Source organism: Paenarthrobacter sp. 10L420, assembly GCF_056395385.1.
This window is the reverse complement of sequence record NZ_JBFTJK010000001.1, coordinates 910,750-968,195: the sequence shown is the minus strand read 5'-3', so window position 1 is coordinate 968,195 and position 57,446 is coordinate 910,750. Positions and strand designations below refer to the sequence as shown.

Genomic DNA, 57,446 nt, shown 5'->3' with positions numbered 1-57,446 from the left:
GGCGCAGACAAAAGCAGCCCCGCGGAAGGCGTCCGGCACGTCGGAGAGTTGGGCGAGCAGCAATCGCAGGTTCGCTGCGTCGTCCCCATGCTTCCCTGACCAACGGGCGGAGAAGATGCCTGGCGCGCCGCCGAGGACATCAACGGCAAGGCCCGAGTCGTCGGCGATGGCCACCAAACCCGTTGCCTCAGCCACGGCACGCGCCTTCAGGAGTGAATTCTCAGCAAAAGTGACCCCGGTTTCGGCTACGTCCGGCGCACCAACCGCAGCTGCATCCACCACCTGGGTATCGACGTCGAGCCCTGGAACCTGACCGCGCAGCAGCTCGCGAAGTTCCTTCAGCTTTCCCTGGTTGTGCGTTGCGAGGACAAGCCGCGGAGCACTGGCTGAATCTGCGTTGGTTGGATCTGCATCGGCTGAATCTGCACTGGATGCACCGGCAACCGCGGCGCCGTCGCTGCTCACGGAGCTTCCGCCAGCGTCTCACGCTGGATAGCCGCCAGCTGGCCCGTGCCGATCAGGGCGAGGTCCAGCAAGGCGTTGAGTTCATCGCGGTCGAACGGGGCGCCCTCGGCAGTGCCCTGGACCTCCACAAACTTGCCGGATCCGGTGACCACCACGTTCATGTCGGTTTCAGCGCGTACGTCCTCGACGTACGGAAGGTCAAGCATGGGCACGCCATCGATGATGCCCACCGAAACGGCAGCAATCGTGTCCACCAGCGGCTGGGCATTACGGGCGATCAGCTTGTTTTCGCGGGCAAAGCGGATCGCCTCGGCAAGCGCCACATAGGCACCTGTGATGGCGGCGGTGCGGGTGCCGCCGTCGGCCTGCAGGACATCGCAGTCAAGGACGATCGTGTTTTCACCCAGCGCTTTGGTATCAATGATCGAGCGCAGCGAACGTCCGATAAGGCGGGAGATCTCGTGCGTGCGTCCGCCGATCTTGCCCTTCACGGACTCACGGTCGGATCGGGTGTTCGTAGCCCGGGGAAGCATCGCGTATTCGGCAGTAACCCAGCCACGACCCTCGCCTTTGAGCCAGCGGGGAACGCCTTCGGTCAGGGAAGCCGTGCACAATACCCGGGTGTTGCCGAACTCGATGAGCGCCGAGCCCTCAGCCTGCTTGGACCAGCCGCGGGTGATGCTGATGGGACGCAGTTGATCGGGAGTCCGGCCGTCGGCACGGATAACGGGTGTGGCTGTAGCTTCAGAAGTCATGCTTCAAGCTTAGCGAGGATGGGACAACGCCCGACGCCGTACAGTGGGTCAGGCGAGCGCGTCACCATCTCGATGCCACCTAGATTGTGTAGTGGACCCCGGCAACTGCAACAGCAACGTCCCCGGAAAACACCGGTTTGGCCTCGGACATTACCTTGGTCTGCGAAGTCCACACCGGAATATGAGTCAGAAGCAGGCGCTTGGCTCCGGCGTTCATGGCGGCTTCCCCAGCGCGCTTGCCCGTCAGGTGCACGTTCTTGATGGCGTCGTCGCGGCCTTCCTCGAACGCGGCCTCGCACAGGAACAAGTCAGCGCCACTGGCTGCTTCCTCCAGTCCCTGGCACGAGTCGGTGTCCCCCGAATATGTCAGTACCCGAGTTATGGGCGTTCCATCCTTGCCTGGTTCCGTTGCCGTGACTCGCAATGCGTAGGCTTCTTCCACGGGATGGTTGACGCCGTAGGGCGTCACCGTGAAGGGGCCAACGGTGACAGGCTTCTGTTCGGCCCAATGAGTAAAGTCGAACTCCTCATGCATGCCCGGATCCAGGTCCAGCCCATAGGCTGTTGCCATCCTGTCCGCGGTTGCTGCCGGCCCCCACACGGGAATCCGGTCCCGGCCCCAACCGCCGGGCTTCCACCGGACTGCTACGTGGAGGCCGCACAGGTCCATGCAATGGTCCGGGTGCAGGTGCGTGAGGAATATGGCGTCGATGTCCTCAAGATCCGTGTAACGCTGGATGGCACCCAACGCCCCGCTCCCGAGATCCATCACGATCTTCCATTCCCGCTCACCGTCGTGCGCAGTCACCAGATAGCACGACGCCGGCGAGCCGGGACCGGGAAAAGAACCAGTACAGCCCACGATGGTCAGTTTCACAGGCCACGTCCTGGGACAGCACTGGAAGCGGGGCTGGGTCCGTTGTCCGGTTGTACGAAGTAGGAGCGGCGGGACAGTCCAGCCCCTCCCCGTGCTGCTTCCAACATTTCCGGGGTGATGCGCGCCAGGCTGCCGGTGGGATATTGGGCAGCCACGTGGTCAACGTGTTTGACGGACAGGACCTCGGGGCCCAGGAAGCGGCGGGCGAGTGTTTCAAATTGAACGGCATCGCCCGTTGCGATGAACTCATGGCTGGGGGCACTTGTGTCGGTTCGCTGGATACCGTGAGTGGCCAAGGCACGGTAGACGTCCTTGGCAGTTTCCTCCGCGCTGGATACCAGGGTCACGTCCTCCCCCATGACGAACGAGATCACTCCGGTCAACAGAGGGTAGTGCGTGCACCCGAGCACCACGGTGTCCACACCAGCGTGTTTCAGTGGCTCCAGATACTCATTGGCGGCTGCCAGGAGATCCGGGCCTGTGGTGATGCCGGCTTCAACGAAGTTCACGAAGGCGGGGCAAGCCACGGAGGTGATGGCAAGATCCGGGGCTGCCGCGAACGTGTCCTCATAGGCACGCGAACCTACTGTGGCTGATGTCCCAATAACGCCGATCCTGCCGGAACGGGTGGCCGCGACAGCCCTGCGCACAGCGGGTTGAATGACCTCAATAACAGGGATCCCGTAACGCGCCGTATAGCGTTCACGCGCATCCCGGAGAACTGCGGCCGAAGCAGAGTTACAGGCAATGGTCAGAAGCTTCACGCCGGAATCCACCAACTCGTCCATCACGCCCAGGGCGTTGGCCCTGACTTCGGCGATGGGCAACGGCCCATAGGGTCCATTGGCCGTATCCCCCACGTACAGGATCGATTCGTTGGGGAGCTGATCGATGATGGAGCGAGCTACCGTCAACCCACCAACGCCGGAATCAAAGACACCAATCGGGCGGGATCCCATAAGCTCATTGGAGACCCCCAAGTCACCGGGCGAGGCCACAACCGGGGCCCCTGTAGCGCTTGGTGATCCGGCGCCTGTTGAACTGTCGCCCTTTGAACTGCCGCCCGTTGAACTGCCAGATGCTGAAGTCATGATTATTCGAGAATAAGGCTTCCCCTGTGTTGCGGCCATTACCTGTGGCCTCCGCCTCGTGTCTGATGTGTCACACAGGCGGGCCCGGCGATGGCCTCCGCGATCAGGATTTTGCCTGCCTGGCCGCCATCATCGATTGCACCAGCGACTCCTGAAGCCAGGTGGTGAAGTTGTAGACCAATGCCAGGTAACTCTCCACGTCCTCCGCCTGGCTCCAGTCCTGCATGCTGTGGATGTGCTCGGCGTCCGCCTCGTCACGGATGTCCAGGCGTTCAGCCAAAACCAGGCGAACATCATTCAGGGCCATGGACCAGCGCGTTGCGTCCTCCGGGGTCAGCACAAGATCGTCCTTGTCCAGGCCCATCGCCGTAGCCTTCAAGGCGCCAATCTTGTTTTCCCGCACCGAGCGTTCGGTCAATTGCCGGAACTCCAGCGAGCCGCCGTCGTCGTCCTTCATGACGTTTGGCAGAAGCCGCAGCAAGGCGCGATCGCTCGGTTGCTTCACGTCCATGTCCAAGCCGATCAAGGCGGCCAGCGGGTCCTCGTTCTCCCTGGCGTCGGACTCCAGCATCGAGATGACGTCGTCCAGCAGCCCCCGTAAAAGATCCCGTTCGGCAGGCTCCAGGTAGCCGGTGATTCCCTTGAGTCCGTATTTGAATGCCTTAGCCACGCTGGCGGCCGCCCTTCCCGGGTGCTTCGTTTCCGCTTGCGGCCTTCTCCACAGTGGCCCACAGGCCAAAGCCGTGCATGGCTACTGCGTGCTGCTCAACCTGTTCCTTGCTGCCGTGCGCCACGATGGATCGGCCCTTCTTGTGGACCTCCATCATGAGCTTGTGTGCCTTGGACTCGGAGTAGCCGAAGTAACTCTGGAACACATAGCTGACGTAACTCATGAGGTTGACGGGATCATTCCAGATCACCAAATTCCAGGGGATGTCCGGGGCAGTCAGGACATCGGTGGACGTCTGCTCTACAGCTTTCGTCCGCTCATCGATGTCCGTGCCAAATGCAACGCTAGGGGTCATCTGTCCATTCTATGGCGGCTCGCACTAGAGTGAATTCGTGAGTAGAGCCGCGTCCTGGGACCATCCCGCCACTTCCTTGTACACCGACCACTACGAGTTGACGATGCTCCAGGCCGCCCTGCACTCCGGGGCTGCGCATCGCCGCTCAGTGTTTGAAGCCTTCGCCCGGCGTCTGCCTGACGGCCGCCGGTATGGCGTGGTGGGCGGAACCGGACGCCTCCTGGAAGGAATCGCCGACTTCAGCTTCGGCGAAGCCGAGCTCGCATTCCTTGAGCGGAACAAGGTGGTCAACCAGGAGACACTGGACTACCTGGCCAACTACAAATTCAATGGAGACATTTGGGGTTACGCGGAAGGCGACGCCTACTTCCCCAACTCCCCCATCCTCATCGTCGAATCGACGTTTGCCGAAGCCTGCATTCTGGAGACCTACATCCTCTCCGTCCTGAACCACGACAGCGCCATCGCTTCTGCCGCGTCAAGGATGACGTCGGCGGCCGGTAACCGGCCATGCATCGAAATGGGTTCCCGGCGCACCCAGGAAGAATCCGCGACGGCGGCTGCCCGCGCCGCAGTAATCGCCGGCTTCGCCAGCACCTCCAACCTTGAGGCCGGGCGGCGCTACGGCATCAAGACCGTTGGTACTGCCGCGCACTCCTTCACCCTCCTGCATGACACCGAACGCGAGGCCTTCGAAGCCCAGATCGCGGCATTCGGCCCGGGAACCTCGCTGCTGGTGGACACGTACGACGTCGAAACAGCGGTGCGCACCGCCGTCGAACTCGCAGGGGACAAACTTGGCGCCGTCCGCCTGGACTCGGGCGACCTGATTGCCCAGGCGCAATGGGTCCGCCAACTGTTGGACGACCTTGGAAACGTGAACACCCGGATCGTGGTGACCTCCGACCTCGATGAATTCGCCATCGCCGCCCTCCAGTCCGCCCCAGTGGACTCCTACGGGGTTGGCACGTCCTTGGTGACGGGCTCCGGCGCTCCGACCGCCAGCATGGTGTACAAGCTGGTGAGCAGGACAAACGACGCCGGCGAGTTCATCTCCGTTGCTAAAGCGGCCAAGAACAAGGCCAGCGTCGGGGGACGCAAGTACGCCCTGCGCAAGCTCAACGAACATGGAAGGGCTACGCAGGAGATCGTTGGAATAGGTCGCCGGCCGGAGGACGACGGAAACGACCGTTCGTTGTTGCACCAATTCATCAAGAATGGTGAACTCCTGCCCGGCTGGACGGGCCCCGAAGGCGTGGTCCGCGCCAAAGAACGGCATGCCGCCACCATGGCCGAACTGCCTGCCGTAGTGAACCGCCTGCAGCGCGGCGAAGCCGCCATCCCCACCATCTACGAGGAGAACTGATGTCCAGGGCCCTGATTATCGTCGATGTCCAGAACGACTTCTGCGAAGGCGGCAGCCTCGCAGTCGAAGGAGGCGCTGCAGTTGCCGGCGCCATCACCGAGTACGTGGATGCAAACCAACAGCATTTCGACCACATCGTGGCCACCCAGGATTGGCACATCGAACCGGGAAGCCATTTCTCCGATGAGCCGGACATGGTGGATTCCTGGCCGCCGCATTGCCGGGCCCGGACCAAAGGAGCTGAACTCCACGAGGACCTGGACCCGGAATACATCCAGGCTTACTTCCGTAAAGGACAGTACACAGCGGCTTACTCCGGCTTTGAGGGCGTCCTTGCCCCGGAGGATGATGTTCCTTCCGGGGACCTCAAGGCCGGCACCGCCCAGGCCGAGGTCCTGGATGAAGATGCAATCGGGCTCGATGACTGGTTGCAAAGCCATGACGTCGAGGAAGTGGTGGTCGTGGGCATCGCGACGGACTACTGCGTCAAGGCAACGGCCCTGGATGCTGTCCAAGCCGGGTACACCACTACGGTCATCGCGGATCTCACAGCCGGAATCGCCGAGGACCTCACTGAAACCTTCGACGAAATGGAGGCCGCCGGCGTCGAGGTTGAACGCAGCTAAGCCCGGCTACTTTCGGCCGATGAACCAGTCCTGCAACTTACGCAAGCGCGCCTGAAGTTGTTCCTCGTTCGCCTGGGCTACAGCAGGTCCACCGCACAGTTCGCGCAGCTTTGTGTGCACCACTCCATGCGGTGTGCCTGTCCGGGCGGACCAGGCTGCTACGTTCTTGGCCAGTTCGTTGCGTAAGTCCATGAGCATGCGGTGGTCGGGTACGGCCGGTGCAGCTGCGGCAGCCAAAGGCGACTGACGTTTTTTGCGCGATTGCTGTTCGTGCTGCCGCTGACGCAGCAACGTCCCTACTTGCTCGGCGTCGAGAAGCCCGGGAATGCCCAGGAAGTCCAACTCGTCATCAGAGCCGATGTCCGCTCCCGTACCGAATTCACCGCCGTCGAAAAGGACGCGGTCAAAGGAAGCCTGCGAGTCCAGAGCCTCGAACTTGCCCTTGGTCAGTTCGTCCGAAGCCTTGTCCTCGCGGTTGGCCTCGGCCATGAGGTTCTCTTCCGGGCTGAAAAGTCCGTCCTCATCCTTTTCCGGGCGGTCAAGGGCGTGGTCGCGCTCGGCCTCCATCGTGTTGGCCAGCACCATGAGGGGTGGTACTGACGGCAGGAAGACCGACGCCGTCTCACCCCTTTTGCGGGCACGCACAAAGCGGCCTACGGCCTGGGCAAAAAACAGCGGCGTAGAGGTGGACGTGGCGTAGACGCCCACCGAGAGGCGCGGAACGTCCACGCCTTCGGACACCATGCGGACAGCGACCATCCACCGCTTGTCTCCCGCGGAGAACTCCTCGATCTTGCTGGAAGCCTTCGAGTCGTCCGAAAGAATCACTGTGGGCGACTGCCCGGTGATCTTCTTAAGCTGCCCCGCATAGGCGCGGGCGTCGTCGTGATCCGTGGCGATAACCAGCCCACCGGCGTCCGGGACGGTCCGGCGAACCTCGCCAAGGCGTTTATCCGCGGCGGCAAGGACAGCCGGGATCCATTCACCCGTCGGGTTCAACGCAGTACGCCACGCTTGCGAGGTAATGTCCTTGGTGACAGCCGCTTCCCCGAGGGAGGCGGCCATTTCGTCACCTGCACTGGTCCTCCAGCGCATCTGGCCTGAGTAAGCCATGAAAAGCACGGGACGCACCACGTGGTCCCGGAGGGCATTGCCGTAGCCATACGTGTAATCGGCTTTGGAGCGCCGAATACCGTCGCGGTCCTCGGCGTATTCCACGAACGGGATGGGTGAGGTATCGGAACGGAACGGCGTACCGGTCAGGGAAAGGCGCCTTGCCGCTGGATCAAAGGCCTCGCGCAAGCCGTCACCCCAGGACAGGGCCTCTCCACCGTGGTGGATTTCGTCCAGGATGACCAGTGTCCGGGCGGCTTCTGTTTTGGCACGGTGCAGCATCGGCTTGCTCGCCACCTGGGCATATGTCACAGCGACACCAACGAACCCACGGCCATGCTGGCCGTCGGAATTCTTGAAGTTGGGGTCGATGGCAATGCCCACCCGGGCAGCGGCGTCAGCCCACTGCCGTTTCAGATGGTCCGTAGGGGCAACGATGGTGATCCTGTTAACAACGCCGCTATCCAGCAGCGTGGTGGCAATCCGCAAGGCAAAGGTGGTTTTACCAGCGCCAGGTGTAGCCACTGCAAGGAAATCCTTTGGATGTCTGGCCATATAGAGGTCCAGGGCTTCCTGCTGCCAGGCGCGCAGCTTGGGTGCTGTACCCCAGGCGGCGCGTTCCGGGTATGCCGGAGGCAGGGATGGACCACCAAATAATGTTTCTGTCATGCGGACTCCCCCGGCCTGATGGCAGCGAAAATTAGCCCCGGTTCTCCGGGCACGCGGCAGTGGACCGCAGTGCGGTCACGATCGGAAGGGACCTGTGTTCTCTTCCCACCCACTACTTGGAATTGCCCGGGCCGCTGTCTCCACCGTCTTTGCCCGGGCGGAGACCCTCATAGATCTCCTTGCACTCCGGGCAGACCGGGAACTTCTGGGGATCGCGCCCCGGCGTCCAGACTTTGCCGCAAAGGGCAATGACGGGTTCGCCGGTCATGGCCGACTCCATGATCTTTTCCTTGCGAACATAGTGCGAGAACCGCTCGCGGTCGCCGGGCTCCACTTCCTGGCGCGTTTCCTCGCGCTCAATGGTGGATGTGGACGTTCCGGCTCCGGAAAGCTCGCGCATGGGGTCGTTTTCGAATGGATCCGGAGGAAGCGTAGTCATGGCATCCATCTTACCGTCTACAGGCCCTGCCACTCCGGCTTGTTGTCGTAGGTGTGGCGGTAGTAATCGGCCAACTTCAGCGACGACGCCGCGGCTTCGTCCACCAAAATTGTGGCGTGAGGATGCATCTGGAGGATGGATGCAGCGCAAATGGCGGCTACCGGCCCTTCGACGAAGTCCCGCACTGCCTGGGCTTTTTGTGCACCTGTAGCCACCAGGATGACGTGCCGGGCATCCATGATGGTGCCCAAGCCCTGGGTGACCACATGGTGCGGGACGTCGTCGATGCTGTTGAAAAAGCGGGCGTTGTCCTTGCGGGTCTGCTCGATCAGGGTTTTGATCCGGGTGCGGGACGCCAGCGATGAACCGGGTTCATTGAATCCAATGTGGCCGTCAGTGCCCACGCCCAGGATCTGGAGGTCCACGCCGCCTGCGGCTTTAATTGCATCCTCGTAGGCCTGGCAGGCTGCTTCGAGGTCCTCGGCAGCACCGTCCGGCCCATGCACATTCTCAGGCTTGATATTCACCCGGTTGGTAAATTCGCGCCGGATCACCTCGCGGTACGACTCCGGGTGACCGGCCTCAAGTCCGACGTACTCGTCCAGCGCAAAGCCGTGTGCCTCGCTGAAATCCACGCTCCCGGCTTCGTAACGCCGGGCCAATTCATCGTAGATCGGCAGCGGGGACGAACCCGTGGCCAAACCCAGAACGGTGTTGGGCTTGCGGCGCACCAGGGCTTCGATGGCATCTGCCGCCAGAGCGCCAATCTGCTTGGTGCCAGGGAGAATGACAACTTCCATCGTCACTGCCTTTCTTACGTAGGAATCGCGCGATATTGAGACGAGGTTATCCCATGTCCCATGAGCTTGCCATGGTTGTTACGTGTCTAGCGGTTCACACTGAGCTGGGCGAACATCTCCGGGCCCCGCGCATCCAGCCATTTACCGCCAAGGCGCACCCCGGCAACCAACAGAACCATTCCCACAAGTGGACCCACCACAAGGTTAATCCAGCCAGGGACGACGCTGCCGGTAAACAGTTGGGCTCCCATCAGCGCAAGCTGCGGGAGGAGCAAAAGAACCAGGACACCCATGCCTATCATCTGCACGGCCAGTGTCTGGGCAACGTTTCCGGGTGGCTTCTTGAACGGGCTGTCACCGGGCAAGGGCACGGCAATGTTGTATCGCGCGGAGATCACCGAGGACAACCCCAAACCAGTGAACAAAGTGCCCAGCGACAGGCCGATCAGGTTCGGAGCCCATGCCCAGGAACCAGTAAAGAAAAACGGACCTATGGAAAAAAGAAGCACAAGAGGCAGGGAAATGGTCAAGCACGCCATGGCACGGCCCAGGCGGTCATCCACACCCCTGACACCCGATGCCAGATGGAGGGCAAAAGCGGTGTTGTCATAGGAAACATCAGCGCAGATGGACCACGCCATCACAAACGCCGTCAGTGGCCCAAGAAGCATGAGCATGCCGTAATCGCCGCTTTGGCTCCCGCTGAAGAAGAAGATCACAGGAAACAGTGGAACCACCACCAGCGAGCCCGCATAACGGGGGTCTTTCATCCAATAAATCAAGGCGCGGGCAGCAACCGCGCCAGCCGGTGTACCTGGCAGGACATCGAACAAGCCACGCTTACCGCCCTTCTTGGCCGAACCTCCGGCGTACGGCGGCGTCACTAAAGCATGTTGAAGCAACGCGTGCCAGCACAGCAGCAATCCGGAAACTGTTGCCCCAGCAATGAGGAGTTTCAGTCCGGCGGAAACAACGTCTCCAGCCTCAAGGTCACCGCCCAGGGACCAGGCCGCGCCAAGAGGAGTCCAGGACACTGTACGGGCAAGCGCAGGGAGATAATCCGCCGTGCCACGAACTCCGTCGACGATACCCACGATGATGGGACCCATCAGCATGAGCGGGATGAAAAAGACGAGGCTGCTGACGTCCTTGAAGCGGCGGGACGATGCCAGTCCGGCAGTCGCCGTCGTCACTACTTTTGACAACACTATGCAGGTCAAGGCCCCCAAAAACGCGCCCAGCAACGCACCCGCCACCGCTGGAAAACTGCGCCACCACGTACCAACAGTGGCAAGCGCGGTAAGGGCTGTGGCGAGGCCCGGGATACCAATGAAACCTGCCAAGGCAAGGCCGGTGAGAAGCTGGCGGGGTGGGATCGCAGATGTGGTGAACCGGGCGGGATCCAGCGTCATGTCAGCTGCGGATGCAAGAAGGGGAACCACTGCCCAGCCAAGCAGCGCTGCAGCCCCGCCCAATACCACCACCGTGTGGGCGATTTCAGCGTCCGCCCAACGCAGGGCAATCAAGGCTCCAATCAAAAGGACCATGATTCCCAGCGCATACAACAGCCCGATGCCCATGCCAATGAGCTGCGCCGGGCTGCGCATGAAGCCGTTCAGGAGCAACCGCCATTTAAGGCTTAGAAGGTGCGCAACCACTCCAGCCCCTCCGTCCGGTGCCCGCCGCCTACCAATTGCACAAACCGTTCCTCCAGCGTGGAACCGTTCCGTACTTCATCCACGGACCCCGCTGCGAGGACGCGTCCTGCTGCCACAACTGCCACATGGCTGCACATCCGCTGCACGAGGTCCATGACGTGGCTGGAGACGATGACCGTACCGCCGGAAGATACGTAGCTCTCAAGGATGCCCCTGATGTTGGCTGCCGATACCGGGTCCACCGATTCAAAGGGCTCGTCCAATACCAGCAGGCGGGGAGCATGGATCAAGGCCGAAGCCAACGCAATCTTCTTGGTCATACCGGCCGAATAGTCAACCACCAAGGATCCGGCATCGGCTTCCAGGTCCAAGGCAGCCAACAGTTCAGATACGCGCGGGCGAACCACGTCCCGGTCCATGCCGCGGAGCAGGCCCGCGTAGGTGACCAGCTGTTCCCCGGTCAGCCGGTCAAACAAACGGACGCCGTCCGGCAACACACCCATAAGCTTCTTGGCCTCCAGCGGCCGTGCCCAAACATCCACGCCGTGGACCAACGCCGTGCCAAAGTCCGGCCGCAGCAGCCCTGTGGCCATCGACAACGTGGTGGTTTTGCCGGCACCGTTCGGGCCAACCATTCCATAGAACGAACCAACAGGAACCTCAAGGCTGACGCCATCGACGGCGATCTTCCCACCGAACCGCTTGGCCAGACCACGGATGGACAGGGCCGATACTGGCAAGTCCGTGTGCGGGTCTGCTGACAGCCCGGGTTCAACGGCAGATTGCTGCGGTGCAGGCTGGCGAATGTGGAATGGCTCGGGGAGTGGCTCATGGCGCGGTTCCGTCATGAGACCAGCCTAGCCCCGGCTTCCAGTGGTGCCGGGAGGTGCTAGAAGCCGTGGCGGGGTATGGCCCTCTGGTACTGCGGAACCCAGGAAATATCGTGTCCGAGCTCGTACGCGGCCCTGAGCCACCAGTGCGGATCCCGCAGTGCAGCGCGGGCCATGAAGACCGCATCCGCACGTCCATTCGCCACGATATCCTCGGCCTGCGTGGCACTTGTGAGAAGGCCCACAGCACCAGTGAGTACACCGGCGTCGCGTTTTACTTGTTCAGCGAATCCAGCTTGGTAACCGGGAGCGGGCCTGATGTGCTGATGGGCGACGGCCCCGCCGCTGGAGACGTCCACGAGGTCGACTCCGTGTTCGGACACCGCCTTCGCGAGGCGGATAGAGGCCTCAACATCCACTCCCCCTTCAGCCCAATCAGTTGCGGAGATCCGCAACAACAGTGGCATGGAGTCCGGAATGACCTCCCTCACGGCGTCCACCACCGACAGCATCAACCGGTTCCGCCCGTCCTCCGTTCCACCCCAACTGTCCGTTCGTGTGTTGATAAGGGGGCTTTGGAACTGGTGCAGAAGGTATCCATGGGCGCCGTGGATCTCCACGGTGTCGAAACCTACGGCCACAGCCCGCTCAGCTGCGGCAGCAAAGTCGGCAATGACTCCCTGGATGTCTTCTTCGCTCATGGCTTCGGGCGCTGCATAGCCGTCGTAGGGCTGCTGGGCAGGACCAAAAGTGACCCACCCGCCGTCGGATGCTGGAACGGAACCGGTCCGGTCTGAAAACGGCCAGTAAGTCGACGCCTTACGCCCGGCGTGCGCCAGCTGGGCGCCGATCTTGCAGTCGACAGCGCCATGCCGGTGAACGAAATGCACAATCCGCTCCCAGCCCGCTGCCTGCTCATCGGAGTACATTCCAGCGTCCCTGGGGCTGATACGGCCGGATGCATTCACCGCAGCAGCTTCACTCAGGATCAAAGCAGCACCACCGGCGGCAAAGGATCCGAGGTGCATCAAGTGCCAGTCGTTGGGTACGCCTTCCCCGGTTTCAGGGGTGCAACTGTACTGGCACATGGGTGACACCCACCCACGGTGCGCAGTGCCCAGCGAACGGAGCTGCAGGGGTGTGAACAGCGCCGAGGGCACTAGAAAAGAACCCTCGCAAGCCCTTGACGGGCTTTGGCCACCCGCTCATCCGAGGTGCCCACTACCTCGAAAAGATCAAGCAGGCGTAGACGGGCGGTCTCGCGCTCGGGGCCGAAATTCCGGCCGATGAATGCAATGATGCGGTTGAATCCATCCTCGATGTGCCCGCCGGAGACGTCGAGGTCGGCCACGCCCAACTGGGCCTGCACGTTATCGGGCTCCTGTGCGGCCAGTTCCCGCAGGTTTTCAGCTTCGGCAGCTGACATCTTCTCAAGCCGGGCCATCAGCTCCACCTGCGCCAGACCTGCTTTGGCATCGGCGTCTGCAGGCATTTCCAGCAGTGCCTGCTTATAGGCCGCGGCTGCCCCCGCGTAGTCTCCGGCCTCGATCGCGTCGATGGCTGCTTGGTGGAGGGGAGGCAGCGGTGCTGGTTCCGCTTCGCCCTCCGGCGCAGCATCGCCGATGCTCCCGGTGACTCCATTGGCCGCCGCAACCTTGAGCAGTTCATCAACGAGGCCACGGATCTGCTCGTCGTCGGCAGGACCCTGAAAGAGCGGCACGGGCTGGCCCTTGACCACGGCGACAGCCGTGGGAACGGCCTGGACCTGGAAAGCCTGTGCGAGTTGAGGGAACGCGTCCACGTCAGCGGCAGCAAGAATCAATCGACCGCTGTAGCTTTCGACGACGCGCTGGGCAGCGTCAAGGACGGCCGGAGATTCGGCGGCATAGCGTGACCAGAGAAGGAAGAGGACAGGTATCTGGGCGGACAACTGCACCAGATCCTGGAAATTGGTTTCGGTAGCGTCCACGCGAAGGGGTGCACGTCCCGATTCAGCTCCGCCTGATCCGCCGGATTCCGGAGTACCGGAATCGGCAGCCGCGCCTGCGGGCGGGGACTGGGGTGGGGCTGCGGGCCGGCGCAACGACGAGAGGTCGACGGCGCCGCGCAGGTTGAGCTGGCTGGCAGCGGCTGGAGTGGGTCGGTATCCGGGCGAACTCATACCGTCCACTCTAGCCGCTGCCCTGCCAAGGGTGTGCCCTACTTGAAGCTGGCTCCCACAAGTCCGCGGGTAGCCGCTACGAGCTTCATGGGATCAGCTGAACCTGCCGGCGGAATGTAAACCGCCACGGACTCGGCGAAGTTCAGGACCATGCCGGTGGTGGTTTCCTTGCCGCCGGCGAAGACAGCGGAGTCGTCCTCAAGAATGAGTTTGTCCCCTGCCGCTTTCGGCGTCCCTTCGAAGGCGAAGTCCAGGCGTCCCACAACCAGGGCGCCGCCGTCGGCTGTGCGCAGCACCACGGTCTGGTTGTTCACGGGGGTGTGGGAGAACTTGAAGTTGGCACTGGTCCCGTTCTTCACGGTGTCTGCCTGGTAGGCAAGGGCACCGGCGATGTACGGCGAGGATTGACCATCAGCCAGCTTGCTCCTGTTCGGCGAGTCAGGAGTTGTCAGCATCTCACCGAGGATTCCCAAGGCTTCGTTGCCGCTGTAAGCCAAACCGGTCTTGTCATCGGCGGCCGCAGGAGCGGTTCCGTCACGGGGAACGGGGAACGAAGGGAAGTTGGTGCCCGGCTGCAACGGAGCGCTGCCCCAGAGCTTGTAGTTTTCCCGTGGTGAGAGCTGAACCAACGTCAGGACCTGGGGCACGACGTTGCCCTCGCCCTGGGTCAGGGCGAACACGGTACGGGGCCAGTCGCGCTTGGTACTGATGACGCTGCTCTGGAGCTTGGTGGCACGAACCGGCATGCGGGGCTCGTAGGCAGACACCGTAGAGCGGATCTTGTAGTTCTGAGTGCGGACCTGGAGTTCCATCTTGTCCACGCGCGGCGCGAGCTTTGCAGCATCCTTGGCGGCATCCGCTGCGTCCACAGTGCTGGCAACCTGCTCCAGGATGCGCTGTAGCTGCGATTCGAGCATCACAGGTGCTGCGTCCCCTTCCGTCGCAGTGGAAGAAGAGGGGCTGGAAGTGTTCGTAGGCTGAGGGGTGGACGTTGCCTGGGCAGCGATTGCCGTACCTCCCACAAGCGCGGTGGCAAGTGCCGCGGCAACGGCAGTAATCCGCAGGCTTGAGCCTTCCGCTCCAGCGCCCCGGGGACCATCAACCTTGCCGGGCGGCGCCTGGACGGGCAGGGAGGTGGTTTCCCCGCCACTGTGCGGCCCACCGAAGTCATCACCATTGCGGTGCTCATCGCCCTTGCGGCGGTTGCTGATGGCCTTGGAAATGAACGGGAGGGCTACGCCGGCAAGCATGATGATTATGCCAAGCACGATGAGCGGCACGGCCCAAGGCGTGGTTGCGTTATTGGGGAAAGTCATCGAGATGGACGACGGCGCGGGCTTGGTTCCGTCGCTGGCAACCAAGAGAGACCACTCGCCTCCGGCAGGCGGATTCCAGGTGTAGTCCAGCTCTCCACTGGCGTCTTCAGTGTTAACCCACAGATCCGAACCGACAGGAGAGGGAGCTGTTGGTTCGCCGTCGGAGGAGGCCACTTCAAGGGACTTCTGGTCCTTGGAGACACCAGTCAGAGTATTGTGGGCGGTTTTACCCACCCAGGCTTCGACGTCGTCCGGGCGGCCCGTAGCGACGATGAAGTTGCCTTCACCCTGGATCTTGATCTTCACCGGCCCGTCATGGAGGGCGATCAACTTTTGGTCGATCACGGTTAGCGGGGCAGCTTTTGTGTCACTGGGAACCGAGGCCGTCACGGTCTCGGCGGGGGCCCAGAAAGTCAGCTGGCCAATGCCGGCCAGCATCGTCAGCAGGCCCAGCAGCACCAGCAAGGCTGCAGTCTTCAAACGCACAGGATCACCTATCATCAGCGGTCGTTGAACTTCAAGGGTAACCGTTTTGTTATCAAAGAGTCAGATCGGCCCATGGCAACGGAGACGCCCAGATCCCTGCAATGGCGCCGCGAAGGCCGGATTCCGGGCTCCTGATAGTGTGGCGATGATCATGATATCCGGTAGAAAAGGCAGCAGAACCGCGTGAAAGACCACTTGGAGCCCCGTCCCATCGATGAGTCCGGGTCAGCCGTGGTGGATGCCCCCGCGGATGGGACGTCCGCTACTGTTCCGATCCATACCGGGCGTCTGGCCGCAATAGCCCGCAAGCTGCGGCAACCCATTCCCGGAGCCCGCACACGCGTCCGGTTCGAGATGCCTCCCGAGGACGAGGCCGTTGCCGTCGCGGAGGGCATCAAGGCCGACGAGGACAACGATTTCGGCGCTCCAGGTCCCCGCATGTCGTCCCAGCACCCGCTGTATGTGGGCTTCATGGGCACCGCGGGGGTTGGCGTGGCCCTGCTGGTCTTTTATATCGCCAGCAATACCACCCAGCTGATCCTGTGGATCGTTGCCGCACTCTTCATCGCCCTCGGCCTGGATCCGGTAGTCCGATGGCTTGAGACCCGGAAGGTCCCACGCCCCGGCGGCATCCTGATATCTGTCTCTGTCCTGGTCCTTGCGGTTGCCGGGTTCTTTGCAACGTTGATTCCCACCATCGTGGAACAGGTTTCCGAGATCGTCCGGCAGGCGCCGGAGTGGATACGGGGCTTCCTCGACTCGGATTTCTTCCGGACTGTGGACAGCCAGTTCGGCATTCGCGACCGCATCACTACCGAACTGGATAAGTTCGTCAAGGATCCCGAAGCCATGGGCGGCATCTTCGGTGGCGTGGTGGGCTTCGGTTCCACAGTGGCCAACGGATTGTTCGGCACGCTGATTGTCCTGGTGCTTAGCCTGTACTTCCTGGCTGCCCTGCCATCCATGAAGAAATGGGCCTACCGCCTGGCGCCTAGGTCGCGCCGCCCCCGCGTCGAGGCACTTTCGGAAGCGATTACCGATTCAGTAGGCAACTACGTGATTGGCCAGGCTTGCGTCGCCCTGCTGAACGCATTCTTTGCCTTCATCGTCATGAGCATCCTCGGCATCCCCTTCAGCGTCCTGCTTGCCTTCGTGGTGGCGCTGTTGGCCTTCATCCCGCTGGTTGGCGGCATGATCGCCGCCGTCGTGGTTATCCTCGTGGCGCTCACAGCCGGCTGGCAAACAGCCGTCATCTATGCGATCGCCTACTTTGCCTACCTGCAGTTCGAGGCCTATTTCATCTCGCCCCGCATCATGCAGCGGGCTGTGGCCGTGCCGGGCGCAGTAGCCGTGATTTCAGTCATCGCCGGCGGAAGCCTGCTGGGTGTCCTGGGTGCGTTGATTGCCATTCCGACAGCGGCGGCCATCATGCTGCTGATCAAGGAAGTCTTCATCATGCGCCAAGACAGGCACTGACTTTCCCCAGCCTACTCATGCCGCGGTGGCGACCGGGCCCGCCCACTCACGTGGCAGCCCGTCCACGCCGGCACCTGCTGCAGTGACGTCGTCGACGATTTCGTCCAGGACACGCGCCGCGTACTTCTCCCCCACCCACAGGTGCTTGGCACCGTCGACGCCCACCAGCCGGGCTTGGGGTACCAAGCTGAAGCGCTGGGCTGCTTCTGCAGGGCGAAGATAATCGTCGTGTTCCGGAACCAGCACGGTAAGCGGCTTGCCCGAGGCTGCCCACTCCTTGAGGTGGACATCCGTTGCCCGGTGCAGCGGTGGAGACAACAGGACCGCACCCTCGATCTGCGACGCCACGGGTTCAACTGCGCCGTACATCAGTGCAAGTTCCGTCCCGAACGACCAACCCACCAACCACCGATTCGGCAGGCCACGCTCAACAGCGAAACGGACAGCTGCTTCGACGTCGTAACGCTCGCCGATGCCCTCTTCAAACTTGCCCTGGCTGGTCCCGCGCGGCGAGTGTGTGCCACGGGTATTGAACCTCAGGACCGCTACGCCTGCCAAAGCCGGCAGCCTATACGAAGCCTTGCGGTAGACATGGGAGTCCATGAAGCCGCCATGGGTCGGCAGCGGATGGAGGGTGATCAACGTTGCACTGATCTTCCCCGATTCCGGCACGGCGAGTTCCCCCAGCAGGAGTTTTCCGTCTTCCGTGGTGAATTCCACATTCTCCCGACGCGCGGGAAGGACGGTGGAGGCCCGAATCGCCGACGGAGCATCCTGCGCAGTGAAAACGAACGAGGCGGGGTCAAAAGTCATGCCACCAAGCCTAAGGGAACCAACGGGACCTGGTCAGCGATACCGGTAGGTCCGTGACGTCCAGCAGTTGGTGTGCCAGTGCCTGCGCTCGGCCAGCCCGGCCGCTTCGCCAAAAAGGTGGTTATCCGACCACACCACCAGATGTGCGATGCCTGGGAGGATGGCTGTCGAGCAGCCGGGGCAGATGTACTGCTTCTCCGCCTTCCTCGCCGTCATGGTACGGACCATCCAGTCACCATCCGGGGCGCTTTCCCTGCGCGCAATCCCCGCCCTCGCCCGTTCCAGATCCAGTTCCGGGGCCTCGTCTGCCCACTTGCCGGCAGGTTTGTTCGAACGTGTGCTGGCGGCGTTGCGACGAGGGCGGTTGGAGCGGGGCATGATTCCATTCTGCCCCAGCCACCGGCCGCCAACGGGTAAGGTAAGGCGGGTGCGACTCGTCATAGCCCGTTGTTCTGTTGATTATGTTGGCCGTCTCAAGGCCCACCTCCCCCTCGCCACCAGGCTCTTGCTGGTCAAGGCCGATGGCTCGGTACTGGTGCACTCCGACGGCGGTTCGTACAAGCCGTTGAACTGGATGAGCCCGCCGGCCACGCTGCGGGTTACGTCCCCTGAGGAAACCGAAGTGGAAGAGGGCGTGGTTGAGCAGTGGACCGTGCAGTCGGCCAAGACCGATGATCGGCTCATTATCAACATCTATGAACAACTGCATGACACCTCCCATGATCTGGGTGTTGATCCTGGGCTGATCAAGGACGGCGTGGAAGCTGACCTGCAACGCCTCCTGGCAGAACAGATCGAGACCCTCGGAACCGGGTACTCACTCATCCGCCGGGAGTACTTCACCGCCATCGGACCCGTGGACATCCTTGCCCGGGACGCGAGCGGCGCCACCGTGGCGATTGAGCTGAAGCGGCGCGGCGACATCGACGGCGTCGAGCAGCTGACCCGGTATCTGGAGCTGCTGAACCGGGATCCACTACTGGCGCCAGTCCGGGGGATTTTTGCAGCCCAACAGATCAAGCCCCAAGCCAAAGTCCTGGCCAACGACCGCGGAATTGACTGCATAACACTGGACTATGACGCCATGCGCGGCGTGGATGACAGCGAATCCCGGCTCTTCTGATTCTTCCCTGTTCTCGCTCGGTTCTCCCTGGGTTCTCCCCGGGGTTTTCCCTGGGTTCTCCCTCTGGGGGGAACCTTAGGCCACTAGAATCAGAGTCATGACTGCCGCAGACCATTTTGCCCATTCTTCCGCGCCCAGCCAGCAGATCCTCACGGGAACACTTGTAAGTGACGGCGCGGTGGTGGAAGACGGCCTCCTGGCCATCGACGGCGACCGCATTGCTTATGCCGGGCCGGCGGACGGCTTTGACGCGGATGAGTTTGACGGCTTCGGGCACGCCATACGCATCGGTGCGCCCAGCGGCCACTTCATCTTCCCTGGTTTGGTGGACGTCCACTGCCACGGCGGAAATGGTGGGGACTTTCCAGGCGGGGAGGAGGCCTCGGCCCGCAAAGCAGTTGAGTTCCTGCACCGCTCCGGCACCACAACTTTCCTCGCGAGCATGGTTACCGCGCCCCGGGAGGACCTCCTTCGCGGGATCGAACTGTATGTGAAGCTCGTCGACGAAGGCCTTGTGGCCGGCATCCACCTGGAGGGCCCTTTCCTCTCCCATGCACGATGCGGCGCCCAGAACCCGGACTACCTGCTGGAGCCGGACCTGGACCTCATGAACGAACTCGTGGGTGCTGCCGCCGGCAAACTTGCCACCATGACATATGCCCCGGAATTGCCGGGGGCCGCTGCCTTGGTAGATTTAATGACCTTCCACGGCGTGACGCCATCGTTGGGTCACACCGACTGCGACGACGCCACAGCCGCTGCGTCGTTGGCTGCGGCCCGTGAAGGACTGGAATCGGCAGGGTTCGACGGCGTCAGCTCGCTCCCGACCGTGACGCACCTTTTCAATGGGATGCCACCAATGCACCACCGCGCGCCAGGCCCCGTTGCTGCTTGCCTGCGGGCCGCCCAGTCGGGGAAAGCAGTGCTGGAACTCATCGCCGACGACACGCATCTGGACCCCAGCACTGTGGCTACCGTATTTCAGTTGGTGGGCGCTGCCAACATTCTTCTGGTGACCGATTCAATGTCCGCTGCCGGGCTTTCGGACGGAAACTACATGCTCGGGCCCTCGCCGGTGACCGTGAGCAATGGCGTGGCGACCCTGGATTCCACTGGTTCCATCGCAGGAGGCACAGCCACACTCCTGGAAGTGGTCCGCAAAACCGTGGCGGCGGGTGTCGCCCTTCCGGACGCCATCTGCTCGGCGACTGCAGTGCCTGCAGCCATTCTTGGACTCTCTGACGAGGTGGGTGGATTGCGGCGGGGCCTTCGCGCTGACGTTGTTACTACCGATCAGGAACTGGGCCTTACTGCGGTCATGCGTAACGGACAGTGGCTGGCTTAGGACAATCAGACGACGGTGAATTGCGGTTGTCAGCGTTACCTTCTTTTTACCGAAAATTTTCCCGAATTGCCTTAAAGACCGTTGACCTCCGGCACGGCACATGAAAGTGTTGTAGCAGTCTTTGTGTAGGTGGTTTTCATGCTCGCAAGACGAGTTGCGAGCGTGAAGCTCCTGCGAAACCATACAGGCCAAGCCTGGACGGAATCCGGATCTTCTCGCGGAGTAACAAGGGCCGGTACGAGGTGTATCGGACTGATGTTCCATAATGAGGAGAAATACATGGCACTGGGAACCGTCAAGTGGTTCAACGCTGAAAAGGGCTTCGGCTTCATCACCCCGGATGACTCGGATGGGGATGTTTTCGTTCACTACTCTGAGATTCAGACCGGTGGTTTCAAGACCCTCGATGAGAACCAGCGCGTTCAGTTCGAGATCGGTCAGGGCGCCAAGGGCCCCCAGGCAACCGGCGTTACGGTCGTCTAGTCTTACCTGTTGATTTTGTTTGTTGCAGTTTCAACTGACATGTTGGTCCCGGCTTTCGAGGCGGGACCAACATGTTTAATAGTCAGAATGTCTGATATTTCAACGACTCCTGTTACAAACCGTGAAGAAATGCGGGACGCCATCTTGGAATAGGCGTTGACAATTCAAGCAACGAGGGTTCGCAGTAATCTGGCGGATTGTCGAACAGACAATCCCGGAAGGTATGCGCGACTCAATGCCCTGCCTATTGCCGGGAGGTGCAACGGGTCTTGGTAATACATGTACAAAGTTCGGTAGTCCGGTTGGAAACGTGATTTAAAAGAAGCCAACGATCGGAAACCATAAACAGGCTCCAGCGCCTGGCCAACCAGGTCCAGCATGCCGGCAAGTCCCTCGGCCCGCTGATCAATCTCACCCTTTTCCCGTGCCAGGGGCGAACCGGAAAGGGATATGGCGTCCACGGACTCCCGGAGATGCAGGATGGCCGAGGCAATCAGGAATTCCATCACTCCGGGGAAGGCATCGCCACGGCGACGCATGAAGTCCAAGGTCCAGCTCACAACGTTGCCGTCCCGGTAGACCGGAAGCCAGCTGGTCACCCCGTAAACGAACCCCTTTGCGTCAGTTGCCACGCAGCACAACACATCAGGGTCCTCGAGCTCATCCAGGCCGCCCAACGTGAACCCCATCTCAGGTACGCGCTTTTGCGCAGCCCACTCTTCGGACACCTCGCCCACTTGCGCCCGCAGGGCATGCGGAAGCGCGGCATACCGACCCCATGTGGCGGTGATTCCCATCTTTGCTGCCCGGTTGAGTGATGTCCTGACGTTCTGCCACTCCTTGCCGCGGAACTCCAAGCCCCTGATCCTCAAGCGGGTTTCCTGGGCGACGGCAACCCTTCGAAAACCGCGGGCCTGAAGCATAGGCCATAATTCATCGGTGCAGGAGTAGAGGCAAGGTATCAAGGCATGCTGGGAGCAGTAGTCAAGGAATCCTCCAGCCGTCTCCGCATGGTGCTCCTTCGCACCTACGGGACCCGCCAAAGTCAGGGCGACATGGCCATGCTGCTGATAGGCCACTCCCCCGGTCCCCCGGGGATTGAACCAGTATTTGTTCGGCTCCCAGAGCGCCATCCAAGACAGCGAATCACCGCCGGTTTTCACCAATTCACGTGCGCGATCCCTTCCTTGATGGTCCAAACCTGCGGAATGGTGGCCTCGGATGAGGAGTACCCACGCTCCAATCAATGCCACTAGCCAGAAGACGGTGCCGGAGTAGGAAAACAGGAACACTTCAAGAGCGTCGCGCTCAGCAAACACTTTCCGGTACACGCTGGGCAACGGAACCGGCAGGTACTGTCTGGCGAGCTCGGCACCCAAACCCAAGAGGCCGCCGTCGCGCGTCATACCGCCTGAAGCCAACCACACGCCAGCGTACGCGAGCGCCAGTGTTCCGCCGGTGAGGCCAACGAGCCAGAAGACCCGCCGCCGCATCCGGGCAGAAGACTCAACGCGGAAATGTCCACGATAAGCGAACAAGAGGACCGCCAGGGTCAGCGGAACCAAGACCAGGGGAATGAGATGTACAACAGCCGGGTTCAACGTGGGCACTCGACGCCCTTGAGGCAACGGGATGCTGGCGAAAAGCCCCAAATAAACTGTGGAAAGGGCCACGACCAACAGTTGGACACCGATGGCTATCCCAAGGGCCAGACGCCTGCCACGACGCATGCCCTCGGCGCAAATGAGCAACAACACCACGGGCACGACAGCCAGGGCCAGCCCGAAAGGGCCCGTGTAACCCTGGCGGCTTAACTCAAGGCAAGCAACGTCGATTGTCCCACCGCAAGTGCTTTCCAATTGGCTCAGTGTCGGGAGCGGGTTCAGGATGACATCCCGCAAAATTGCCAGAGGACCGGACGGGCTCTTGGCGGCAGCAGTCAGGATAGGGCCGGCAGCGAAAATGGCCATGGTGAGGGCCAGCAGGTTCCGGACTTCGCGGCCCGTGGAGCGGTGTAAATGAAGGTGACCCTGGCTGCTCTGCATCCACCAGGCAGCTCCAAGGCCGATCAACGCTCCCACAAGGCCCATCACTGTCTCGGCATGTCCGATGTACAGCACCAGCAGCAGGGACAAGGAGAGCACCACGGTCCTCAGGCGTCGTTGCCACAGCGTCGGCAGCAACGCACTGGCTGCAAGTGCCGTAGCGATCAGGGCGCCATAGGGTCCGATCAGCGGGGTATCCACCATCCTGGAGATCCAACCGTCATCCATGTACAGCGCCACTTGGGTGACCAGGAGGAACGCCGCAATGCACGCAAACTGACTCCCCAGGAAGACACCGGCCGTCCGGAGGAAGCCGAAACGCCGCTCCGCCAGCCCCAACAGGAAGAGGATCATGAGGGCTGCCGTGACAAACGCCAACAGGTTGGTGGTGAAGAACAGCGACGTCCAGATGGACCACCACTGCCCCGACCGCAGACCGGCCAGGGTCACTCCCGCCACAGGCAGCAAGGATTCTGCAGGTCCCGCAAGGATACTTCCGGACAGAAGGGACACCGCTACGAACAAGGCAAGGACGAACGTGGTGAACGGTGTGGCGCGGAGATGTTTGGCGGTCTGCCTCAAGGCCGGCTGCACGACGCCTTTCAGGGCAAGGCTCATTGGCTTAGTCCCCATCGGGAAGACAGGAACTCCAAGGCACCAGGCATACCCCTGACCACTGTGTCCCAAGAGTGGCCGGCGTGTTGAATGGAGTGCGCTTCCGTGGTGAAACCCGCTTCCTTCCCAGCATCCGCGAGAACGTGCATGTAGTCGGTAAACTCAGTGTCAGTGGCTCCTGCAGCCAAGTACAGGCCGCTGCCTTCGTAATTCCGCTGCTGCATCAAGAACAATGGCGTCCTTGACTCGAAAGCGCCCACGTCGCCTTCGAACGAGTCTGCGATGGTCTTATTCCGGTCCTTCGCCAGGGAAGGCTCCCGTTCAGCGGAAAAACCCACTATCGAAGTGAACAGTTCGGGATGGTTTGTCCCCATCTGTACGGCGCACGTACCGCCGAACGAAAAACCACCAACAGCCCACAACCGATGATCTTTTGATACGTCCAAGGTGGAGCTGATCCAGGTGGGCACATCCTGGGACAGGTAAGTGTCAGCCTGCGCGATGCGGCTGTCCATGCACAGCGTATTGGCGTTTCCCGAGCCATTTGGGTCCACCACGATCGCGACCGGTGCGATGCCGCCATGGGCTTCAGCAAACCTGTCCAGTTGTGCGCGGAGTTGGCCCCCGGTTAACCAGTCGGCCGGACCACCGGGCTGCCCTGAAAAGAGCACCAGCACCGGCAAACTTGGCCGTGCTGCAGTTTGATAGGCCGGTGGAAGGTAGATGTAGGCTTCGCGTGCTGTGAAGCCCGATGCGTTTCCCGGGATTTGAGCCTTCCGAAGGATGCCGCTCCGCGGCATTGACTCCGGAGCTTTCCAAACCGAGGGCGCAGGTCCCGGCTTGCTGTCCGGAGCGCGTTGAAGGCTTGACTCCAAAGGTTGAATCCGGGCGACGGCCGTGCCCAGAAGGTCAGCGACAGTGTTGTTGAGGCCAAAGTACGCATTGACCTGGACGAGGCTCACGAGGACTACGCCAAGCATGGCAGCAAGGCTTCGGACACGGCTCTTCCAGGTGGCGCGCGGAAAGCGGGCCCCAAACAGCAGGGCGGCCGCGACAGCCGGAACCGACCAGGCCACAGTCTCAAAGGGAAGATTTTCCGAGAAGATGGCCATCAGATCAACCAGGATCCAATGTGCCAGGACCACAAGGCCAACAGCACCCGCCAAGCAGGCTGCGACCGCCAGCGGCCAGGAAGATTGGCGCTTCCACAGCAGGTACACCGCCCCCGCCATGCCCGCAATGATGCTCAACCACAGGAATGGACCATCAACAAGGCTGATGTCCAGAAGAGAATCCATGGGGCCTAACGCCAGGTTCCGACGCCGATGACAGGCCCGGCTTCGAGCCAGGAGGAAAGACCGGCATAGGCATCGAAGTTCATGGCAAGCATGAACTTCTTACCTTCATATTGGAGTTCAACCACGACGACGCCAGGCTGCACCTTGACGAGCTCATCCTCAGTCGGTTGACGCCGGCCAAGAAGCTCCAAGGAACTGCGTTTGTATCTATGTTTTGGGATCACGCTCAGGGACACCAAGCGGAACCACTCAAGTTCATTGTCCTGATAACGACAAACCCCCATCTGCCAACTGTTTCCAGCCGTGCAAATGGAGGCGTCAACCGTGCCCAGGGCGCGCCGCAGGTTGAAGCGGCGCACCCCAAAAAGGCACAGTGAAAAAATCAGCAACGCAAACGCCGTTGCCAGGGCGATGAACGGAATAAGGGAATCGTCCATCAAGGTCGTGCTATCGGATCCCCGCTGTAGCCGCTTCGCCCATTTGGGCGTTGTCAGCAACAATGACCACACGATCGTTGTCCACGGAGAAGAATCCACCGTCAACAACTACCGCAATACGGTCACCGGAAACCGGCTGGATTGCCAGCTCACCCTCAGCCAGGATGGCCAGGAGGGGCGAGTGGCCCGGCATGATTCCGATTTCACCATCGCTGGTGCGGGCCTTCACCATCTTGGCCGCGCCGGACCACACAAAGTGGTCCGCTGCGACAATCTCAACCTCGAGCTCAGCCATACTACTTGGTCTGTTCCTGGATCTTGGCCCATTGGCGCTCGACGTCATCCAGGCCGCCGACGTTGAAGAACGCCTGCTCTGCGATGTGGTCCAGCTCGCCGTCGCAGATAGCAGTGAAGCCTTCCACGGTGTCCTTGATGGACACGGTGGAGCCTTCGACGCCGGTGAACTGCTTGGCGGTGTAGGTGTTCTGGGACAGGAACTGCTGGATACGACGTGCACGAGACACGACGATCTTGTCTTCTTCAGACAGTTCGTCAACGCCGAGGATGGCGATGATGTCCTGGAGTTCCTTGTTCTTCTGCAGGATCTGCTTTACACGGACAGCCGTGTTGTAGTGGTCCTTGCCGATGTACTGGGGGTCCAGGATGCGGGAGGTCGACGTCAGCGGGTCAACGGCCGGGTACAGACCACGGGAGGCGATTTCACGGGAAAGTTCCGTGGTCGCGTCGAGGTGTGCGAAGGTCGTTGCCGGAGCTGGGTCGGTGTAGTCATCAGCAGGCACGTAAATAGCCTGCATCGAGGTGATGGAGTGACCCTTGGTGGAGGTGATGCGCTCCTGGAGGAGACCCATCTCGTCAGCGAGGTTCGGCTGGTAACCCACTGCGGACGGCATGCGGCCGAGCAGCGTGGAAACTTCCGAACCTGCCTGCGTGAAGCGGAAGATGTTGTCGATGAAGAGCAACACGTCCTGGTTCTGAACATCGCGGAAGTACTCCGCCATTGTCAGAGCCGACAGCGCAACACGCAGACGCGTTCCCGGCGGCTCATCCATCTGGCCGAAGACAAGGGCGGTGTCCTTGAGAACGCCGGCCTCTTCCATTTCAACCCAGAGGTCGTTACCTTCACGGGTACGCTCGCCAACACCGGCGAATACCGAGGTACCACCGAAGTTGCGGGCAACACGGGTGATCATTTCCTGGATCAGAACGGTCTTGCCAACACCAGCGCCGCCGAACAGGCCGATCTTTCCACCCTTGATGTACGGGGTGAGGAGGTCGATAACCTTGATGCCGGTCTCGAGCATCTCCGTGGAGCCCTCGAGGGAAGCGAAGGACGGAGCCTTGCGGTGGATCGGCCAGTAAGCGTCAGCCTTGATCTCGGACTCTTCAACATCCAGCGGCTTGCCGAGGACGTTGAAGATGTGGCCCTTGACGCCGTCGCCGACGGGCACAGAGATCGGAGCGCCGGAGTCCCGCACGGTGGTACCGCGGACGAGTCCGTCGGTAGCCTGCAGGGAGATGGCGCGAACGAGGTTGTCACCCAAGTGCTGGGAGGTCTCGAACGTGATGGTCTTGGTCTGGCCATTGAGAGTGATCTCAGTGGTCAGAGCGTTGTAAATCGAGGGGATTGCGTCAGCCGGGAATTCGACGTCGACAACCGGACCAATAACACGGGCAATGCGGCCGGTGGCACCGGCCGTTGCTACGTGTTCGGTAGCAGTGGCAGTCATCTCTCTCACTTCACTCAGTAGATGGCGTGGGGTTAAGTTTATCTGTTTGGTGCAGGTGCGGCTTCGAGCCGAATCCGTACCGGCTAGGACGCGAGGGCGTCGGCGCCAGCCACGATCTCGGAAAGCTCCTGCGTAATCTCGGCCTGACGGGCCGTGTTGCGAAGGCGCGTGTACTTCTTGATCAGGTCCGTAGCGTTGTCACCGGCCGACTTCATGGCGCGCTGGCGGGCTGCGAGCTCGGAAGCTGCCGCCTGCAGCATGGCTGCGAAGATGCGGGACTCGATGTAACGCGGAAGCAGGGCGTCAAGGACCTGCTCCGTTTCCGGTTCAAACTCGTACAACGGCAGCAGCTCTGACTCCGAGGCTGCTTCCTCTTCGACGACCTCCAAGGGAAGCAAACGGATAACCGTCGGCTCCTGGGTCACCATGGACTTGAAGCGGGTGTAGACGACGTGGATTTCGTCCACGCCACCCTCTTCGAAGTCAGTGGCGAAGTCTTCGAGAAGTGCCGCTCCGACTTCCTGTGCGGTTTCGAATTCCGGTGCGTCCGTGCCGCCAGTCCATACACGGGCGTAGTCACGGTTGCGGAAATCGAAGTACGCTTGCGCCTTGCGGCCCAACAGGTACGCCTTGACTTCCTTGCCTTCTGCATGAAGAAGCTCGGTGAGACCTTCAGCCTGCTTGAGCACACTCGCAGAGTAGGATCCTGCAAGGCCACGGTCCGAGGTAATGATCAGGACTGCGGCACGGCGGATCTGCTCCGGCTCGGTGGTCAGCGGGTGGTCGATTTCGGTCTGGCTTGCGACAGCAGAAACGGCGCGGGTAATCGCGTTCGCGTAAGGCAGTGAAGCTGCTACGCGGGCGCGGGCCTTACCGATGCGCGAGGTAGCGATCAGTTCCATCGCCTTGAAGATCTTGCGCATCGACGTCGTCGAGCTGATCTTCTGACGGTAGACCCGAATCTGGGCTCCCATACTTATCCTTTCCTAAGTTCCCGACGTACTGCCCTGCCGGGGCCCTTGCGGACCCCGGCAGAACAGGTCATCGAAACTAGCGCTTCTGCTTGACGATCTTTTCCTGGTCGACGTCGCCACCGGAGATCGGTGCGTGCTCTTCGTGTCCGGCGCCAACCAGGTGGTTGTCGCCCTCGCCGAAGAAGCCCTTCTTGAAGGAGACGATGGCTTCCTTCAGTGCGGCAGCGGTGTCGTCATCCAGGACGTTGGTCTGAGCCAGCGTGGTCAGGATGGAGGACTTGTGCTTCAGGTGTTCCAGGAACTCGGACTCGAAGCGGCTGATGTCTTCAACCGGGACGTCGTCCAGGTAACCGTTGGTACCAGCCCAGATGGAGACAACCTGGTCCTCAACCGGGAACGGTGAGTACTGGCCCTGCTTGAGCAGTTCCATCAGACGTGCACCACGGGTCAGCTGCTGGCGGGAAGCCGCATCCAAGTCCGAAGCGAACATGGCGAATGCCTGCATGTCACGGTACTGCGCCAGGTCCAGCTTCAAGGTACCGGAGACCTTCTTCATGGACTTGACCTGGGCAGCGCCACCGACGCGGGAGACCGACACACCAACGTCAACAGCAGGACGCTGGTTGGCGTTGAAGAGGTCAGACTGAAGGAAGATCTGGCCATCAGTAATGGAGATCACGTTGGTGGGGATGTAAGCGGAAACATCGTTGGCCTTGGTTTCGACGATCGGAAGACCGGTCATCGAGCCTGCGCCGAGCTCGTCAGAGAGCTTTGCACAACGCTCCAGCAGACGGGAGTGCAAGTAGAAGACGTCGCCCGGGTAGGCTTCGCGTCCCGGCGGACGACGCAGCAGCAGGGAAACCGCGCGGTAGGCTTCGGCCTGCTTGGAAAGGTCATCGAAGATCACCAGAACGTGCTTGCCACCGTACATCCAGTGCTGGCCGATAGCCGAGCCTGCATACGGTGCCAAGTACTTGAAGCCGGCGGGGTCCGAGGCCGGGGAGGCCACGATGGTGGTGTACTCCAGCGCGCCATGGTCCTCAAGGGTCTGGCGCACTGCGGCAATGGTGGAAGCCTTCTGGCCAACACCAACGTAAACGCAGCGGACCTGCTTGGTGACATCGCCCGAAGCCCAGTTGGCCTTCTGGTTGATGATGGTGTCCACAGCGATTGCGGTCTTGCCGGTCTGGCGGTCACCAATGATCAGCTGACGCTGGCCACGGCCGATCGGAATCATGGCGTCAATAGCCTTGAGGCCGGTCTGCATCGGTTCGTGAACCGACTTGCGCTCGGTGACGCCCGGAGCCTGGAGTTCCAGTGCACGGGTGGTCTCGGCCTTGATCTCGCCGAGGTCGTCGATCGGTTGGCCCAGCGGGTCGACAACGCGACCGAGGAAGGCATCGCCAACCGGTACGGACAGGATCTCACCGGTGCGGTGTACTTCCTGACCCTCTTCGATACCGGTGAAGTCACCGAGGATAATGACACCGATCTCGCGGACGTCAAGGTTCTGGGCCAGGCCCAGCGTGCCATCTTCGAAGCGAAGCAGCTCGTTCGCCATGACCGAGGGAAGACCCTCAACACGGGCGATGCCGTCACTTGCGGTGGTCACACGACCAACCTCTACGCGCTCTGCGTTTCCGGGTTCGTAGGACGCCGCGAACTCGTTCAACGCATTACGGACGTCGTCGGCGTTGATGGTCAATTCGGCCATCTGCAGTCCCTGCTCTCCTGTTTTCGTGATCATCGTTGCTCACGATGACCGGGTTTTATATCAGTTAAGTTGTGCTTTGTCTTCGCTAGCCAGCGAGCTGACGGCGGAGGTCGGTCAGGCGGCCGATAACAGAAGCGTCAAGCACTTCATCGCCCACCTGAACCCGGATTCCACCAATGAGGCGGGGGTCAACATTGAGGTTGACCTTCAGCTCGCGGCCGTACAGGGCGTTAAGCCCGGCCTGCAGACGGCTGGCCTGCGTTTCCGTCAACGGACGGGTAACGCTGACAGTAGCAATCCAGCGCTGCTGACGCTTGGCTGCAAGCTTGGCGAAGGACTCGACGAGCTTGCTCGGCTTGACACCGCGCGGCTGTGTTACGGCTTGGCTGATGAGAACCTTTGCTTCCTCGCTGGCGCCAGGAACAAGCTTCTCGGCAAGTGCCACCTTGGCCGCTGCGGATGCCTGCGGCTCAGACAGAGCACGTTGTACTTCGTGGCTGGAAGCGACGGCCTGGTTGAAAGCAAACAGATCGTTTTCCAGCTCTTCCAGCCCCGTAATACCAGAGGCAGAAACGGCCGACTTGTTTTCAGCTACGGCAATGACAACCGTGGCGGCAAGAGTCTCGAGTGCATCGCCGATATCGCGTGCAGATGCCCAGCGTAAGCCAGCCAGTCCGCCTGCGATTTCAGCAGCATCAGCGGAGACTTTTCCGCTAACCAGCTGCTTGACCAGCGCCGACTTCTCGTCTCCACTACGGGACGGGTCAGTCAAGGCGCGGCGCAAGCCAGCCGAGCTGTCCACCGTTCCCAGGATTCCGAAGAGGTCCTTTGCCAACTGCAGCGAGGCAAAAGGAAGCTTTGCTTCCAACTGCGCCAGCGCCGTGGTCAGCGATTCGCTCGATATACCTGCCATTACTTAGCTGCACCTGCGTTCTGGGTCTCCAGATCTGCCAGGAAGCGGTCCACAACGCGTGCGGCACGCTCATCGTCAGTGAGTGCTTCACCAACGATGCGGCCAGCCAACGTGGTAGCCAAAGTGCCAACCTCTGAGCGAAGCGAGACAACAGCTGCCTGGCGCTCGGACTCAATGGCGGCGTGTGCCTGCTCGGTGATGCGGGCAGACTCGGCAGCAGCCTTCGCCTTCAGGTCCGCGAGGATCTGGGCGCCTTCAGCGCGTGCTTCTTCGCGGATCCGGTTGGCTTCGGCGCGGGCATCGGTGAGCTGCTGCTTGTACTCTTCAAGAGCTGCAGAAGCTTCGGCCTGTGCCTTTTCTGCCTTTGCGATGCCACCTTCAATCGCTTCGGCGCGCTCTGCGAAGGTCTTCTCGAACATCGGGACAATGAACTTGACCACGATGTACAGGAGGACAGCAAAGCCGACGAGGACGACACCCATTTCCCAAACATTGGGAACGAGAGGGTTAGTGGCCTCTTCGCCTTCAGTGGCGGCTGAGATGATCAGCTGATTCATATTTCACCCGTCCTATCTACTCGTGTGTGGAATTCGCCTGGTTCTTCGGTTTACTTGAGAACGAAAGCGAAGACCAGGCCGAGGATGGCGAGGGCTTCGGTCAGAGCAAGACCAAGGAACGCGATCGGCTGCAGCACGCGCTGAGCTTCCGGCTGACGTGCAACACCGTTGATGTAGGCGGCGAACACGAGACCCACACCGATACCACCGCCGATGGCCGAGAGACCGTAGCCGATGAGGTTGAGGGAGCCGTTGATGGAGCCTTCCATTTTTTCTTCCTTTCAAGATGCCGCCCGTGCGGCAGGTTGTTTGGGTTGCTTCATCCCCGCGAGGGGAAGATTTGGGAGCCTAGTGGCTGTCGGCGTGCAGTGCGCCTTCGATGTAGATCGCGGTCAGCAGAGTAAACACGTATGCCTGCAGGGCCATGATCAGTGCTTCCAGCATGTACATTGCGATGGCGCCGGCCAGGACCAGGACCGAGGCTCCCTTGAGCAGGACGTTCTCCTGCATGACAAGGAACTCGATGCCGGATCCGGCGAGCATGACGATCAAGTGGCCGGCCAGCATGGTCGCGAACAGACGGAGGCTGTGCGTGACGGGGCGGACCATGAAGTTCGAGATGATTTCGATCGGGACCACGATCGGCAGGATGTACCACGGCACGCCCGAAGGAACCGTTGCCAGCTTGAAGTACTTCAGGCCGTTTTTCTTGATGCCGATTGCGATCCATGTGACGTATACAACTGCAGCGAGCACATAGGCGCCGCCAACGTGCGAGAAGCTCGGGAGCTGGATCACGGGGATAGCGCCGTAGATGTTGTTCACCAGAATGAAGAAGAACAAGCTGAACAACAGCGGGACGTACTTGATGAAGTCCTTGCCGCCGATGATGTCCTTGGCGATGCTGTTACGGACGAAGCCATAGGCCATTTCGCCTGCGAACTGCAGCTTGCCGGGAACCAGCTGCTGCTTACGTGCAGCGAGGATGAAGAATGTAGCGATAATGACGACCGAAAGGATCACCAGCAGCATCTGCTTGGAGAAGCCATCGTGCGCACCCCAAGGCAGGATTGCCGGCAGGTGCATTTCGTCGATTCCGGGTGGGGTGAATGACCCCGAATCCTGGGCGGGGAGCGCAAGCGCGATCAACGCGTTTCCTCTCTGCTGTGTCCATCATTGGGCATTGGTTGGAAGCCGGACGCGCTCGACGCATCCATATTCCGTGTGAAATTATTTGGCATTACTGTCCCCGTCCGTGGACGGACCGCTGTCTGCGTTGCTCTCGCCAGAAGAAGAGCTTTGCCTGGTGAGGCCGTGCATATGGGAAAGATAGAACCCTCCTGCGGCTCCCAGCAGAGCGCCAAGGAGCACAATCCAGCGGGTCCCCCACAGATTATCCAGACCCCAGCCTATCAAACTCCAGACAATGATCCCGCCAACGATGTAGCTGAAGACGGCGATGCCGGCGTTGTATCCACCATCGCTTCCGGCGTCGGCAGAATCGTCGGCCGCACTTTGCGATCGGGCGTGGCCGGTCAGCTGGGAGTTGCGCTTACGCAGAGACATCCGTGCCGCCCTTCTCATCCGCAGGATCGTTGTAGATCTGCAGGCGGGCTTTGCTGAAACCGTAGATCTCTGCAGCCTGCCAAAGGACGACGGCAACAACTGCGCCGATGATGAACCATCGGCCGTGCAACCAGGCCGGAGTACCAATAACAAAGAGGACCACGGCGAATCCAACGACTTTTACGAAGTACGTCGCCACGAACAGGCCGACAGCGCCGGAAGGATTATTGCGGCCAACAAAATGACCGATCAGAAGGCTGATCGCAAAGAAGAGCATGACCAGCGCGGCCCCGAATGCTGCGGATAGCGCGCCTTGGCCACCGTTAATGAACGCTGCGACGATACTCGTCACGACCAATCCGGCCAGAGCAGCAGCAGAGCTCACGAGCAGCAGGCGGAGCCACAGATTGGACGTCTCCCCGGAAACTCCAACAACACGTTTACCGGACGGGCGTCCGGAATCGGCGTTGGATGTCATGGGGATACCAATCCTCGTGGCACGGGTGCCATATTCTCAAAGTGGGGTTACGGGCGAGTGACTGTCCGCAGAAAGAATTCTACATGAGATAGAACTGTGACCATAACCGGAAGTCATGCGCGCTCCCCTGGTCCTGCCGCATTCCGCGTGAAGTACGGCCATGCGGTAACAGCGGCCATGACAAGGGCAGCTACAACCACCACGATCAACACAATCTGCCAAGGGAACACTGCGAAAGCAACACCGCCGAACGCCAGGATGCACGTCCAGACATAAAGCATGACGACGGCGGTGCGGTGCGAGTAGCCGAGGTCCACCAACTTGTGGTGGAGGTGCCCACGGTCTGCAGACCACGGAGACTGTCCCCGGGCGGTCCTGCGAACCACAGCCATCCCGAGGTCCAGGAGCGGAAGGGACAGGACGGCGAACGGCAGGAGGATCGGGATGATCGTGGGAATGCCGTTGGCGCGGTCATAGAGCCCGGATCCGATTTGCCCCGTGGCCACTACGCCGGCTGAAGCCATGAGGAGACCGATGAGCATGGCACCGGAGTCCCCCATGAAGATCTTGGCTGGAAACCAGTTATGCGGCAGGAAGCCGATGCAGCCACCCACCAGGATCGCCATCAGGAGTGTCGCAAGGTCTGAATTGTCAGTGGATGGGTTGTTCCGGTGCACCCAGTACGCCGTGAGAAAGAAGGCACCGCCCCCTATGGTGGCCACACCTGCGGCCAGTCCATCCAGGCCATCAATGAAGTTGACTGCGTTCATGGTGGTAACAATCAGCCCGGCTGTCAGGACAATCTGGACGAGCTCGGATTGAATCAGGATCGGTTCAGGGATGAATGGAACCACAGACATCCGCACGCCCCAGATCGCGACGATGAAAGCCGCAGCTGCTTGCCCAAGGAGCTTGATCCACCAGCGGATGTCGAGGATATCGTCCGCGACCCCCACCGCGACGATCACTACTGCTCCGGCCAATATGCCCCACGGAGCATCGTTATGCCTGAAAATGTCCTTGACGAAGAAAGAGTTACTTGCCACCACGAGCGCAGCAAAAAAGCCTGCAAAGATGCCAAGGCCGCCCAGTTTTGAGATGAGTGCGGAGTGCATGTCCCTGCTGCGGATAGGACGGTAAAGCCGTAATTTGTTCCCGAGTACGCGGGCTCCCCACGTACCGGTGTAAGACACCACTGCAGCCGTGAGCGCCATCAGCAGGTACATGATCATGACGCGGCTCCGGAAAACAGCCCAATGCCGGAATCAGGTACACGGACCAACGTATGCAGCCGGTGGGCCGCTGGAAAGCCGTGTAATTCTGGGCAGGTCAAGGTGTGGATTTCTGTCTGTCGATAAATGGAACTACTCCGTCGCCATGCCTGCACCGGCTGTGCCAAATGATGCTGGGAATTCTGTGGACTCTAGTCACGATACTAGTGCCAACGGCGGTGACCACCGGCGTGACGCAGCCGCAAAGCCACAGCTGATGTGCTGTGGCCAAGCGGCAGGCTTCTACTTGGCGGGCTCCTGGACGTTGCGCAGGGCGTAGATCCCCTTGAGCACTTCGGCGTTGGACCGGGGCGCCTTCAAACTGTGGCGCAGGCCCTTGAACAAGCCGTCAAGCAGTACTTTGCGGTTTGAGGACGCAGCAATGGTCTTTGCCCAATTGCGGAGCGAAGCCCCGGTAAAGAGGACCTTTTCCCAAGGGGCCAAAGCGTTGGATCTGGTGTAAACCCAGAGTTTGTTACGAACCTCGTAGTAGAAACGAGGGCCGGGGTCCGCCCCTGCATCTCCAAACACTTTCGTATGATGGTTGGCTACTGACGCACTGGTAGCCAAGGCAGTTCCCCGGCGCGAAACCCTTGCCGTGTATTCGAGGTCATCGTTCCAGATGAAGTAATCGGCAATGGGCAGTCCGTGACGCCGGATCTCGTCGGCGCGAATCAGGACAGAGACGAAGGATGCGCTGCGGATCTGAACGGCACCCAGGCGGGCAGCCATGCTGCGCGCCGCCTCACTGGCGCCGATGCGTGGACGCATGCGGTTCATTGGGTGCTCGCGCCCATCGGTCCACACTACGCGGCTGGCGATGAACGCGGGAGCTTCCCCTGCTACCTGTTCGTAGGCCTCGGATACATCCAGTGCCTCGCGAAGCGCGCCGGGCTGCGGCTCGGTGTCGTCGTCCATGATCCAAACGTGGTCGGCACCGTGGTCCAGGACTGCACGTTCCATACCCACAACAAATCCCCCTGCACCGCCCATGTTGGCCTTGAGCGTTACGACGTCCGTGGGAACAGGGCCGCGGTAGGTCCTGAGGAATTCCGGTGTGTCGTCCGTGGAGGCGTTGTCCACAACGACGACAGCGTCCGGCACCTCCGTCCCGGCGGTGATTCCGGCCAAGGTGGTCTCAAGGAGTTCACGCCGGTTAAAGGTCACCACAACGGCGACCACAACAGGTTTGGACGTCATTTACTTGCCTTTGGTCTGGGATGGCTGGAAGTGCCGCCGAATCAACAGGCCCGCCAACTTCCACGGTTCAACAAAAACTCTGTAGGCAACACGGCCCGGATGGAGAACCAGGCGCCACGCCCATTCGAGCCCAAGGCGCCCGAGCCAACGTGGCGCGAGCTTCTGGACGCCGGCCACCTGTTCAATGGCACCGCCAACGGCACAATACACGGCGGGCGGAAACTGAGTGAGTCGTCGCTGCAGGACCGTCTCCTGGAGCGGCATACCAAGGCCCAGCAGCACCAGCTGAGGACGGAATCGATCCAACCACCCGACGACCGCCATTTCCAACTCGTCGTCCCATCCTTCGCCAGGCATGCCATCTACCGTTGCGTCCGGAATAATCGTGCGCAGCCGGGCCACAGCCTGCGTATTTGCAGCCCGTCCCGCGCCGATCACGGCCACCCTTTCCAAACCCTTTACTCCCCCGAGTGCCGGGATCCAGTCCATGGACCCGAGGCGATATTCCATGGGGCCCTGTCCCAACGGTTTTAGTTGCCGTTTGTGCGCCAATCCCCAAAGCATGGCTACCGGGGCACCGTCCAGGAGGATGACCGAGCTTTGATCGTAAAGTGAACGGAAATCTGCACAGGAATGAAACAGCGTAATGCTGTGAAGATTGTGGCCGAGCACAGTACGGGTGGTTCCGGTGGCGATGAGTCCGTGCAGGGCATCGATCAATTCGTTGACGCGCAGCGGAGTCGCGTCGACGTCAAGGACGGGGACGCGCTGGCGGTCCGGAATCATTCGGGTTTGGCTTCACGTGGGGCGTCGGGTGCCGATACTGATACAGCAGGCGCGGGATCCTCGACGGCGGGTACAGGCTCGTCAACGCCGAGGACGGAAGGAACAACTTCACGCAAGCGTTCCAGGGAGATAGCGCCTTCGCGTACCACCCTGAAGGGTTCTGAGGTTGCATCCACGATGGTGGAAGGCAGGGCAGCAGTACCTTTCACGGGCCGGAAGCCACCTTCAAGGTAAACCTCCACGGAATCTGCCAGCTGTAGCCGGGCCTCTGAAGCGGTCTGCGCTGCTTCCTGCCCTGTCCGGTTGGCCGATGAAACAGCCAGCGGCCCAGTAAGGCCCAGGAGCTCCAGCGCGAGTTCGTCGTCAGGCATCCGCAGGGCAACAGTGCCCTTGGTATCACCCAGATCCCAATCCAAAGACGGCTGGGCGTGGAGGATGAGCGTCAGGCCACCAGGCCAGAATGCCTGTGCCAAGGCCCTGGCGTTGGCGGATACATCGCTCGCGAGTCCGTCCAGGGCATTGATGCGGGGAATCAGCACCGGTGGGGGCATTTGCCGGCTACGGCCCTTGGAGGCCAACAACATTGTCACGGCCAAGGGGGAAAAGGCGTCAGCGGCAATGCCGTACACGGTGTCCGTCGGCAGCACGATGCACTTCTTTTCGCTGATGGCACGCTGCGCGTGTTGAAGTCCTTCAGCCCGCTGGTCATCGGAAGTGCAATTGTAGGTTGTGGTCACAGCGCTATTCTTTCACTCATCAGGAGCCTTGTTTGCCAGCACTGCGCTCGTGGCACGTTCCTTGCCGTTGAGGTCAAAGTGCGTGGTGATGTCCTGCCAACGTCCCGCTCGACGCAACATGCCGCTGACCCAATCGGCCTGGACTTCTGCGTGTTCCATCACGAAGTAGCCGCCAGGTTTCAGGAGGCGGCCTGCAGAGGCTGCTGCCGCCGTCGGGAGTTCCATGCCATCCGCTCCCCCACCGTACAGTGCTTCGGGCGGATCATGCAGGGCAACTTCGGGCTCGTTCGGGATGGCTTCGGCAGGGATGTAGGGAGGATTGGACACCACAACGTCAAAGGAGCCGTTGTGTTCAGGCAGGGCATCCCTGAGATCGCCCTGGATCAGCGAGACACCCAGCGGTTCAAGGTTCCTGCTTGCCCACGCATGGGCAAAAGTGCTGAACTCCACAGCATGGACGTCGGCTCCTGGAACCTCCTGGGCGATTGAACCGGCGATGGCTCCGGAACCCGTCCCGAGGTCCACGATCTTAGGGTGGGACATGCCAGCCACGTGGTCGATGACAAGCTGGACAACGGATTCCGTTTCGGGCCGGGGAATGAACACACCCGGCCCCACCTGCAACTCAAGGTGGCGGAAATACGCGACGCCGGTGATGTGCTGAAGCGGTACGCGTCCGGCACGCTCGGCCACCAGTTCGGCGTAGCCTTCAGGGACGGGGGAATCCCCCAGCAGCATTGCCCGCAACCGGCCCAGCCCCACTCCCAACAGGTGCTCCGCAAGAAGTTCGGCATCGACGCGCGGGGTGGGGACTCCGGCGTCGGACAAAACCGCAGTAGCCTCGCGAACAGCGTCCGCGAGGCTCTGGCCGGGGAAAATCGTCATATCTATGCCCTGACAGCTGGAAATCGGGTGATAGCTGGAAATCGGCAGGCTTGTGGTGCTCTGCTATTCGCCCAGGGCGTCCAGTCGCGACTGCTCGTCCGCTTCAATTGCCGACTGGATAACGGGTTCCAGGTCACCATTCATCACGGCGTCGAGGTTGTATGCCTTATACCCAGTGCGGTGGTCCGCAATGCGGTTTTCCGGGAAGTTGTAGGTGCGGATGCGTTCTGAGCGATCCATCGTACGGATCTGCGACTTGCGCTGTTCGGAGTTGGCGGCGTCGATCTGTTCCTGCTGGTGGGCCAGAAGACGCGCGCGGAGAACACGCATGCCGGCTTCGCGGTTCTGCAGCTGCGACTTTTCGTTCTGCATGGCCACCACGATGCCCGTAGGCAAGTGGGTGATTCGAACTGCGGAGTCAGTGGTGTTCACGGACTGGCCACCAGGACCGGAGGAACGGTAGACGTCGATCTTGAGGTCGTTCTGGTTGATTTCAAGTTCTTCGGGTTCATCCACTTCGGGAAGCACCAGGACACCTGCCGCGGATGTGTGGATACGGCCTTGGGACTCTGTAACCGGAACACGCTGCACCCGGTGCACGCCGCCTTCGAACTTCAACCGCGCAAAGACGCCCTCCGCGGGGTCGTTCGAGTTGCCCTTGATGGCCACGGCAACGTCCTTGTATCCACCAAGATCGGATTCGGTAGCGGAGATCATCTCAGTCTTCCAGCCCCGCGACTCGGCGTACCGCATGTACATACGCAGAAGGTCACCGGCGAACAACGCAGCTTCGTCGCCGCCTTCGCCACCCTTGACCTCAAGGATGACGTTGCGGGCATCGTCCGGATCACGAGGGATCAACAGACGGCGCAGCCGCTCCTGTGCCGCAGGAATCTGCTCCTCCAGCTGCACAACTTCTGCAGCGAATTCGGGATCCTCGTCTGCCATCTCTTTGGCAGCTTCCAAATCATCATTGAGTCCGCGCCATTTGTTGTACGCCTCCACAATGCCCTGGAGCTGCGCAGAACGCCGCCCCAATTTCCGGGCAGCAGACTGATCGGCATAAACAGCAGGATCACTCAACTGCGCCTGGATAGCAGCATGCTCATCAAGCAATCCCTGTACGGACTCAAACATTTTCAAACCTCTTTCGTGTCGCACCCTATGTTAGTCGGGTGCAGAAATCCGTTCCCCGTCAGGCCCGGCATTAGGTGAGCCGGGCGCCGGCCGCGCGGATTTCCCGCCCCGGGAGTGGCATCGGGCCTGCCGAAGCGTGGCGGCTCAAGTCCGTCAGGACAGAGCCGCCACGCGAAGGGGCGGGGGCGGGAAATCCGCGCGGCACCAACCGCACGAATACCCGACACCCCGCCCCGATTACAGCTATTTGTCGTTGTCCGACTTCGCTCCGAGTGTCGTCTTCTGAACCTGCATGAGGAACTCGACGTTGCTCTGCGTCTCCCGGATCTTGTTGGTCAGCAGCTCAAGGCTCTGCTGCTGCTCAAGGCCTGAAAGGACGCGGCGCAGCTTCCACATGATCTTGACTTCTTCAGGCGAGAGCAGGTTCTCTTCGCGGCGCGTACCGGACGCGTTGACGTCCACGGCCGGGAAGATGCGCTTGTCTGCCAGCTGGCGGGACAGGCGGAGCTCCATGTTGCCGGTGCCCTTGAACTCCTCGAAGATGACTTCGTCCATCTTGGAGCCGGTCTCTACGAGCGCCGTTGCCAGGATGGTCAGTGAGCCACCGTTTTCGATGTTGCGGGCGGCGCCGAAGAAGCGCTTCGGCGGGTACAACGCTGCGGAGTCCACACCACCGGACAGGATGCGGCCGGAGGCCGGTGCTGCCAGGTTGTAGGCGCGGCCCAGGCGGGTCATGGAGTCCAGGAGGACCACAACGTCCATGCCCATTTCAACGAGGCGCTTGGCGCGTTCGATGGAGAGCTCGGCAACCGTGGTGTGGTCGTCTGCGGGACGGTCGAAGGTGGAGGCGATGACCTCACCCTTGACGGTGCGCTGCATGTCCGTGACTTCTTCGGGACGTTCGTCAACCAACACCATCATGAGGTGGACCTCAGGATTGTTGGTGGTGATCGCGTTCGCAATGGACTGCAGGATGAGCGTCTTTCCGGCCTTGGGCGGGGAGACGATCAGGCCACGCTGGCCCTTGCCGATCGGAGCCACGAGGTCGATGACACGCGGACCGATCTTCTTGGGGTCCGTTTCCAGGCGCAGGCGCTCGGACGGGTACAGCGGCACCAGTTTGGCGAACTCGACGCGGTCCTTGAGTTCTTCAGGAGTCTTGCCGTTGACCGAAGTCACACGAACAAGGGCGTTGAACTTCTGGCGCGAAGACTGCTGGTTGCGGTCTTCACCTTCGCGGGGTGCACGGATGGCGCCAACGACGGCGTCGCCCTTGCGGAGGTTGTACTTCTTGACCTGTGCCAGCGAAACGTAGACGTCGTTTGCACCGGGGAGGTAGCCGGACGTCCGGATGAATGCGTAGTTCTCCAGGACGTCCAGGATGCCTGCTACGGGGAGCAGAACATCGTCTTCGGTAACCTCGATGTCGTCAACATCCGGCCCCTGTGCACGGCCACGGCGGCGCTCGTTGCGGTCGCGGAAGCGGTCGCTGCGGGTGTTGCCGTCCCTGCTGTCCTGAGCGCCACGACGGTCGCTGCGTTCGTTCTGATCGTTGCGATCACGGCGGTTGCGGCGATTGCGGCGGTTGCCGCCGTCTTCGAGGTCGTTGGTGTCCTCGCGGCGGCCGCGGGAGTCACGACGTTCACGGGACTGATCGCCAGAGTCGGCCTGTTCGCGCTGTTCAGTGCGCTGTTCAGTGCGCTCGGCACGCTGTTCGCGCTGTTCAGTGCGCTGTTCAGTGCGCTCGGCACGCTGTTCACGCTGTTCAGTGCGCTCGGCACGCTGTTCACGCTGTTCAGTGCGCTCGGCGCGCTGTTCGGTCCGTTCGCCGCGCTGTTCACGCTGCTCAGTCCGCTCGGCGCGCTGTTCACGCTGTTCAGCGCGCTCGGGACGCTGCTCAGCAGCCGGTGCTTCTGCAGTTTCGTCGGGAGCTGCAGCAGCCTCGCTGCGGCGACGGTTACGGGTGCGGGGCTGGCGACGCTCGGTGCCGGCTTCGCTGACTTCCGGCGCTGCCTCGGGCTCTGCAACCGGCGCGGCCGGCGCTTCAGCGGGTGCAGCGGCCTCTGTTGCGGCCACAACACCATCGCTGGTGGCGCGGCGGCTACGGCCACGTCCCCGTCCACGAGGGGCTTCCTGGACCGGCGCCTCTGCGCTTGCGTCAGCAGCAGGCGCGCTCTTCTCCGCAACCTTGACGTCGGCGACCGGCGCTGCCTTGGGCGCGGTGGCTGCCTTCGTCGATGCCTTGGCCGGGGCCTTGGCGGTAGAAGTCCCGGCACGATGGGCGGAAATGGCTGTTACCAAGTCCCCCTTACGCATACGGGACCCACCGGAGATCCCCAGCTGGCTGGCAAGAGCCTGGAGCTGGGCGAGCTTAAGGCCGGCAAGGCCGCTGCTCTTGGTGGTTGCTGCTGTTGACGACTCAGCAGCAGAAGTTGTTGTGTCCACAGCTGAAGCCAGCTCAGTGGTTTCTGTCACGAAGGATCCTTCCCCCTCGACGGCGTCCAGAGCGAGAGCTGGACGCGATGATTTGTTCTGGGCTGCAGTTCAGATCTGCAGCCGGTGATTTCGGCCGTGCCTGATGGATTGTGGCCAACAGGGCCGGATACTGATCGTCTTCATTGAATCCAGTTGCCCGGACAGCCGACTGAATATTCAGGGAACAGAGAGAGTTCTGCGGCACCTGAGACAGGCCGGAAGGAGACGGCACCGCCAGACGTTGGCACAGTTGACGAAAGGAACAGCGAAACCGCCAAGATCCAAAATCAGGGAACTGCCCGCGGCTTTACCGCCGGTGCACTTCCACTCTAGCACCTTCAACGTCCACAGCCAGCGTCATCACGCGCCAACCGACGTTCGGTGTGTTGGCACTAGTAAATGCCTCGATGAATTCGGCAACGGTTGCCGCTTCGCCCGGCCCATTGGCCAGGACCATGACAGTAGGACCGGCACCGGAAACCACGGCAGCGTGACCGGCGGTCCGCAGCGCCGCAATAAGGTCCGCGCTGGGCCTCATGGCTTCGGCCCGGTAGCTCTGGTGAAGGTAGTCTTCGGTACCGGGCAGCAGGAATTCCGGCTGCGTTGTCAGCGCGTGGATAAGCAATGCTGCGCGTCCGGAGTTCATTGCAGCAGCATGGTGGCCCACAGACGCGGGCAAGAGTCCGCGGGCAGTTTCGGTGGAGAGTTCGTAATCCGGAACGGCCACCACGGGAACTACGGTCCGGGCTACTTCAGCACGAGTACTGCTGTACTGCTCGCTGTCCTGCCAAGAGAGCGCCAGTCCGCCGAAAATGGCGGGGGCGACGTTGTCCGGGTGGCCTTCCATTTCGCTGGTCAACTGCAGGATCCAGTCGAGATCCTGCTGCGCCTCTTGTGGAACCAAGGCATTGGCCGCCGTAACGGCTGCTACAACTGCGGACGCTGAGGAACCCAGCCCGCGTCCATGTGGATTAACGTTGTCAGCCGTGATCCTTAGACCGGAGTGGCGGAAACCCAAACGTTCCAAGGCGAGGTCGATCGCACGCACCACCAAGTGGCTGGAGTCGCGCGGAAGAGTATCGGCGCCCTCACCGGAGAGCTCGAATTCGAGCTCTCCGGTGGTGAGCGTTTCCACCGTCAAGGTGTCATAAATGGACAGGGCCAAGCCGAGGCTGTCGTAGCCGGGACCCAGGTTGGCGCTCGTACCGGGGACCTTGACGGTCAGCCGCTGGCCTGCCGCGACGAGTTGACGATCGGTCGCGGTGGGCTGCGTTTGTTCCACTCTTATTTTTCTTCCAGTCCCAGTTCCGCGGCAACGGTAACGACGTCATTGGAAACCTTGACCGGCTGGACATCGCTGCCGTCCTCCGTGCGGAGGGCCCACTGCGGGTCCTTCAGTCCGTGGCCGGTAACGGTGATGACGATAGTCTTGCCGGAGGGAACCTCACCAGCAGCGTGCTTCTTGATGAGGCCTGCCACGCCGGCAGCAGAGCCGGGCTCGACAAAGACGCCTTCCTTGGAGGAGAGCCAACGGTGGGCGTCCAGGATTTCCTCATCCGTGACAGCTTCAATCAGGCCACCGGATTCGTCGCGGGCAGCGACGGCAGTGTCCCATGATGCCGGGTTGCCGATGCGGATGGCAGTGGCAATAGTGTCCGGTTCAGTGATCGGGTGCCCTGCAACGAACGGCGCTGCACCCGCAGCCTGGAAACCCCACATGATGGGTGTCTTGGTGGACACGGCCGGCAGGGTGCCGTTGGCGGTCTCGAAGGGTGCGGAGTACTCCTTGTATCCCTTCCAGTAGGCAGTGATGTTCCCGGCGTTGCCGACCGGCAGAACATGGATGTCCGGGGCATCGCCCAGGGAGTCCACAACTTCGAAGGCACCGGTCTTTTGGCCTTGGATACGGGCAGGGTTGACCGAGTTCACCAGGAAGACCGGGTAGGACTCGCCAAGTTTGCGGGCGATGTCAAGGCAGTTATCGAAGTTGCCGTCCACCTGCAGCAGCGTGGCGCCGTGCGCGATCGCCTGGCTGAGCTTGCCCATGGAGATCTTGCCCTCGGGGACCAGCACGGCGCACTTGAGGCCGGCGGCTGTCGCGTAAGCGGCGGCCGAGGCGGAGGTGTTTCCGGTGGACGCACATACAACGGCTTTGGCGCCGGCTTCGACTGCTGCCGTCATCGCCATGGTCATGCCGCGGTCCTTGAAGGAACCCGTGGGGTTCATGCCCTCGACCTTCAGGTACACCTGGGAGCCGGTCAGCTCGGAAAGCTTCTGAGCGTGGACGAGCGGGGTGCCGCCCTCGCCGAGGGTGATGACCTTGGTGGCTTCCGTTACAGGCAAACGATCAGCGTATTCGCGGATTACTCCGCGCCATTGGTGAGCCACTTAGACCCCTTCTACCCGCAGTACGGATGTCACAGAATTGATGACGTCCAGGCCCTTGACGGCCTCGACGGTTGCTGCGAGTGCAGCTTCGGATGCACGGTGCGTCACGATTTTCAGCTCAGCCGACTCAACATTCGAGGCAGAGTCGCGGTGGATCGTTTGACGCATGATCTCGATGGATACGCCGTTCTCCGCAAAAATGTGGGCGATGCGAGCCAGCACACCTGCTTGGTCTGCTACATCCAGACCGATGTAATAGCTGGTGTTGGAGGCATCAATGGGCAGTGCCGGAACATGCCCGGTAGTTGTTTCCGTGCGGCCGGGACCGCCCAGCACCAGGCGTCGGGCAGCGGAGACGAGGTCACCCAACACAGCTGAGGCAGTTGGAGTCCCCCCTGCACCCTGGCCGTAGAACATCAGTTCACCGGCGTTTTCGGCTTCAATGAAGACGGCGTTGAACGCGCCACGGACAGCGGCAAGCGGATGTTCGCGTGGCAGGAGGGTGGGGTGCACGCGTACCGAGATTCCGCTGCCGTTCTCTGAAGCTTCGATCTTCTCGGCGATGGCGAGAAGCTTGATGACGAAGCCGGCTTCCTTGGCCGAAGCGATGTCCGCAGCACTGACCTTGGTGATCCCCTCGCAATAGACGTCGTCCAGGGAGAACCTTGTGTGGAAGGACAACGATGCCAGGATCGCAGCCTTGGCAGCCGCATCATGGCCCTCGATATCGGCGGTGGGGTCAGCTTCGGCGTATCCGAGGCGCTGCGCTTCGGCAAGGGCGTCCGCAAACTGTGCACCAGTAGTGTCCATCTGGTCAAGGATGAAGTTGGTGGTCCCGTTCACGATCCCGAGAACCCTCGTAATGCGATCGCCGGAGAGGCTGTCACGGATCGGGCGCAGGATGGGAATGGCACCGGCAACTGCGGCTTCGTAGGACAGTTGGACGCCGGCCTTGTCAGCCTCTTCGTAGAGAGTGGGGCCGTCCTGCGCGAGCAGCGCCTTGTTGCCGGTGACAACGCACGCGCCATTCTGGATGGCGGTGACGATGAGCGTACGTGCGGGTTCGATTCCGCCCATGAGCTCGATGACGAGGTCTGCGTCCTTGACGAGGGTCTCGGCGTCCGTGGTAAAGAGCTCACGAGGCAGTTCGACGTCGCGCGGCGAGTCGATGTTGCGCACGGCAATACCGGACAGCTCGAGGCGGGCACCACTTCGGGCGGCCAGTGCCTCGGCGTCGTCAATAAGAATGCGCGCGACCTGGGCCCCTACATTGCCACAGCCCAGCAGGGCCACCTTCAGGGTTCGCACTTCAGACATTCGCCACTCCCATGTCGCGGTTCAAGAGATCTTCTTCGGTTTCCCCGCGGACAATGAGCCTGGCGGCTCCGTCGCGCACAGCGACAACGCCAGGCCGGGCCAGGTAGTTGTAGTTGCTTGAGAGGGCCCAGCAATAGGCGCCGGTACCCGGTACTGCGAGCAAATCACCGGCTGCCACATCCGCGGGCAGATATACATCTCTAACAACTATGTCGCCGCTCTCGCAATGTTTGCCCACTACGCGGGACAGCTGCGGAGCTGCATCCGAGTCACGGGACGCCAAAATCGCCGAATAATCCGCGTCGTAAAGCACCGGACGGGCGTTGTCGCTCATTCCGCCATCCACCGACACATACCGGCGCGGATACGTAACGTTCTCTGGACCTGTTTCGGTGCCCGGAACGTCCACGCGGACAGTTTTAAGCGTGCCTACCTCATACAAAGTGAACGTAGTGCTCCCGACGATCGCGCGTCCGGGTTCGATGGAAACGCGGGGCGGTTCGATGCCGAGTTCTGCGCACTTTGAACGCACGACGGCGGCCATCGCCTGCGCAATTTCCGCCGGAGGGCGGGGGGTGTCCACTGGCGTATAGGCGATTCCATAGCCGCCCCCGAGGTCCAATTCCGGCAGGATGATGGAGTATTTGGCCTGCATCGCTGCCTGAAAACCGAGGAGCTTTTCCGCGGCCAGCGCGAATCCGTCGGCTTCGAAGATCTGGGAGCCGATGTGGCAGTGCAATCCCAAGAGCTCCACGCTCGGGTACGACGTCGCGGCTGCCACTGCCTCTTCAGCGGCGGACAGGCCAGCTTCCTCTGTGGAGTCCTCAGCCATGGACAGGCCAAATTTTTGGTCCTCGTGCGCTGTCGCGATGAATTCGTGGGTGTGGGCGTGCACTCCTGGTGTGAGGCGCAGCATGACCTTGGCGGTTTCGCCGCGGCTGGAGGCAATCTTGGCGACCCGTTCCAATTCATCGAGGCTGTCCACCACGATTCGGCCCACCCTCATATCCAGTGCCCGGTTGATCTCGGCGTCGGACTTGTTGTTACCGTGCAGCCCCAGGTTGGGCCCGGGGATTCCTGCGCGGGCGGCAACTGCCAGTTCACCTCCGGAACATGTGTCCAGGCGAAGGCCTTCCTCTGCCACCCACTGTGCCACCGACGTGCAGAGAAAAGACTTGCCTGCATAGTAGACATCCACTCCCCCGCAGATGTCCGCGAAAGCGTCGTCGAAGGCGTCTTTGAAAGCACGGGCACGCGCGCGGAAGTCAGATTCGCTCATCACAAAGAGAGGAGTGCCGAATTGCGCCTTGAGATCGCTGACTGAAATCCCGTCAATGGTGACCTCACCGGCTTCGTTCTTCTCCACACCGGCTGCCCACATCGGTGCTTGAAGGGCGTTAAGGTCTTCCGGGACGGCCAGCCATTCGGGAGCAAGCGGAGAGGCCTCGGGTGAATTTGGTGCGGCGTTTGTGGTCATGGCCTTACATCCGTTCCGGCGCGGAAACGCCCAGCAGTCCGAGTCCGTTGGCAAGCACCTGGCTCGTTGCGTCGTTGAGCCAGAGACGGGTCCGGTTCACGTCAAGCACTGGTTCCTCGCCCAGGGGGGAGACCCGGCAGGCGTCGTACCAGCGGTGGTAGGCACCGGCGATGACTTCAAGATGGCGGGCAACGCGGTGCGGTTCGCGGAGCTCGGCTGCTTTGGCCACGATGGAAGGGTAGCTGCCCAAATAGGAAAGAAGCTCGTTCTCCGTGGCGTGATCCAGCAGCGATGCGTCGAACACAGATCGGTCGACCCCCGCCTCGGCGGCGTTGCGCGCCGTTCCCCTGGAGCGGGCATGGGCGTATTGCACGTAGAACACGGGGTTCTCGTTGCTGTTCTTCTTGAGCAGTTCCGGGTCCAGTGTCAGCGGCGAGTCGGCAGGGAACCGGGCAAGGGAGTAGCGCACTGCGTCCTTGCCCAACCAGGAAATGAGGTCCTTGAGTTCAATGATGTTGCCCGCACGCTTGGACAACTTGGCGCCGTTGACGGACACCAACTGTCCGATGAGAACCTCAATGTTTACCTCGGGATCGTCGCCCGCGCACGCTGCAATAGCCTTGAGGCGATTGATGTAGCCGTGGTGGTCGGCGCCAAGAAGGTAAATCTTCTCGGTGAAACCGCGGTCCTTCTTGGAGAGGTAGTACGCGGCATCGGCGGCGAAATAAGTGGGTTCCCCATTCGCGCGGATCATGACGCGGTCTTTGTCATCACCGAAGTCAGTGGTGCGCAGCCAAACGGCGCCGCCGTCGTCGAACACATGGCCCTGTTCGCGGAGGCGGGCAACGGCAGATTCGATGGCACCGGCGTCGTGCAGTTCTTTCTCCGAGAAAAAGACGTCGAACTCAACGCCGAAATCTGCCAGCGTTGCCTTGATATCCGCCATCTGTGCCTCGTAGGCAGCAGCACGGATGACCGGCAGGGCAGCCTCGTCTGTGAGTTCACGGATATCCGGGTGCGCCTTGAGTACTTCATCACCGAGTTCACGGATGTACTCGCCCGGGTAGCCGCCCTCGGGGACGCCACGGCCGTGGAGCCGGGAAAGGACTGAGTTGGCGAAGACGTTCATCTGCGAACCGGCGTCGTTGATGTAGTACTCGGCGGTGACGTCCGCGCCCGAAGCCCGCAGCACGCGGGCGATCGCGTCGCCCAGGGCGGCCCACCGGGTATGGCCGATGTGAAGAGGACCCGTGGGATTGGCGGAAACGAATTCCATGTTCACAACATGTCCTGCGAGCGCCTGGTTGGTTCCGTAAGTGGAACCCGCCTCAACGATTGCCTTGGCAAGCGCGCCTGCCGTAGCAGCATCAACGGTGATGTTCAGGAAGCCAGGACCTGCGATTTCCACTGCGGTCACGCCGGCGATTTCCTGTAGGCGGTGGCTGAGGATTCCCGCGAACTCGCGCGGATTCGTGCCGGCCTGCTTGGCCAATTGCAGGGCAATATTGGTGGCCCAGTCTCCGTGGTCCCTGTTCTTGGGGCGCTCCACCCGGACGTCGTCGGGGACAGCGGATTCCGCCAAGGCAATTTCGCCGGCAGAGACGGCATCCTTAAGGCAGGTGGATATGGCAGCAGAGAGTTCTTCGGGAGTCACCCATCCAGCCTACCGGGGGCCCGCGAACTCGAGGAATTAAGGCTCGTTTATGTGGATATCTTGGACACTGCGCCTATCCATGACTGGACACAGCACCTATACATAAACGGCGGGGGGCACTCACAGACTGAACCATTAGGCTGATTTCAACGTTGTGAAGACGTAAGAGGTGGCCCTAACGGTCGTCCAGAGACCGCAACCATCCGTTGACCACATGTTGATGATTACATCTTGTCCAGTTGAAACGAGCAGAACATGACTACGCCACTCCGCAAGAGCCTCTACGTCGGGTTCGCCAGCGTCTCCATTATCGGGACCGCAGCTGCCTGTGCCCCCACAACGGAAGCCCCGTCAACCCAGACACCCGCTACCCAGAATGGTGGCCAGGCTTCCACTGGCAGCCCTTCTTCCTCCTCTTCGGCTGGAAAGGGTGGTTCCACCTACAAGGACGGCACGTACAGCGCCGACGGAACATACACATCGCCGAACGGCCAGGAGACGGTTGGCGTTCAGCTCACGCTGGCCGCGGACAAGGTGGAGGCAGTGAATATCACCGTCCACCCCTCCAACCCCAATACCAAGAAGTTCCAAGGCGAGTTTGCCAGCGGTATCGCGGCGCAGATCGTTGGCAAAGACATCGACGAACTCAACGTTTCCAAGGTGGCCGGTTCCTCCTTGACCTCCGGCGGCTTCAACGAGGCCGTGGAGCAGATCAAGTCCCAGGCAAAGTAGCAGTCATGCCGCATCCGGGCTGGAGCCGCTTTAGCTTCGAAGGGATCGGTACGCACTGGGAGATCTCGACGTCGTCGACGCTTGCGCCGGATGTGCAGCGCCAACTGCTTGGAACGGTGGCGGATTACGACCACACGTATTCGCGGTTCAGGCCTGATTCCCTGGTGTCCGCTCTGCAGCGCGGCCCCGGCAGCATTTCCCTGCCCGGGCACTCTGTGGCCCTCCATGACGTCTACGAGGCCCTGTACCGGCTCAGTGGAGGCTCCATGACACCCCTGATCGGCAGCAGTTTGAACCGTCTTGGTTACGATGCCGGCTACTCCCTGGTTCCTTCAGGAGCCCCTGAGGGCGCAGCCAAGTGGGAAGACGACGTCCTTGAATGGTCGGGAACCACGGTGTCGGGCAAGGTCCCGCTCGTATTGGACATCGGCGCCGCAGGAAAAGGACAGCTCGTGGACCTGCTCGCTGAAGTCCTCCGCTCGACCGGCTATGTTGACTTCCTGGTGGATGGCAGCGGCGACATGCTGCATGCCGGAAGCATGCCCGTCACTGTGGCCTTGGAGCATCCTTATAACCCTAAGCAGGCAATCGGCACTGTGGAATTGGACAATTCGGCCCTCTGCGCTTCCGCCTCCAACCGGCGCGCCTGGGGCGACGGGCTGCACCATGTACTGGACGGAATCACGGGGCAACCAATCCAAACCACCGTGGCCACGTGGACCATGGCCGCGAGCGCGATGGTGGCAGATGCCTTGGCTACGGCACTCTTCATGGTGGAGCCGGCTGCCCTCGAGGCTGAGTTCGATTTTTCCTGGCTCCGGGTGTTTTCGAATGGGACTGCCACATTTTCGGCTGGCTTTGAGGGGAGACTGTTCACATGAATGCCATGAAGTCGCGATTGGACACTTGGTTGGGCCGCTTCACCATGTACCGCTTGATTTTGTGGGTTCTCGGGGTACTGGTGGCCTACAGCCTGCTTCTGAACGTCTTGGGGTGGCTGACGTTCGGCCTGCCACAGATGCTGGTTCACGTATGCCTGTGCCTGGGACTTACCTATGGATCGAACCGCCTGCTGGCCTTGCTTTTCCGAACCACGCCACATTCGGAGTCTTCACTCATCTCCGGCTTGCTCCTGTATTTCCTGTTCTGGCCCACATTCGTCCCCACTGACATGCTGGGTGTTGCTTTGGCTTGTGTCCTGGCCAGCGCGTCGAAGTATGCTTTGGCTTTCCGTGGGCGCCACATTTTCAACCCTGCGGCCGCAGGGGCTTTCATCACGGGCTTGACCGGACTGAACATAGCTACGTGGTGGGCTGCAACCCCTGCCATGTTGTGGCTCCTCGTTCCCGGCGTCCTGGCTGTCCTGTACCGCACACGCAAAATGCTGATGGCAACAGTTTTCCTGCTGGTGGCCACCAGCATCGTCTGTGTCGAATTGTTGGGCCGCGGCATGACCCTCGGGCAGGCCCTTTGGCAGCCGTTGGCTCAGCGCCCCCTGCTCTTCTTTGTCGGCTTCATGCTTACCGAGCCGCTCACGCTCCCCCCACGCCGTTGGCAGCAATTGGCGCTTGCCGGCGTCGTCGGTGTTGTCTTTGCGGTTCCGTACAACTTTGGCTTCGTGGCCAATTCCCCTGAGCTCGCGCTCCTGGTGGGGAACCTCATCGCTTTCTTCCTGGGCCAGCGGGGCCGCGTGGAACTGACGTTCAAGGGATCCCGGGCCCTAACGCCGGGGACCAGGGAGTTCCGCTTCGAGCCAAGGCGCCCAGTCCGCTACGCGGCGGGTCAATTCATGGAGCTGAACCTTCCGCATTCGGGGTCAGATGGCAAAGGCCGCCGCCGTGTCTTCAGCATCACCAGCGCCCCGGGTGCTCCAGAAGTAACCTTCGGCGTCGGAACTGCCGAGCCCTTGTCCACTGCCAAGAAGACGTTGTTGGCGCTAAAGCCTGGTGACATGATCTCCGCCACAGCCGTTGGCGGAGACTTCGTGCTCCCGCGCGACGCCGCCAAGCCGGTCTTGCTGATTGCCGCAGGTATTGGCATCACTCCCTTTCTTTCCCACCTTGCGTCCGACGCCGCACCCCGCGACACCATGGTCCTTTACCTTGCCCAGGGGCGAGATGAACTAGCCGCGTGTGAGCAATTGGAGGCATCGGGGGCAAAAGTGATCGCCCGGCTTGCGGACGGCTCCACTCCCCCCGATTTCATGCACGACGCCGGTACTTCCCGGATCGATGCACAGCGCCTGAAGGAGCTGGTACCGGACATCGAGGCCCGCGAGGTTTACGTCTCCGGTTCCCCGGCGAGCGTGGATTCCCTGCGTGCCGCGGCGCGCGGCGCAGGTGCGCGGCGGGTACATGTTGACTCGTTTGCGGGGTACTGAGCTGCAGGTACCGGTGGACCCTAAGGTGCAGGGCGCTAAAGATCATGGCCGGGTTTTCATTTGGGGCGCGGTGGCTGCTAAGCTCTAGGACGTCCCACCGGCAACGGAGGGAACCCCGGATGCCCTCGTAGCTCAGGGGATAGAGCGTCTGCCTCCGGAGCAGAAGGCCGTAGGTTCGAATCCTATCGAGGGCACACACGATACCCCGCCAGTCCAACTGGCGGGGTATTTTTTGTGTTCCAACGCCCAATCCAGCCGCCGCTACCCGGGTCGCCACTATCAATTCAGGGCTTGCCGGGCGAACACCCCAAAATTGTCATCCCCCACTCCTAGGCTGATCACAGTTGCCAGTCGCCAAGAGCCAAAGGGGTTGCCGTGATTTGTTCAATCGTTCCGCCTTACATGCTTCGAAGGATTGCCGCCCAGAGTGAACCACGGCTTTGGGCTGTTGCCCGTGCCGCGAAGGAGTCACTCCTGCACATCAAGGATCTCCAGGCGGTTCGCGCGGCGCCGGCACCCTCCGTTCCCCCCAGTGCAGTTGCGGCAAAGCCCGGCCCGCCAAAGCGCACCATTTACGATGCCGACACCTCGGAAAACCTGCCCGGCCGCTTGGTCCGCCAGGAAGGAACTGCTCCTGTTGGGGACGCCGCTGCCGATGAGGCCTATGACGGCTTGGGGAGTACGCACCGACTGTATGCAGAGATCTTCGGCCGGGATTCCATCGACGGTGCCGGCCTGGCGCTGGACGCCACCGTTCATTACGGCAATCTGTACGACAATGCCTTTTGGGACGGAAAACAGATGGTCTTCGGGGACGGCGACGGGGAGATTTTCCAGCGCTTCACCAAGTCCGTCAGTGTCATTGGCCACGAACTCGCTCATGGGGTCACACAGTTCACGGCCGGGCTCAATTACCGCAACCAGGCAGGCGCCTTGAACGAGTCCTTGTCGGACGTCTTCGGTGTACTCGTGGAGCAATACTTCAAGAAGGAGACCACCGAGCAAGCAAGCTGGCTGATCGGGGAGGGCCTTTTTACCGACAAGGTCCAAGGTGCCGCCTTGCGCTCGATGAAGGCCCCGGGCACCGCTTATGATGACGACATCCTGGGTAAGGACCCGCAGCCGGACTCGATGGACACATACGTTCGGACCAGTGCCGACAACGGTGGCGTACACATCAATTCGGGCATCCCCAACAGGGCGTTCTACCTTGTTGCCGCGGAGTTGGGCGGCAATGCATGGGGTGTGCCAGGGCAGATCTGGTATGGCACACTCACCAGCGGGTCGCTGCCGCCAGCTTGTACCTTTGGCAAGTTCGCCAAGACCACTGCGGCTACCGCCGAAGAACTCTTTGGCGTTGGCTCAGTAGAGCATGACGCCGTCCTGAAGGCATGGGAGACTGTGAAGGTCAAGGTTTAGACCAGTCGACGGGACCGTCCGGCCCCGGGCAGTCCCGTCGTCGTTGGCTTGCCGCCAGTACGTCAAACGAGAAGTAGCCGGTCATGAAAATCACCGTCCAGCGCAGCGGGGGCGTAGCCGCGACGACACGCATCTGGAGCGTGGAGGCAGTCTCGGATGACGACAAAGAGCGCTGGATGCCGATCGTTGAGGCATGTCCATGGGACGAAGCGAAGAGCCAGGCCAGAACTGTCAACGAACCGGATCGGTTCATGTACTCCATCAGGGCAGGTCAACGGCGGGCGACGCTACCCGAGCGCGCGGTCACCGGGCCTTGGCAGGAACTGGTGGAGTGTGCCAAGGCTGAAGGTTCCGAGTCGCGTGGCCGCCTGGGGGCCCGCCGTTAGAAAGATTAGTTGCTAGATCGCCTCGGCCAGCTGCCCGCGGAAAGCCCTTCTGTAGCTCTGCGGGCTCGTGTCCAACACCTTCGTGAAATGGTGGCGCAGCAGGACCGAATGCCCGAATCCTGCTTCCCGCGCAATCTCGTCGATATTCAGCTCCGTGGACTCCAGGAGTTCCTGTGCCCTCAGGACACGCTGTGAGTTCAACCAAGCCGCAGGTGTGGTCCCCGTTTCGGCCCTGAAGCGGCGTGCGAATGTCCTGGGCGACATATGCAGCCGCGCAGCCAACTCGTTGACACTGTGTTCTTCGTCGAGGTGTTCAACCATCCATCGCAGGAGTTCCTCCATGGGCGCTGAACCACAGCGCGGCATTGGCCGGTCAATGAACTGGGCTTGGCCGCCGTCGCGATGGGGCGGGACTACCATGTCGCGCGCGATCGCGGCAGCTACGTTGGCTCCCAGCTCTACACGTACAAGATGGAGGCATGCATCGATTCCGGCGGCAGTTCCTGCGCTGGTAATGATGGTTCCGTCCTGTACATAGAGGACGTTCTCATCCACCACTGCTGCAGGGTAGCGACTCGCCAGATCCTGGGAATAGTGCCAGTGGGTGGTGCACCGGCGCCCATCAAGCAGCCCGGCCCGCGCCAAGGCGTAAGCGCCGGAGCAAATGGACATCACCCAGGCGCCCCTGGCGTGAGCGGCTCGGAGTGCATCCAGGACAGGCTCGGGGATCTCCTGGTCCCTGCCGAAGGGCGCCATGATCACCAGGTCGGCATCGGCCGCGGCTTCCAGGCCGTGGTTGACATGCAGCGAGAGCCCGGACTTCATGCGGATGTCTCCTGGCTCCGGCGCGCAAACCCTGAAGTCGAAAGCGGGAACGCCTGCGCCGCGGTCGGATCTGTCGATGCCGAAGACTTCAAAGGCAGTGCCGAACTCAAAGATGGAGAAGTCAGGGACAACAATGACGGCTACTGATTTCAACATATCTCCAGTGTGGCAGAAAATTGTCTAAATGGGGCATTTCTGCCACTGTTTCTTGGCTGCCGCCAGGAGAAGACTGAAGGCATGGAAATCTTCGGGATTATCTTATTCATCGTCCTTATCACCGCCGTCGCAGCCACCGTGACCGCCCTCCTGAACGACGGACGCGGCCACAACCCACCCATCAACTCCAAGGAACCTTGGAGCGCCTTCGACGCTCCGAGCACTCCCTACTGGAACCCCCGCATCTACTAGCCGCCCGCCAGCCCACTGAAAGCAGTCAGCCAAGGCCTGTCCATCCGACGCCCGTCCTTCACGGAATCCACCAGGATTTTCTGAACGACGGGCGTCCCTATGCCTGCGCCACTGCGCGCGCGGCTTGCAGTAGCTCGCTTGGCGGGCAGCGCGGGCAGCGGTGAGGCTTGCGGACATGTGACAGGGACAGCGGACGTTGACGGGAAGCCACAGTAGACTGGCAGCAGCCATGACACTTCATATTTCCTACCCCGCTGAGCTGCCGGTATCCGAGCGCCGCGAGGATCTGATGGCGGCGATCGCCGCAAACCAGGTGACCATCATTGCCGGCGAAACCGGCTCGGGCAAGACCACGCAGATCCCCAAGATGTGCTTGGAACTGGGCCTGGGCGACAAAGGCCTGATCGGTCACACGCAGCCGCGACGACTGGCGGCCAGGACTGTTGCGGAGCGCATCGCGTCCGAGTTGGACGTCGAGATCGGCCAGGAAGTTGGATTCCAGGTCCGGTTCACTGGCGAGGTCAGCGCATCGACCAAGATCAAGCTCATGACCGATGGCATCCTCCTGGCAGAGATCCAACGGGACAAACTCCTGCGCAAGTACAGCACGATCATCATTGACGAAGCCCACGAACGCAGCCTGAACATCGACTTCATCCTGGGCTACCTCAAGCGGGTCCTCCCCCAGCGGCCGGACCTGAAAATTATCATCACCTCGGCCACGATCGATCCTGAACGCTTCGCCAAGCACTTTGGCACGGAGGAATCCCCAGCCCCCATCATCGAGGTTTCCGGCCGCACCTACCCGGTAGAGGTCCGGTACCGGCCCTTGTCACAGCCTGCCGGGTCCGACGAGGACGGTTCCGATGACGAACTGGAAGAGGACCGGGATCCGTTGGATGCGGTCTGTGACGCGGTTGATGAACTGGCCAAGGAAGCACCGGGCGATATTCTCGTGTTCTTCTCCGGCGAGCGGGAAATCCGCGACGCCGCCGAGGCCATCAATGGCCGCATCCAGACCAACCGGCGCCTGGCAGGTACGGAAGTCCTGCCCCTCTTTGCCAGGTTGAGCCTGCAAGAGCAGCACCGCGTATTCAATCCGGGTGGAAAGCGTCGCATCATCCTCGCCACCAACGTGGCGGAAACTTCGCTGACTGTCCCCGGCATCAAATACGTGATCGACACCGGCACGGCCCGCATCTCGCGGTACTCACACCGGACCAAGGTCCAGCGCCTGCCGATCGAACGTGTATCCCAGGCGTCAGCCAACCAGCGTTCCGGGCGGTGTGGCCGCGTTTCCGAGGGCATCGCCATCCGCCTGTACTCAGAAGAAGACTTTGAGTCCCGTCCACAGTTCACGGATCCGGAAATCCTGCGGACCAACCTGGCCGCGGTCATTCTGCAGATGACGGCCATGGGCGTTGCCCGCGGTCCCAAGGATGTTGAGAACTTCCCGTTCGTCGAACCGCCTGATTCACGCGCCATTAACGACGGCGTCACCCTCCTTCGCGAACTTGGCGCCCTCAGCCCGGCTACTTCGAGCACGCCTGCGTCCAAGGATCCCCGCGATAACCGCAGCAGCGGCGGTGGCCTCACCACCGTCGGGCAGAAGCTGGCCCAGCTGCCCGTCGACCCAAGGCTCGGCCGCATGATTGTCGAAGCCGGCAAACGCGGTTGCGTCCGCGAAGTGATGATCCTGGCAGCAGCCCTTACCATCCAGGATCCTCGCGAACGGCCGACCGACAAGCAGCAGCTCGCTGCTGAGAAGCATGCCCGATTCCGCGATGAGAACTCGGACTTCACTGGCTTCCTCAACCTCTGGAACTACATCCAGGAAAAGCAACGCGAGCTGTCCTCAACGCAGTTCCGGCGGCTGTGCCGCAATGAGTTCATCAACTACCTGCGTGTCAGGGAGTGGCAGGACCTCTTCACCCAACTCCGCCAACTCGCCAAGCCCTTGGGTATCACGCTGGACAACAAGCGTGAAGCTGATCCCGTAGGCAACAACGAGGGAATCCACATCAGCCTGCTGTCAGGATTGCTGAGCCACGTCGGCCTTCTTGATGAGCGCAAGCGCGAATACGCCGGTGCACGCGGCAGCCGCTTCGCGATCTTCCCCGGCTCTGCCTTGTTCAAGAAATCGCCGGCGTTCGTCATGGCCGCCGAGCTGGTGGAAACCAGCCGCTTGTGGGCACGAGTGGCGGCAAAGTTCGATCCCTTGTGGGTGGAGCAGGTAGCCCCGGACCTCGTGAAGCGCTCCTACAGCGAGCCCCATTGGTCCTCCCGGCAGGGGGCCGTCATGGCCCACGAGAAAGTCACGCTGTACGGCGTGCCCATCATCCCGAACCGGCGGGTCAACTACGGCCGCATCGATCCGGAATTGTCCCGTGAACTCTTCATCCGCCACGCGCTGGTGGAAGGCGAGTGGAAGACCCATCACAAATTCTTCCACCGCAACCGCGCGCTCCTGCAGGAGATCGAAGAGCTTGAGACCAGAATGCGCCGGCGGGACATCCTGGTGGACGATCAGACCCTCTTCGAGTTCTATGACGCCCGGGTGGGCACGGACGTCGTGTCCGAACGGCATTTCGATAAATGGTGGAAGGATGCCCGCCAAACCGATCCAACGCTGCTGGACTTTGATCAGTCGCTTTTGATGAGCGAGGACGCCGAGGCCCTTGATGACTCTGCCTACCCCAAGACGTGG

General features: G+C 61.4%; 55 protein-coding genes and 1 tRNA gene (2 of these 56 only partly in view). 14 read left to right on the top strand and 42 right to left on the bottom strand.

Features of this window, described 5'->3' with window-relative positions; translation table 11 throughout:
* The 6 genes from rdgB to clpS form a co-directional block, all read right to left on the bottom strand.
* Positions 1-465, bottom strand: partial view of an RdgB/HAM1 family non-canonical purine NTP pyrophosphatase gene (gene rdgB, locus AC1DD5_RS04620; RefSeq protein ID WP_477518347.1) — the 5' portion only. Its footprint begins 258 nt before the window's first position; the window shows 465 of its 723 coding nt (coding positions 1-465); its start codon is at positions 463-465; its stop codon lies off the left edge, out of view.
* Complete coding sequence (gene rph / locus AC1DD5_RS04615) at positions 462-1,220, bottom strand: ribonuclease PH (RefSeq protein WP_442003872.1); 759 nt, start codon at positions 1,218-1,220, stop codon at positions 462-464. Before rph ends, rdgB begins: the two co-directional genes overlap by 4 nt.
* A gap of 79 nt (positions 1,221-1,299) precedes the next feature.
* Complete coding sequence (locus tag AC1DD5_RS04610) at positions 1,300-2,097, bottom strand: MBL fold metallo-hydrolase (protein WP_442017094.1); 798 nt, start codon at positions 2,095-2,097, stop codon at positions 1,300-1,302.
* Positions 2,094-3,227 carry a glutamate racemase gene (gene murI / locus AC1DD5_RS04605; protein ID WP_442017093.1) on the bottom strand — a complete coding sequence of 378 codons (1,134 nt, stop codon included), beginning with the start codon at positions 3,225-3,227 and terminating at the stop codon, positions 2,094-2,096. Before murI ends, AC1DD5_RS04610 begins: the two co-directional genes overlap by 4 nt.
* Before the next feature lie 64 nt (positions 3,228-3,291).
* Complete coding sequence (locus tag AC1DD5_RS04600) at positions 3,292-3,858, bottom strand: DUF2017 domain-containing protein (protein ID WP_442003869.1); 567 nt, start codon at positions 3,856-3,858, stop codon at positions 3,292-3,294.
* The gene (clpS, locus tag AC1DD5_RS04595; protein WP_442003868.1) at positions 3,851-4,213 is read right to left on the bottom strand and encodes an ATP-dependent Clp protease adapter ClpS; all 363 of its coding nucleotides are present in this window, start codon (positions 4,211-4,213) and stop codon (positions 3,851-3,853) included. Before clpS ends, AC1DD5_RS04600 begins: the two co-directional genes overlap by 8 nt.
* A gap of 37 nt (positions 4,214-4,250) precedes the next feature.
* Here clpS and AC1DD5_RS04590 point away from each other — a divergent pair, with 37 nt between their 5' ends.
* Positions 4,251-5,579, top strand: a complete 1,329-nt coding sequence (locus AC1DD5_RS04590; RefSeq protein ID WP_442017092.1) for a nicotinate phosphoribosyltransferase — start codon at positions 4,251-4,253, stop codon at positions 5,577-5,579.
* Positions 5,579-6,205 (top strand): isochorismatase family protein, encoded by a 627-nt coding sequence (locus tag AC1DD5_RS04585; protein ID WP_442003866.1) that lies wholly within the window; start codon positions 5,579-5,581, stop codon positions 6,203-6,205. The genes AC1DD5_RS04590 and AC1DD5_RS04585 overlap by 1 nt, the downstream gene beginning before the upstream one ends.
* A gap of 6 nt (positions 6,206-6,211) precedes the next feature.
* Here AC1DD5_RS04585 and AC1DD5_RS04580 read toward each other — a convergent pair whose 3' ends face one another.
* The 8 genes from AC1DD5_RS04580 to AC1DD5_RS04545 all read right to left on the bottom strand — a co-directional run bounded on the left by AC1DD5_RS04580 (position 6,212) and on the right by AC1DD5_RS04545 (position 15,692).
* On the bottom strand, positions 6,212-7,987 hold the full coding sequence (locus AC1DD5_RS04580) for a DEAD/DEAH box helicase (RefSeq protein ID WP_442017090.1): 1,776 nt from the start codon (positions 7,985-7,987) through the stop codon (positions 6,212-6,214).
* 112 nt (positions 7,988-8,099) lie between these two features.
* Positions 8,100-8,435, bottom strand: a complete 336-nt coding sequence (locus AC1DD5_RS04575; protein ID WP_431120260.1) for a DUF3039 domain-containing protein — start codon at positions 8,433-8,435, stop codon at positions 8,100-8,102.
* An 8-nt stretch (positions 8,436-8,443) separates the two neighbouring features.
* On the bottom strand, positions 8,444-9,226 hold the full coding sequence (gene nagB / locus AC1DD5_RS04570; protein WP_442017089.1) for a glucosamine-6-phosphate deaminase: 783 nt from the start codon (positions 9,224-9,226) through the stop codon (positions 8,444-8,446).
* Between the two features lie 86 nt (positions 9,227-9,312).
* The gene (locus AC1DD5_RS04565) at positions 9,313-10,884 is read right to left on the bottom strand and encodes a transporter (protein ID WP_442017088.1); all 1,572 of its coding nucleotides are present in this window, start codon (positions 10,882-10,884) and stop codon (positions 9,313-9,315) included.
* A complete protein-coding gene (locus AC1DD5_RS04560) occupies positions 10,866-11,732 on the bottom strand; it encodes an ABC transporter ATP-binding protein (protein WP_477520678.1) in 867 nt (288 codons plus the stop codon). The genes AC1DD5_RS04565 and AC1DD5_RS04560 overlap by 19 nt, the downstream gene beginning before the upstream one ends.
* A 41-nt stretch (positions 11,733-11,773) precedes the next feature.
* Entirely contained in the window at positions 11,774-12,874 is a 1,101-nt protein-coding gene (locus AC1DD5_RS04555) for an NADH:flavin oxidoreductase/NADH oxidase (RefSeq protein ID WP_477520677.1), read from the bottom strand.
* Positions 12,874-13,875 carry a co-chaperone YbbN gene (locus tag AC1DD5_RS04550; RefSeq protein WP_442017085.1) on the bottom strand — a complete coding sequence of 334 codons (1,002 nt, stop codon included), beginning with the start codon at positions 13,873-13,875 and terminating at the stop codon, positions 12,874-12,876. Before AC1DD5_RS04550 ends, AC1DD5_RS04555 begins: the two co-directional genes overlap by 1 nt.
* Positions 13,876-13,913: 38 nt before the next feature.
* Positions 13,914-15,692, bottom strand: a complete 1,779-nt coding sequence (locus AC1DD5_RS04545) for a DUF8094 domain-containing protein (protein WP_477518341.1) — start codon at positions 15,690-15,692, stop codon at positions 13,914-13,916.
* Between the two features lie 168 nt (positions 15,693-15,860).
* On the opposite strand from AC1DD5_RS04545, the gene AC1DD5_RS04540 reads away from it, so the two are divergent.
* Entirely contained in the window at positions 15,861-17,153 is a 1,293-nt protein-coding gene (locus AC1DD5_RS04540; protein ID WP_477518340.1) for an AI-2E family transporter, read from the top strand.
* Positions 17,154-17,168: 15 nt separating this feature from the next.
* Here AC1DD5_RS04540 and AC1DD5_RS04535 read toward each other — a convergent pair whose 3' ends face one another.
* Positions 17,169-17,966 carry an alpha/beta hydrolase gene (locus AC1DD5_RS04535; RefSeq protein WP_477518339.1) on the bottom strand — a complete coding sequence of 266 codons (798 nt, stop codon included), beginning with the start codon at positions 17,964-17,966 and terminating at the stop codon, positions 17,169-17,171.
* Between the two features lie 33 nt (positions 17,967-17,999).
* On the bottom strand, positions 18,000-18,344 hold the full coding sequence (locus tag AC1DD5_RS04530) for an ATP/GTP-binding protein (RefSeq protein ID WP_224090942.1): 345 nt from the start codon (positions 18,342-18,344) through the stop codon (positions 18,000-18,002).
* 49 nt (positions 18,345-18,393) lie between these two features.
* Between AC1DD5_RS04530 and nucS the strand changes: the two genes are divergently transcribed.
* The 3 genes from nucS (at position 18,394) to AC1DD5_RS04515 (ending at position 20,917) form a co-directional block, all read left to right on the top strand.
* Positions 18,394-19,089 carry an endonuclease NucS gene (gene nucS, locus AC1DD5_RS04525; protein WP_442003856.1) on the top strand — a complete coding sequence of 232 codons (696 nt, stop codon included), beginning with the start codon at positions 18,394-18,396 and terminating at the stop codon, positions 19,087-19,089.
* A gap of 97 nt (positions 19,090-19,186) precedes the next feature.
* Positions 19,187-20,434 carry an N-acetylglucosamine-6-phosphate deacetylase gene (locus AC1DD5_RS04520; RefSeq protein WP_477518338.1) on the top strand — a complete coding sequence of 416 codons (1,248 nt, stop codon included), beginning with the start codon at positions 19,187-19,189 and terminating at the stop codon, positions 20,432-20,434.
* A 279-nt stretch (positions 20,435-20,713) separates the two neighbouring features.
* The gene (locus tag AC1DD5_RS04515) at positions 20,714-20,917 is read left to right on the top strand and encodes a cold-shock protein (protein WP_018776337.1); all 204 of its coding nucleotides are present in this window, start codon (positions 20,714-20,716) and stop codon (positions 20,915-20,917) included.
* A gap of 164 nt (positions 20,918-21,081) precedes the next feature.
* Here the strand turns inward: AC1DD5_RS04515 and AC1DD5_RS04510 are convergent, their stop codons facing one another.
* From AC1DD5_RS04510 to argS, 25 genes are all read right to left on the bottom strand, one after another.
* On the bottom strand, positions 21,082-23,580 hold the full coding sequence (locus tag AC1DD5_RS04510; RefSeq protein ID WP_477518337.1) for a phosphatidylglycerol lysyltransferase domain-containing protein: 2,499 nt from the start codon (positions 23,578-23,580) through the stop codon (positions 21,082-21,084).
* Positions 23,577-24,875, bottom strand: a complete 1,299-nt coding sequence (locus tag AC1DD5_RS04505; RefSeq protein WP_477520676.1) for an alpha/beta hydrolase — start codon at positions 24,873-24,875, stop codon at positions 23,577-23,579. Before AC1DD5_RS04505 ends, AC1DD5_RS04510 begins: the two co-directional genes overlap by 4 nt.
* 5 nt (positions 24,876-24,880) lie before the next feature.
* Entirely contained in the window at positions 24,881-25,312 is a 432-nt protein-coding gene (locus AC1DD5_RS04500) for a DUF2550 domain-containing protein (protein WP_477518335.1), read from the bottom strand.
* 10 nt (positions 25,313-25,322) lie between these two features.
* Positions 25,323-25,607 (bottom strand): F0F1 ATP synthase subunit epsilon, encoded by a 285-nt coding sequence (locus AC1DD5_RS04495; RefSeq protein WP_477520675.1) that lies wholly within the window; start codon positions 25,605-25,607, stop codon positions 25,323-25,325.
* A 1-nt stretch (position 25,608) separates the two neighbouring features.
* Positions 25,609-27,060, bottom strand: coding sequence for a F0F1 ATP synthase subunit beta (gene atpD / locus AC1DD5_RS04490; RefSeq protein ID WP_431115631.1), 1,452 nt, complete (start codon positions 27,058-27,060; stop codon positions 25,609-25,611).
* 83 nt (positions 27,061-27,143) lie between these two features.
* Positions 27,144-28,034 carry a F0F1 ATP synthase subunit gamma gene (locus tag AC1DD5_RS04485; protein WP_477518334.1) on the bottom strand — a complete coding sequence of 297 codons (891 nt, stop codon included), beginning with the start codon at positions 28,032-28,034 and terminating at the stop codon, positions 27,144-27,146.
* Between the two features lie 76 nt (positions 28,035-28,110).
* A complete protein-coding gene (gene atpA, locus AC1DD5_RS04480; RefSeq protein WP_442003985.1) occupies positions 28,111-29,748 on the bottom strand; it encodes a F0F1 ATP synthase subunit alpha in 1,638 nt (545 codons plus the stop codon).
* A gap of 85 nt (positions 29,749-29,833) precedes the next feature.
* Entirely contained in the window at positions 29,834-30,661 is an 828-nt protein-coding gene (locus AC1DD5_RS04475) for a F0F1 ATP synthase subunit delta (protein ID WP_442017076.1), read from the bottom strand.
* Positions 30,661-31,218, bottom strand: coding sequence for a F0F1 ATP synthase subunit B (locus tag AC1DD5_RS04470; protein ID WP_216923955.1), 558 nt, complete (start codon positions 31,216-31,218; stop codon positions 30,661-30,663). The genes AC1DD5_RS04475 and AC1DD5_RS04470 overlap by 1 nt, the downstream gene beginning before the upstream one ends.
* A 50-nt stretch (positions 31,219-31,268) precedes the next feature.
* A complete protein-coding gene (gene atpE / locus AC1DD5_RS04465) occupies positions 31,269-31,487 on the bottom strand; it encodes an ATP synthase F0 subunit C (RefSeq protein ID WP_003804776.1) in 219 nt (72 codons plus the stop codon).
* A 79-nt stretch (positions 31,488-31,566) separates the two neighbouring features.
* On the bottom strand, positions 31,567-32,367 hold the full coding sequence (gene atpB, locus AC1DD5_RS04460; RefSeq protein WP_442003849.1) for a F0F1 ATP synthase subunit A: 801 nt from the start codon (positions 32,365-32,367) through the stop codon (positions 31,567-31,569).
* 81 nt (positions 32,368-32,448) lie between these two features.
* A complete protein-coding gene (locus AC1DD5_RS04455; RefSeq protein ID WP_442017075.1) occupies positions 32,449-32,784 on the bottom strand; it encodes a hypothetical protein in 336 nt (111 codons plus the stop codon).
* Entirely contained in the window at positions 32,771-33,262 is a 492-nt protein-coding gene (locus AC1DD5_RS04450) for a hypothetical protein (protein WP_477518333.1), read from the bottom strand. Before AC1DD5_RS04450 ends, AC1DD5_RS04455 begins: the two co-directional genes overlap by 14 nt.
* A 113-nt stretch (positions 33,263-33,375) precedes the next feature.
* Positions 33,376-34,494: an MraY family glycosyltransferase gene (locus AC1DD5_RS04445; protein ID WP_477518332.1), complete on the bottom strand. Its 1,119-nt coding sequence runs from the start codon at positions 34,492-34,494 to the stop codon at positions 33,376-33,378.
* Positions 34,495-34,776: 282 nt separating this feature from the next.
* A complete protein-coding gene (locus tag AC1DD5_RS04440; protein WP_477518331.1) occupies positions 34,777-35,733 on the bottom strand; it encodes a glycosyltransferase family 2 protein in 957 nt (318 codons plus the stop codon).
* Complete coding sequence (locus tag AC1DD5_RS04435; RefSeq protein WP_477520674.1) at positions 35,734-36,519, bottom strand: WecB/TagA/CpsF family glycosyltransferase; 786 nt, start codon at positions 36,517-36,519, stop codon at positions 35,734-35,736.
* The gene (locus AC1DD5_RS04430; protein ID WP_477520673.1) at positions 36,516-37,256 is read right to left on the bottom strand and encodes an L-threonylcarbamoyladenylate synthase; all 741 of its coding nucleotides are present in this window, start codon (positions 37,254-37,256) and stop codon (positions 36,516-36,518) included. The genes AC1DD5_RS04435 and AC1DD5_RS04430 overlap by 4 nt, the downstream gene beginning before the upstream one ends.
* Before the next feature lie 12 nt (positions 37,257-37,268).
* On the bottom strand, positions 37,269-38,141 hold the full coding sequence (prmC, locus tag AC1DD5_RS04425; protein WP_477518328.1) for a peptide chain release factor N(5)-glutamine methyltransferase: 873 nt from the start codon (positions 38,139-38,141) through the stop codon (positions 37,269-37,271).
* A gap of 63 nt (positions 38,142-38,204) precedes the next feature.
* Positions 38,205-39,278 carry a peptide chain release factor 1 gene (gene prfA, locus AC1DD5_RS04420; protein WP_223933485.1) on the bottom strand — a complete coding sequence of 358 codons (1,074 nt, stop codon included), beginning with the start codon at positions 39,276-39,278 and terminating at the stop codon, positions 38,205-38,207.
* Between the two features lie 243 nt (positions 39,279-39,521).
* Positions 39,522-41,753, bottom strand: a complete 2,232-nt coding sequence (gene rho / locus AC1DD5_RS04415) for a transcription termination factor Rho (RefSeq protein ID WP_477518327.1) — start codon at positions 41,751-41,753, stop codon at positions 39,522-39,524.
* Between the two features lie 307 nt (positions 41,754-42,060).
* Positions 42,061-43,035, bottom strand: coding sequence for a homoserine kinase (gene thrB / locus AC1DD5_RS04410; protein ID WP_442003840.1), 975 nt, complete (start codon positions 43,033-43,035; stop codon positions 42,061-42,063).
* A 2-nt stretch (positions 43,036-43,037) separates the two neighbouring features.
* Complete coding sequence (gene thrC / locus AC1DD5_RS04405) at positions 43,038-44,141, bottom strand: threonine synthase (RefSeq protein WP_442003839.1); 1,104 nt, start codon at positions 44,139-44,141, stop codon at positions 43,038-43,040.
* Entirely contained in the window at positions 44,142-45,458 is a 1,317-nt protein-coding gene (locus AC1DD5_RS04400) for a homoserine dehydrogenase (RefSeq protein ID WP_442018866.1), read from the bottom strand.
* Positions 45,451-46,935 carry a diaminopimelate decarboxylase gene (gene lysA, locus AC1DD5_RS04395; RefSeq protein WP_477518326.1) on the bottom strand — a complete coding sequence of 495 codons (1,485 nt, stop codon included), beginning with the start codon at positions 46,933-46,935 and terminating at the stop codon, positions 45,451-45,453. The genes AC1DD5_RS04400 and lysA overlap by 8 nt, the downstream gene beginning before the upstream one ends.
* A gap of 4 nt (positions 46,936-46,939) precedes the next feature.
* Positions 46,940-48,589 (bottom strand): arginine--tRNA ligase, encoded by a 1,650-nt coding sequence (gene argS / locus AC1DD5_RS04390; RefSeq protein ID WP_442018865.1) that lies wholly within the window; start codon positions 48,587-48,589, stop codon positions 46,940-46,942.
* Positions 48,590-48,844: 255 nt separating this feature from the next.
* On the opposite strand from argS, the gene AC1DD5_RS04385 reads away from it, so the two are divergent.
* The 6 genes from AC1DD5_RS04385 (at position 48,845) to AC1DD5_RS04360 (ending at position 53,506) form a co-directional block, all read left to right on the top strand.
* Entirely contained in the window at positions 48,845-49,321 is a 477-nt protein-coding gene (locus tag AC1DD5_RS04385) for an FMN-binding protein (protein ID WP_442018864.1), read from the top strand.
* Positions 49,322-49,326: 5 nt separating this feature from the next.
* Positions 49,327-50,202, top strand: coding sequence for an FAD:protein FMN transferase (locus tag AC1DD5_RS04380; protein ID WP_477518325.1), 876 nt, complete (start codon positions 49,327-49,329; stop codon positions 50,200-50,202).
* Positions 50,199-51,701, top strand: coding sequence for an FAD-dependent oxidoreductase (locus tag AC1DD5_RS04375; RefSeq protein WP_477518324.1), 1,503 nt, complete (start codon positions 50,199-50,201; stop codon positions 51,699-51,701). The genes AC1DD5_RS04380 and AC1DD5_RS04375 overlap by 4 nt, the downstream gene beginning before the upstream one ends.
* A 121-nt stretch (positions 51,702-51,822) precedes the next feature.
* Positions 51,823-51,895, top strand: a tRNA-Arg gene (locus tag AC1DD5_RS04370).
* Between the two features lie 208 nt (positions 51,896-52,103).
* The gene (locus AC1DD5_RS04365; RefSeq protein WP_477518365.1) at positions 52,104-53,120 is read left to right on the top strand and encodes a M4 family metallopeptidase; all 1,017 of its coding nucleotides are present in this window, start codon (positions 52,104-52,106) and stop codon (positions 53,118-53,120) included.
* 83 nt (positions 53,121-53,203) lie between these two features.
* Positions 53,204-53,506 (top strand): protealysin inhibitor emfourin, encoded by a 303-nt coding sequence (locus tag AC1DD5_RS04360; protein ID WP_477518323.1) that lies wholly within the window; start codon positions 53,204-53,206, stop codon positions 53,504-53,506.
* Between the two features lie 12 nt (positions 53,507-53,518).
* On the opposite strand, the gene AC1DD5_RS04355 is transcribed toward AC1DD5_RS04360, so the two are convergent.
* The gene (locus tag AC1DD5_RS04355; RefSeq protein ID WP_442003831.1) at positions 53,519-54,487 is read right to left on the bottom strand and encodes a GlxA family transcriptional regulator; all 969 of its coding nucleotides are present in this window, start codon (positions 54,485-54,487) and stop codon (positions 53,519-53,521) included.
* Positions 54,488-54,568: 81 nt separating this feature from the next.
* Here AC1DD5_RS04355 and AC1DD5_RS04350 point away from each other — a divergent pair, with 81 nt between their 5' ends.
* The gene (locus AC1DD5_RS04350; RefSeq protein WP_477518322.1) at positions 54,569-54,739 is read left to right on the top strand and encodes a hypothetical protein; all 171 of its coding nucleotides are present in this window, start codon (positions 54,569-54,571) and stop codon (positions 54,737-54,739) included.
* 229 nt (positions 54,740-54,968) lie between these two features.
* Positions 54,969-57,446, top strand: the 5' portion of a protein-coding gene (hrpA, locus tag AC1DD5_RS04345; RefSeq protein ID WP_477518321.1) for an ATP-dependent RNA helicase HrpA. The gene runs 1,518 nt beyond the window's last position; only the first 2,478 of its 3,996 coding nucleotides appear in the window; the start codon lies at positions 54,969-54,971; its stop codon lies beyond the right edge, outside the window.

Coding starts and splice junctions, on each gene's coding strand:
- AC1DD5_RS04500 (WP_477518335.1), bottom strand. CDS start 25,312: ATGGACGATTCCCTTATTCCGTTCATCGCCCTGGCAACGGCGTTTGCG.
- AC1DD5_RS04355 (WP_442003831.1), bottom strand. CDS start 54,487: ATGTTGAAATCAGTAGCCGTCATTGTTGTCCCTGACTTCTCCATCTTT.
- AC1DD5_RS04365 (WP_477518365.1), top strand. CDS start 52,104: ATGCTTCGAAGGATTGCCGCCCAGAGTGAACCACGGCTTTGGGCTGTT.
- AC1DD5_RS04470 (WP_216923955.1), bottom strand. CDS start 31,218: ATGAATCAGCTGATCATCTCAGCCGCCACTGAAGGCGAAGAGGCCACT.
- AC1DD5_RS04545 (WP_477518341.1), bottom strand. CDS start 15,692: ATGATAGGTGATCCTGTGCGTTTGAAGACTGCAGCCTTGCTGGTGCTG.
- AC1DD5_RS04435 (WP_477520674.1), bottom strand. CDS start 36,519: ATGATTCCGGACCGCCAGCGCGTCCCCGTCCTTGACGTCGACGCGACT.
- clpS (WP_442003868.1), bottom strand. CDS start 4,213: ATGACCCCTAGCGTTGCATTTGGCACGGACATCGATGAGCGGACGAAA.
- AC1DD5_RS04505 (WP_477520676.1), bottom strand. CDS start 24,875: ATGGATTCTCTTCTGGACATCAGCCTTGTTGATGGTCCATTCCTGTGG.
- AC1DD5_RS04575 (WP_431120260.1), bottom strand. CDS start 8,435: ATGGATGCCATGACTACGCTTCCTCCGGATCCATTCGAAAACGACCCC.
- prfA (WP_223933485.1), bottom strand. CDS start 39,278: ATGTTTGAGTCCGTACAGGGATTGCTTGATGAGCATGCTGCTATCCAG.
- AC1DD5_RS04455 (WP_442017075.1), bottom strand. CDS start 32,784: ATGTCTCTGCGTAAGCGCAACTCCCAGCTGACCGGCCACGCCCGATCG.
- AC1DD5_RS04550 (WP_442017085.1), bottom strand. CDS start 13,875: ATGAGTTCGCCCGGATACCGACCCACTCCAGCCGCTGCCAGCCAGCTC.
- AC1DD5_RS04375 (WP_477518324.1), top strand. CDS start 50,199: ATGAATGCCATGAAGTCGCGATTGGACACTTGGTTGGGCCGCTTCACC.
- AC1DD5_RS04515 (WP_018776337.1), top strand. CDS start 20,714: ATGGCACTGGGAACCGTCAAGTGGTTCAACGCTGAAAAGGGCTTCGGC.
- AC1DD5_RS04445 (WP_477518332.1), bottom strand. CDS start 34,494: ATGATCATGTACCTGCTGATGGCGCTCACGGCTGCAGTGGTGTCTTAC.
- murI (WP_442017093.1), bottom strand. CDS start 3,227: ATGGCCGCAACACAGGGGAAGCCTTATTCTCGAATAATCATGACTTCA.
- AC1DD5_RS04380 (WP_477518325.1), top strand. CDS start 49,327: ATGCCGCATCCGGGCTGGAGCCGCTTTAGCTTCGAAGGGATCGGTACG.
- AC1DD5_RS04385 (WP_442018864.1), top strand. CDS start 48,845: ATGACTACGCCACTCCGCAAGAGCCTCTACGTCGGGTTCGCCAGCGTC.
- AC1DD5_RS04440 (WP_477518331.1), bottom strand. CDS start 35,733: ATGACGTCCAAACCTGTTGTGGTCGCCGTTGTGGTGACCTTTAACCGG.
- AC1DD5_RS04360 (WP_477518323.1), top strand. CDS start 53,204: ATGAAAATCACCGTCCAGCGCAGCGGGGGCGTAGCCGCGACGACACGC.
- atpE (WP_003804776.1), bottom strand. CDS start 31,487: ATGGAAGGCTCCATCAACGGCTCCCTCAACCTCATCGGCTACGGTCTC.
- AC1DD5_RS04350 (WP_477518322.1), top strand. CDS start 54,569: ATGGAAATCTTCGGGATTATCTTATTCATCGTCCTTATCACCGCCGTC.
- AC1DD5_RS04560 (WP_477520678.1), bottom strand. CDS start 11,732: ATGACGGAACCGCGCCATGAGCCACTCCCCGAGCCATTCCACATTCGC.
- lysA (WP_477518326.1), bottom strand. CDS start 46,935: ATGACCACAAACGCCGCACCAAATTCACCCGAGGCCTCTCCGCTTGCT.
- AC1DD5_RS04535 (WP_477518339.1), bottom strand. CDS start 17,966: ATGACTTTTGACCCCGCCTCGTTCGTTTTCACTGCGCAGGATGCTCCG.
- AC1DD5_RS04485 (WP_477518334.1), bottom strand. CDS start 28,034: ATGGGAGCCCAGATTCGGGTCTACCGTCAGAAGATCAGCTCGACGACG.
- rph (WP_442003872.1), bottom strand. CDS start 1,220: ATGACTTCTGAAGCTACAGCCACACCCGTTATCCGTGCCGACGGCCGG.
- prmC (WP_477518328.1), bottom strand. CDS start 38,141: ATGACGATTTTCCCCGGCCAGAGCCTCGCGGACGCTGTTCGCGAGGCT.
- AC1DD5_RS04520 (WP_477518338.1), top strand. CDS start 19,187: ATGACTGCCGCAGACCATTTTGCCCATTCTTCCGCGCCCAGCCAGCAG.
- AC1DD5_RS04530 (WP_224090942.1), bottom strand. CDS start 18,344: ATGCCCCGCTCCAACCGCCCTCGTCGCAACGCCGCCAGCACACGTTCG.
- AC1DD5_RS04475 (WP_442017076.1), bottom strand. CDS start 30,661: ATGGCAGGTATATCGAGCGAATCGCTGACCACGGCGCTGGCGCAGTTG.
- AC1DD5_RS04580 (WP_442017090.1), bottom strand. CDS start 7,987: ATGACAGAAACATTATTTGGTGGTCCATCCCTGCCTCCGGCATACCCG.
- AC1DD5_RS04510 (WP_477518337.1), bottom strand. CDS start 23,580: ATGAGCCTTGCCCTGAAAGGCGTCGTGCAGCCGGCCTTGAGGCAGACC.
- AC1DD5_RS04450 (WP_477518333.1), bottom strand. CDS start 33,262: ATGACATCCAACGCCGATTCCGGACGCCCGTCCGGTAAACGTGTTGTT.
- AC1DD5_RS04400 (WP_442018866.1), bottom strand. CDS start 45,458: ATGTCTGAAGTGCGAACCCTGAAGGTGGCCCTGCTGGGCTGTGGCAAT.
- AC1DD5_RS04495 (WP_477520675.1), bottom strand. CDS start 25,607: ATGGCTGAGCTCGAGGTTGAGATTGTCGCAGCGGACCACTTTGTGTGG.
- atpA (WP_442003985.1), bottom strand. CDS start 29,748: ATGGCCGAATTGACCATCAACGCCGACGACGTCCGTAATGCGTTGAAC.
- AC1DD5_RS04585 (WP_442003866.1), top strand. CDS start 5,579: ATGTCCAGGGCCCTGATTATCGTCGATGTCCAGAACGACTTCTGCGAA.
- nagB (WP_442017089.1), bottom strand. CDS start 9,226: ATGGAAGTTGTCATTCTCCCTGGCACCAAGCAGATTGGCGCTCTGGCG.
- atpD (WP_431115631.1), bottom strand. CDS start 27,060: ATGACTGCCACTGCTACCGAACACGTAGCAACGGCCGGTGCCACCGGC.